Source organism: Shewanella sp. GutCb, assembly GCF_002836135.1.
Lineage (GTDB): Bacteria > Pseudomonadota > Gammaproteobacteria > Enterobacterales > Shewanellaceae > Shewanella.
Map to the genome: position 1 here is coordinate 1 of NZ_PJBL01000023.1, position 57,671 is coordinate 57,671.

A 57,671-nucleotide genomic window follows, 5' to 3' on the forward strand; every position below is an offset into this window, starting at 1 on the left:
AGGGTTAGATACCCTTGGCTACCCGATTAGTTGCAACACTGTTTAACCTAAGTGTAACAATAACTTAAACGCACCGTAATGAAAATACCAAACCGTGAACTTGAGCCATTGTACGTAATATTTAGAGCGAATAGTTACGCTAATACACGTTGCAGAAACACACAAAAAGTGAATAACTTATTCGTGGTAAAGCACAAAACAGTGAATTGGTGAAACTGAATTATTTAGCTCTTAGGGAATATTTTTTGATAGCCAACTAACATTTGTATATACGGCTGGCGCGTTTTGCCAAACCATTCTGGGAAAGCGTGCACTGAATGTAAGCTTGAAAACCCTTTTAAAGCAACCAATTACTAATAAAAGTGAAGAATTGTATCCAATACTCTTTCTGACAAAAGTTAGTTGCACACTTTGCTTTCCGGTTATCTCAACATTTCAAGAACGCACACTTTTATGTGACTGAATTTACACATCTTTATTGCAACCTGCAATAGTAAACCGTGAATTCGACCTTATGGGTTGTCTTGATTTTTTAGAAAAAGCAATAATACTGTATATAAGTACAGTGACCTTGTAAGGTATAACAATGCAGTCCTCAAGTCCTTTTTTGGAATCAATCAGACAAGATATACGCTTGCGAGGATATAGCTTACGGACCGAAAAAGCCTATCTTTACTGGATTAAACGTTACATACTTTTTCATCAAAAAGCTCACCCTACAACCCTCAACTCTGTCGATGTTAAAAACTTTTTAAGTTGGTTAGCAAATAGTCAGAATGTAGCGGTTAATACTCAGAAGGTTGCGCTAAATTCATTGGCCTTTCTATACCAAAAGTATCTTAAAGTTGAGCTAGGAGATTTAGGTTTTAGTTTGGCTACAAAGCAACGGACGCTCCCCATCGTGTTATCACCCAAAGAGGTTTCTCTGATATTGAAGAATATGGATGGAACTGCAAAATTGGTGGTAGAGATGCTCTACGGTAGTGGTATGCGTGTTAATGAATGTTTGAGGTTAAGACTACAAGATATCAATATAGATAATCTCTCTTTGACCATTCGAGACGGAAAAGGCAACAAGGACAGACAGACACTATTGAGTCAATCTTGCTGTAGCAAACTTACTAATCATATTGAACAATCCATTCAATTACAGAAACAGGATAACAAAAGTGGCTTCGGGCCATCACTACCTTATTCTTTAGGAAAAAAATACCCGAATGCATTTCGTCAATCAGCATGGATGTTTTTGTTTCCATCAACCCATATCTGCGAACATCCAGTGACGAGAATTCCTTGTAGGCATCACCGCCATGATAGCTCTATAAGAAAATCGCTTCAAAAATCGGTTAGAGTGAGTAATATCATGAAAAAAATAAATTGCCATACATTTAGGCACTCGTTCGCCACTCATTTACTTCAAACAGGCACAGATATACGTACAGTGCAGGAGTTACTAGGGCATAACGACCTCAATACGACTCAAATTTACACGCATGTTTTAGGGCTGCACTATGCAGGAACAATTAGCCCTATGGATAATCTCTAGTTAATTAAAGCGATTTACATCTGTAAAACAGAAAAAGCGCGCTACTCATAGGAATAGCGCGCTTTTTCATGACTGGCTCATCGCGGGCGTTTAACGCTTAAGCTAACCATTCATTTGCAACATTACCTAGCCGTGGCGGCTTTCATATTACGGGTAAACTCAGCCAATGCGTTGAGCAAGTTCGCTTCATTGTCTTTATTGGCGTCGATAATTTTTACCACGGCAGAGCCCGAAATGGCGCCTGCTGCACCAGCATCAATCGCCGCTTTAACTTGAGCGGGCTCAGCAATACCAAATCCAAGCAGTGGTGGTGCACCATTAAACTCTTTTAAACGGTTAAGAATATCGGTGATTGGCATCCCCGCTTTTGATTCAGTGCCTGTTACGCCTGAACGTGACAGCAAATAGGTGTAACCTTCGCCTTTATCGCTCACAAGTTGCAATGTTTCACTGTCGGCATTGGGTGGTGCAATAAAAATTGGCGCCACGCCATGAGCCTTAGCTGAAGCAATAAAAGGGTCAGCTTCCTCAACGGGCACATCAGCAATCAACACTGAGTCAACACCGGCGGCTTGGGCTTTAGCATAGAAAGCATCAATGCCATTAGCGAATACAAGGTTGGCGTAAAGTAGTAAGCCAATAGGCAAGTCTGGGTATTTAGCGCGAATAGCGCTAAGCATCTCGAAGCACTGTGTTGGCGTAGTGCCTGCGGCTAATGAACGTAGATTAGCCCCTTGGATCACTGGGCCATCTGCAAGTGGGTCTGAAAATGGGAACCCCAGTTCAAGTGCATCTGCGCCGTTTTCAACTAAGGTATCAATAATCTTCAGTGACAACTCAGGAGAGGGGTCGCCTAAGGTCACAAAGGGGACGAATGCGCCTTGATTCTTCTTATCTAGGGCCGCAAACGCTGCCTGATAACGATTACTCATTGCCACTCTCCTGTGCTGATTTTTCTTTTGCTTGGGTTTCTAATATGTCAGCCACGGTAAAGATATCTTTGTCGCCACGACCTGAAAGGTTCACCACTAGCAGGGTCTCTTTGGTCGCTTCTTTTGCAAGCTTGACGGCATAGGCTATCGCATGGGCTGATTCAAGTGCCGGAATAATACCTTCGCTACGGGCTAATAACTGGAACATTTCTAATGCTTCATCATCAGTCGCAGACTCGTATGTTGCACGGCCAATGGCAGCAAGATGTGCGTGCTGTGGGCCAACCGATGGGAAATCAAGCCCGGCTGATACCGAGTATGACTCTTCTATTTGACCTTCACTGTCTTGCATCAATGGGGCTTTCATACCGAAGAAAATGCCCGTTTTACCGTGCTTTAACGGTGCGCCATGCATGGGGGTATCAATCCCTTTTCCTGCAGGTTCAACACCGATAAGTGCGACTTCTTCATCATCGATAAAGTCGGCAAACATACCAATAGCATTGGAGCCTCCGCCGACACAGGCGATAACCGCATCGGGTAGGCGTCCCTCACGCTCAAGAATTTGCTTTTTAGTCTCAGCGCCTATCATGCGCTGAAATTCGCGCACTATGGTAGGGAAGGGATGTGGACCTGCCGCCGTACCTAATAAATAGTGCGCTTTTTCGTAACTACCAGACCAGTCGCGCATCGCTTCATTACAGGCATCTTTTAAGGTGCCAGAACCTGAAGTGACCGGAATAACTTCGGCGCCCATCAGTTTCATTCTAAAGACGTTTGGCGATTGACGTTCAATGTCTTTAGCACCCATGTAGACTTTGCATTTCAAATTAAGCAATGCACAGGCAAGCGCCGTTGCTACGCCGTGCTGACCCGCGCCCGTTTCTGCAATGATCTCTTTTTTACCCATGCGTTTTGCCAGCAGTGCTTGGCCTAATACTTGGTTAGTCTTGTGTGCGCCGCCGTGAAGTAAGTCTTCACGCTTTAGGTAAATTTTAACCAATGGGTTAGGGCTAAGATTTTTGGTTAGCGTTAGCGCTGTTGGGCGGCCAGCATAGTTCTTGAGCAGATCGGTAAATTCTTTTTGAAACGCTTCATCTTCTTGCGCTTCGATAAAGGCGGTTTCTAGCTGCTTGAGGGCAGGCATTAAAATTTGCGGGACGTACATTCCGCCATATTCCCCGAAATAGGGGTTTAATTTACTCATAATCTGTTCCTTTATCGTTCATTTCTGTCTGCAGGCCGACACGTGTTATGCCGGCATGCAGAGGGAGCTGTTGTAACGCACTATTCGCGCTTTATGTGTTCTTCATCTAGTACTGACGTAGATGGTTAAATGTTTGGGCTATCTTGTCATGATCTTTAACGCCAGGGCTTTGTTCTAGGCCACTGTTAAAATCGAGTCCATAAAAGCCTTGGTTAGCGGCAAGCTTGGCGTTATCACCCGTTAAGCCCCCTGCTAAAAGTGCCTCGCTGCGATTAGGGATAGCTTGTTGCCAATCAAATACTTGCCCAGTGCCGCCAAACTGACCGTCATTCTTACTGTCGAACAAAATACGATCGACATTGGTCGGAATATCTAATTCGGTATCGATACTGTCGTTTTTCACTGCGACCGCTTTCCAAATCTGACAATCAGCCTTTAGCGTGGCTAATGCGCTGCGAAGGTCGTCTATTTCAAGCGAGGTTTCTTGTCCATGCAATTGCACCGCATATAGCCCTAGTTGACTTGCAAGTGAGGCGATAACATTGCTGCTTTCGTTGACAAAAACACCCACAAGGTTAAGCCTGTGGCCCGATGCATCGAGCTGACGGACAAGTTCAATTGCTTGCGCTTTGGTCACGGCTCGGGGCGATTTTTCAGCAAAAATTAATCCGCCATAAACTGCGCCTTTTTTTGCCACCTCAAGCAGATCTTCAATACGGGTTAAGCCGCAGACTTTATTGTGGCCAAAGGTTAAGGTTCTGCAGGCTAAGTCTAAGTCATCAGCTGCCATTAATGAGCTGCCAACGAGAAAACCATCAACCAAGGGCGCTAAACGACGTACCTGTGCTTGATTGTAGATCCCTGACTCACTGATAACGACGCGATCAGCCGGAACATGTGGCGCTAACGCTTCGGTGGTGGCTAAATCCGTTGATAAGTCACGTAGATTGCGGTTATTAATCCCGATAATGGCGGAGTTAAGTGCAATGGCGCGGCTCAATTCTACTTCGTTGCTGACCTCGGTTAAAATGTCTAATTGATACTTTGCAGCTTCGCTAGCCAGTGCTTGATATCGCTCATCATTGAGCACCGAGAGCATTAACAATATGGCATCAGCACCTTGATGGGCGGCGAGTTTTATTTGGTATTCGTCAACGAAAAAGTCTTTACACAAAATAGGTTGGCGAACACGCGCACGGACTCTAGGGATGTAATCCATGTCGCCTTGGAAAAACTGTTCATCGGTTAGTACTGAGATCCCAGCAGCGTAGTGGTTGTAAACATCGGCTATAGCATCCACGTCAAATACGTCGCGAATAAGACCTTTCGACGGACTGGCTTTTTTACACTCTAAGATAAAGCCAGCATTAGGTGCTTTAAGTGCATCAAACAGACTGCGGTCTGACTGCTTAGGCATTAAGCTTGCCTCAGGGAAACGCAGTTTTAATGCGGCAATATGGGCAGGTTTAGTATCAACAATTTTGGTTAATACATTGCTTACTTTAGTTGTCGTATCATTGGCCATTGATGTTTCTCTTAAATCGCTATCGGTTTTTATATGAGTGCTGATATTAATTTTGTGGCTCACACTAAGCTCCTTTTCCCGCTTGGCTTGCATTGGCAAGCTCAGTGAGTAGTTCATACGCTTTGCCACTTTCAATGGTCGCTAACGCAAGCGCAGTACCGACTTTGACTGAATCCGCCACTCCAGCGACATATAAGGCGCAACCAGCGTTAACGGCTACCGCATTCATATGGGCTGTTTTGCCTTTACCTTGTAGGATAGCTCGGGTAAAAGCAGCATTTTCTTCCGGCGCACCGCCCTCAAGATCGGTCAATTGTGCGGTTTCTACGCCAAGTTCACTCGGGGTGAGGTAATACTCAGTAATGGTGCCTTCATTAAGTTCATGCACCAAGGTTTTACCATGTATTGCGACTTCATCAAGACCGCTACCGTGAACCACCATCGCCCGCTTAATCCCCAGGGCTTTGACCACTTGCGCGATTGGCGCGACAAGTTCTGCGCTATACACCCCAAGTAACATAAAGTCAGGGTGCGACGGGTTAATTAACGGCCCAAGGACATTAAACAGGGTACGGGTTTTAAGCGCTTGGCGAACAGGCACTGCATGAGCAACACCGCCGTGATAATGCGGCGCAAACAAAAAGCAGAGGCCTAGGTTATCTAAACAGTCTCGTGCGGTTTCAGGTGCCATGGTTAAATCAATGCCAAATTGGGCTAATAGATCCGATGAACCCGACTTACTGGAAACACTGCGGTTACCATGTTTGGCGACTTTTGCGCCTGCTGCCGCGGCCACAAAAGCGGCGGTAGTGGAGATGTTGATGGTGTTGTGGCCATCGCCGCCAGTGCCCACAATATCAACAATCCCTTGCGCTACCGTACGTTCATTTGGGGTTGGGAATCGTTTTGCGGCTGCTCTTAACGCATCAGCTGCGCCAGATATTTCATCAATTGTTTCGCCGCGCATTTTCATCGCGACCAGCATACCTGCCATGGTGACTTCATTCATTTCGCCTTGAATGATACTGCTAAACAACTTTTTAGCATCTTGACGATTGAGGCTTTCACCACGATAAAGAGATTCGAGCAGTGGGGCATTGTTGTTAGTTTGGCTCATTACTTTGTTATCCTTTATCGTCAAGTTTGGCATGGGTTAAGGTTAATGATTGTGCAAGGTAATCTAATGATTGCACTAACAACTGGCTGCCAAGCGTGGTGAGTATTGATTCGGGATGAAACTGAAAACCCACCGCGTTATCTTGTTGATGAATAATCGCCATTGGCATGTCTTCTGTGGTGGCAATAATCTCTAGGCAGTCGGGTACCTGAGTCGCCACAAGGCTGTGGTATCGGGCAACTGGCAGAGGCGAGGGCAGGTTGGCAAAGATGCCTTTACCATTATGCTCTGTTGGACTGGCTTTACCGTGTACAACTTGTTTTGCTCGCTCGACTTTGCCGCCATAATGTTCAATCAGCGCTTGGTGACCTAAGCAGATCCCAAGCATAGGCACTTTACCTGCAACATTGGCAATCAGTGCCATTAATGAACCCGCTTCATGGGGGGCGCCAGGACCTGGAGACAACACTAATGCCGCCGGTTGTGTTTCATTGAGTAACTTATCGGCGATAAAGTCAGCATCGACGTCATTTCGATAAATAATAACCTCATAGCCAAGGCTTCTAAATTGGTCCACTAGGTTATAAGTGAATGAGTCGAAGTTATCGAGTAGATAGATTTTCATCGTCCACCTCCCATCTTGATGGCTGAAATTACGGCTTGTGCTTTTTGTCTTGTTTCATCCGCTTCGGCTTGTGGATCTGAATCGTACACCACGCCAGCACCGGCTTGGATATATGCGGTTCCGTCTTTGACAAAGGCGGAGCGGATCACAATACAGGTATCCATATCGCCGAGTCCGTTTAGGTAGCCCACGGCGCCGCCGTAACTACCACGTCGTGTTTTTTCTGCGCCGCGAATAAGCTGCGCGGCACTGACTTTGGGCGCACCCGTTAAGGTGCCCATATTCATACACGCTTGATATGCATGTAAGGCGTCAAGGTCGGTTCTTAATTGCCCTGTGACTCGGCTAACGAGGTGCATGACATGCGAATAACGGTCAACTTTCAATAGCTCGGGGACTTTACGCGTGCCACTTTGACTTATTCGAGCCACATCGTTACGGGCTAAATCAACCAACATAATGTGTTCTGATAGCTCTTTTTTATCGAGACGCAGTTCTAGTTCATTACGGCTATCAAGATCAAAATCGATTTCACCATCGGCTGTCTTACCGCGCTTACGCGTACCTGCAATAGGATAGATCTCAACTTGATTGGTACTGGCTTCATATTTAAGCGCACTTTCAGGTGAGGCGCCAAAGAGTGTGAAGCCTTCGCCTCTAAAGTAAAACATGTAGGGACTTGGGTTAGTGAGTCTAAGGGCGCGATAGGCACCGAGCGTATTAGGGCAGGGTAAGCTAAAGCTACGAGATGGCACCACTTGGAAAATATCACCGGCGATAATGTGCTGCTTTAAGTCGTTGACCGTTTGTTTAAACTCGCTATCGGAGATATTGACCTGCGTCTCGGCATTGACCACATTTAACGCAGCAACCGGAGGGAGTGATTGACAGGTTTGTTGCAGTTCAGCCATGCGACTCGCTAATGTGGCTTGGATCTCTACATTGCGTGGCTCGGTGAACGTATCAAACTGATGGGTAATGATATCAGCGCTTTGCTGCTGATGATCGACCAGAATTAAGGTCTCTGCGAGATAGAATAGATAGTCTGGGCAGCTATTGTCGCCTTCTGGTACTTGAGGTAATGGTTCAACAGTATCAATCAAGTCGTAAGAGAGTACGCCGCCCAAAAAGAGGTCTTCAAAAGCAGGGGCTTCGTCGCAGCGAATATGCTTGACCAGCATTCTTAAGCCATCAAGCGGCGATGTTGACTTTAAGCGTGCATCTTCATCAAGCTGTTTGCTATTTTTTTGTAGTTTGACGGTTAACGTGCGGCTAGATGATTCGATAAACTCCGTTGCGGGAAAGTTTGCGGTGAAAAAGCACTTAATGGGGTCAAGTAACGTTTGACCATTTTCGGTCAATGCCTGAAACAATAGGGTGTAGCCATCACAACGGATCTTCATTGCCGCATGAGTCAATATAATACTTTTAAGGTGATCCTTACTCTCAATCTCTGCGGACTCAAGCAACATAGTATGCGGCGCATCGTTGGTCACATGCTGGTATAAGCGTAATGGGTCGTTATGATAAGCGAGTGCTTCCTTTTGAGTCACCACTTTGGCCATTGTGTTTTGTGCCATGCTTATGTTCCTGCCTTGGTGGATAATGCGTTGTTCATTGTAATATCTCTTTTAAGGTTATTTTTCATAATGAGAAATCAAGAGCCTGCCGCTTGGGGAACTGTATCTAATGGTATTGCTATCGTTTAGATACAAGAAAGCCCGCAATTGTGCGGGCTTTCTTGTTTAATTTTGTCTCAAACTGATTGAGCACAGAATTTCACACCACCCGCTAATTTGGGAAGTGCCACCACCAATTAATGTTTTGGAAAGTTGTAAACTGTGTCATTAAATATTCAATCTCGTTTGTTGTCGTGACTATATAAAAACATTTGCAGACAAAGGCTGTCAATTGAATATTTCTCTTTTTGAGAAAAGATAGTGAAAAGGTGGGGATAAAGCGCAGTTGAAGGCGAAACGGGTGTGGTTCTGCTGGCTTTGTAAAGAGATCCCCACCTATTTAATAAGCTGTGTACCAATGTTACAGCGAAGCGAAGGGCTAAAGCCCGTGCTAGCCACTGTCATTATAAGGCCGCGGCTAAAAGCATATCGTTATAAATAGGCTGTTTAGCAATATGCTGGGTAAATGCTTCAATATCATCATTGATGTTGCGGTTAGCCTTATGCTGGGATTAAGTGAGTAGTATTGAAAATCAATTAGTGTGGCTTAAGGTATGACTCCGTTAACTTCAATCCATTTATGAGCCGTATCTTTAGTACCACTCGATACACTCAATCGTTGAACCAATCAATGGCTATCGTCGTGATCCTAAAACCGTTGCATGGCTCAGTAAAACGCATAGCCATCACCATCGGGTATCAGTGTTATCTTGTGGTCGCTAATGTGGAGTACTTCACGAATACCTAACAAGCCAGAGTTGTGTTTCTAAACTAGCTGACTCGCTGGAATAACCAAATTGATTACATTTTAGTTATTTAAATCCCCTTTCATTTGTAAACTCAAGTATTATATGGGGATGAAAGATGAAAACATTAATGAAATAAAATTGGTTGATCTGCACAGTCATACGACGGCATCAGATGGTCAACTTACCCCTTCAGAATTAATAGAGCGTGCTATCAGTAAAGGCGTGCAAGTGTTTGCTATTACTGATCATGACACTACCGATGGCTTAAAAGAAGCACACCAATACAACAACAATCATGAAACGCCATTGGAGTTAATCAATGGTGTCGAGATTTCAACGTGTTGGAACAGCTTCGATATTCACATTGTTGCACTCAATATTGATATTGAGAATGCTGTCATGATTGAGTTTTTAGCACATCAACGTGAACTAAGAGCTGCTCGAGCATTTGAGATTGGAGACCGACTCACTAAAGCAGGCATAGAAGGTGCCTATGAAGGTGCTAAGTTCTATGCGGGTGACGCTGCGATTAGTCGCGGCCATTATGCTCGTTGGTTAGCTGAAAAAGGTTATGCCACGACGACTGCGAATGTATTTAAAAAGTACTTGGCTCGTGGCAAAACAGGTTACGCGCCTAATAATTGGGATGATATGGCCAGTGCGATTGCCATTATTCATCAGGCGGGCGGCGTTGCCGTTTTAGCCCATCCCAGTGGCTATAAATTATCAGCTAAATGGCTAAAGCGGTTAGTACGAGAATTTAAAGCCGCGAACGGCGACGCAATCGAAGTGGTATTGGGTCAACAGACAATCGATGATCGCAGTAACTTAATTGCATTAAGTGTACTCAATAACCTGATGTGTTCACTAGGCAGTGATTTTCATTTTCCAGGAAGTTGGATAGAACTTGGTAAAAATATGTTCCAACCCCAAGGCGTTAGTTGGGTTTGGCAGTCAGAAAAATGGAAGGATTCACCATGAGTCAGTTTTTTTATGTGCATGAGGAAAATCCTCAAGTACGCCTAATCAGCCAAGCCGTGAACGTGATTCAAAAGGGTGGCGTCATTGTCTATCCAACGGATTCCGGCTACGCGCTGGGCTGCTTATTAGGCGATAAAGATGCAATGAGCCGAATTGCACGCATTAGGCAGATCGATAACGACCATAATTTTTCATTGATGTGTCGAGATCAGTCTGAGCTTGCCACCTATGCTCGCGTTGATAACCAAGCTTATCGTGTGTTAAAACATAATACGCCTGGGCCGTATACATTTATCTTTAAAGCGTCAAAAGAAGTGCCTAAACGTCTTCAGAATCCAAAGAAGAAAACGATTGGTATTCGTGTGCCTGACAACGTCATTGCGTTGGCGTTGTTAGAAGCTCTCGATGCGCCTTTGATGTCTACAAGTTTGATATTACCGGGCGAAGAGTTTACCGAGTCAGACCCTGAGCATATTCGCGACATTCTTGAGCATCAGGTTGACTTGATTATTCATGGTGGATATTTAGGTGAAAAGCCAACGACGGTGATTGATATGTCAGAAGGTGAGATTGAAATTATACGTGAAGGCGCTGGAGATGTGACTCCATTCCTTTAAGTTGTATTCGGCGGTGATGTAAGGCGAGTATTGCTTTAAACTGTCGTGATTTACGGGTATAATCGCGCGTTTGCGAAAGAGTGGGTGTTACGGATGGAGGGAATTGTACAAAAATTGCCTTTAGCCAAGGTGCGAGGTAAGCCTTTTAAGGTGATGCCAAAGGACCTATTTATTCCACCTGAAGCCCTTGAAGTGTTTCTTGAATCCTTTGAAGGGCCGCTGGATCTCTTACTGTACCTTATTCGTAAGCAAAAGCTCGATGTGGTTGATTTACCCATATTTGCGGTAACGCAGCAATATTTAGAGTATGTGGATCTGCTACAAGGTGCCAAAGTCGAATTAGCGGCAGATTATTTGGTTATGGCGGCGACATTAGCCGAGATTAAATCTCGACTTTTACTGCCAAAGCCTGATGTTGAGTTTGAGGATGAAGAAGATCCTCGTGCCCAGCTAATACGCCAATTAAAAGCGTATGAAGTGATAAAAGACGCGCAAGAAAAGTTAGACGTTCTTCCGAGAATGGAGCGCGACGTATTTCAAGCGAAAGCGGTTCCAGCTGCCAATATAAAACCTGAGTTATTACCGCCTGAAGTGTCACTCACCGAAGTTGCACGTGCGTTTACATCAGTGCTCAAGCGTATTGAAGCGACTGAAAACCACCATGTTGTTCGAGAAGTGTTATCTACTCGAGAACGTATGACTCAAATTTTGGCAAAGTTAAACGCACAAACCTACCTGCCTTTCGAAGCTTTATTCGATTTTGAAGAAGGTCGGAGTGGGGTTGTTGTGAGCTTTTTGGCGTTAATGGAACTGGTGAAAGAGTTGTTGGTTGAACTGGTACAAGCTGAACCATTTTCGACTATACATGTTAGAGCGTACTAGGGTTTGTTGATCTTTCGAGCTTAGTTTTTGTTCGAATTCAATGTTTTTAGTACAAGGCTTGAGCGATGACACTTAGCTGGCTAAGTGAAAAGCGCATAACGCAGTAGTAAGAACATTGAAACGAACCCAAAGGGCTGTGCTTATTGAACATTTTTTCTGCGTTAAAGGCTATTTGTGGAGAATAATTACACGGCATAACCTTTGTCTTGTCAAAATGCTCAATAAGCTACAGCAAAAAAAACCATGAAAGATCAACAGACCCTAAGGATCTACTTCGTTGTCACAGATTAACCCAGAGCAGCTAAAACAGTTAATTGAGGCGAGTCTTTTCGTGTTGGCGAAGCCGATGACGATTAAAGCGCTTAAAGAAACCGTACTTTCTGAGTTCAGTGTTTCTAGAGCAAAGGTACAGGCTTCAATTGATGCACTGCAGCTTGATTACGAAGGACGAGGCGTGCAGTTAGTCAAAGTTGCAGGAGGGTATCGATTTCAAACTCTTGTAGAACTGAGTCCTTATTTGCAGCCTCTATGGCAAGAGAAAGCCCCTAAATATTCTCGGGCAACAATTGAAACCTTGGCCGTTATTGCATATCGACAACCTGTTACCCGTGGTGATATTGAGTTTGTTCGAGGCGTTGCGATTAGCAGCCATATAATTAAGAGTTTAAACGATAGAAATTGGATTAAAGTTGTGGGCCATAAAGAGGTGCCGGGTAGACCAGCGCTTTATGCTACAACAATAGAATTTCTATCATACTTCGGTTTGGACAGCATCACGGAACTTCCGTCGTTGTCAGATCCCGAATCATTGGACGCACTTTTCTCGACAGTGAAAAGTGTTGCCGAAAAAACAGAAGAGTCTACTAATGAGTGAAAAATTGCAGAAAGTCTTGGCCCGAGCAGGCCATGGCTCCCGTCGTGAGATGGAGGTATGGATTGCTGCAGGCCGAGTTAGTATTGACGGTGAAATAGCAACCCTAGGTGATCGCATTGAATCTGATGCTAAAGTGCGTATTGATGGCCGTGCCATTTCAATCAGATCTGAAGAAGATGTGATTTGCCGCGTGATTGCTTATCACAAACCCGAAGGTGAAATATGTAGCCGTAAAGACCCAGAAGGTCGCCCTACTGTTTTCGACCGCTTACCAAAAACTCGCGACTCACGCTGGGTTGCGGTTGGACGTTTGGATATTAACACCTCTGGTTTATTACTATTTACCTCTGACGGTGAATTAGCTAACCGCCTTATGCACCCATCAAATGAAGTTGAGCGTGAATACGCGGTGCGCACATTTGGTGAAGTTAACGATGCTTGTATCCAGCGTTTACGCATGGGTGTCACTTTGGAAGATGGTCCTGCGAGCTTTGACAAAGTCAAAGCCGCTGGCGGCGAAGGAATGAACAAGTGGTGGCATGTCAGTTTAGCTGAAGGCCGTAACCGCGAAGTGCGTCGCTTATGGGAATCTCAAGAGGTTCAGGTCAGCAGACTTATTCGAATTCGCTATGGCATGATTGAGTTACCTAAATCACTGCCGCGTGGCGGTTGGATTGAGTTAGCGATGGAAGACGTTAACTACTTGCGTAAAACTGCGGGTATGCAAGATGAAACTCGTAGCTTGCTCGGTACAGATAAACACAGTGTTGCGCGTGCTAAAGTACGTGGTGCTAAGATCCGTCGTGCAGTGCGAAAGCACAAAGTGACGGCTACACCGAATAAACCTACCCGCAGTCGTACTTAAATAATACCAGTTCCATTAAAGAGTTGCTCATTCAGCGGGAATTTAAATCACTTTAGACAAGCAAGTGGCTTGTCGCTTATAGTTATTCTATATCGAAAGCCACATGCGCTGTATTAAGTGATTTTAAACCCGCACAACGTGAGCGTCTCAGGACCTTCACTGCTACGTTGCATTGTCTCAAAAGGGGATAACCATTTCTTCGACAATGCGCCTAGAATTGAAAGCCCTGAGAAAGCTCTGAATTGAGTACATCTTTAGTGGAATTGGTATAAGACTGTGATTGGGATTAAAAAGGCCGCTATTTAGCGGCCTTTTTTGATCATTTTTTGATTTAGCGATTACTGTGCATTAAGTTGTTGACCGTTAATGTCGGCTGAGTCTTTACCCATCAAATACAGGTAAGTAGGCATTATCTCTTCTGGCTTCTTAAGTGATTGTGGGTTTTCAGCAGGGTAAGCATTTGCCCGCATACCGGTGCGAGTGGCACCTGGGTTAATACTGTTGCTACGAATGTTACTGCCTTCGTATTCATGAGCGATTGCTTGCATCATGCCCTCGGTTGCAAATTTCGACATAGCATACTCTCCCCAAAATGAGCGAGCTTGGCGACCAACACTGCTCGAGGTGAAGATAAGCGATGCGCTTGCTGATTTACGCATGACTGGCAGTAGGGCTTTTGTTAACATAATCTCAGCAATCACATTCACTTTGAACACTTCTTCCACTGAACTCATGGTGATGTGTTCAAACGGGCCTAGCACACCTAACATGCTGGCATTGTGTAATAACCCGTCTAAACAACCAAATTGCTCTTCGATAGTTTCAGCCATGTCGACATAGTTTTGCTCGGTGGCTCCCTTTAAATCGAGCGGAACAATGGCCGGTTTTGGATAGCCTGCTTGTTCAATTAGGTCATATACGGCTTCTAGTTTTTTTACCGTTTTACCCAATAGAATGACAGTGGCGCCGTGCTGCGCGTAAGTCAGTGCTGCTGTTTTTCCTATGCCGTCACCAGCACCTGTTACTAATATAACTTTACCATTGAGTAAATCTTTTGCAGCTTGATATTCCAACATGAGTTAATACTTCCTCTGAGCTCAAACGCCCGTCACTTCTAGAGTCGCTGATATGATAAACAGCCGTTTAAAACAAACGATTAATTTTTACTCTGCTATTCGCTAACCGTTTGTGACAAAAATGTAGCTAAGTCAATACTTTTGCGTTAACTTGAGTTGAGTTAAGGGCTAACAATAAGCCCTATTGGTCATACTTTGCTGGCTATTGTGACCAATTTCCAAGTGAAAACAAAATTATTACAACAAGATTTGGGGAAAAAAGATGAAAAAGCTCTTTTTGGGTGTCGCAATCGCATCTGCATTAGGTCTCACTGGCTGTAGTGAAGACAGTTACAACGAATTAGTAGATAAAACGGAACCACTGGTCCCTCAGTCTGTTCTCGTTTTCGATCCCGCGAATAAAGAGGTCCCTTTGCCTAACGACTTACTCTTTAGTGGCACGCTTGATGGCACTTTAGAGATCCCAGGTGAGGACAGTGGTGACTATACTGATCCACAAATAGCTCTTGGTGCACTTGATGGTTGGTCTACATCATCTCCAATTAGTATTAAGGTTGCACCATCTACAGATAGTGAGGGCAATGTCCTGACTATTGATGGCGCTTCGGTAGCACAACCAGGTGCGGTTAGGATGTTTGAAGCCACCGTTGGTGGTGCACTATCTTCAGATCCTGAGTGTAAAGCTGCAGTTTCAGTTTCAGCGTGTAAAGTAGGCGCTGAGCTGCAGTTCGGAGTCGACTTTGTCTCGACGGCTTCGGGCAACTCAATCGCAATCGTTCCACTTAAGCCTCTTAAACATGGTCAGTCTTATATTTATGCTACGACGACTTTGATTCAAGATTCTGCAGGGCGTGCAATAGCACCTTCTTCGACCTATGGACTGCTAAAGCTAGATATCGAAACCAAACCTTTAGAAACACCTGATCAGTTAATGCTGCAAACATTGGTCAATAGCTACGAGAAAGGCATGGCCGCTGCGGGTGGCCCAGATGCAGATACCGTGACTTACTCAGGTTTATTTACGACACAATCGATTAGCAATGTGTATGAAACCACCAAGTTGCTAATGATTGACCCAACGCCTGGTAATCCTTATGCGCCTGCGTTAACGGCTATGCCAGCCCCTGCGGGTTACACCGTGGCTATGGCTGCAGGCTTAACACCAGCAGATGGTCTTGCTTATGTAGTGTCAGATTTAGCGGATGTATTTAAAGCGGAATTAAAAGTACCAATCTACGGTGATTGTTCATCTGCTGGTTGCTTAGATGCAGACTTTAATCCGACCATTAACGGTAGCTGGAAAGCACTTGGCGACAGCCCCGTTTCTGTATTACTTGCGATGAGTAACGGTACATTGAGCCAGACGAATTATGGCATGCAAGCTGTTGCTTATGGTATTGATCCCGCTGCAGGCGTTGCAAATCCAGCATTGTTAGTGGGTAAAGCTTGGTTCTTGAATGATGGCGTTACGCCAACAGATAGCACTAAGCACCTCACGAAGTTTAACCCAATCCCTGCAATCAAAGGTTATGAGAACATTTCAGTTCAAATAACATTACCAAACGCTGCTAAATTAGCCGGTTTTTATCAGCAGCAAGGCTTACCATTTACCCCTCCAACCAATGGCTGGCCAACAACGATTGCTATGCATGGCTTAGGTGGTGGTAAAGAGATGGCGTTAGCTTATGCGGGCACTTATGCCGCATCGGGTATTGCGACTATTGCGATTGATATGCCTTTACATGGTGCACGTTCATTTGATGCAAATGGTGACGGAATTTATGAAATATCAGCAACTGACCCAAGTTTTGGTGATGTAGTTGGTACACCTGACGCGTTTAAAAATGGTAACCCATTAGTCTTCGTAAACATTGCCAGTACTTTGACTGTGCGTGATAACTTCCGTCAAGCGACAGTTGATCACCTAGCACTTCGTGCAGCACTTACGGGCTTGTATCTAGGGATTGCTCAACAAAATGGTCAGCAGATTTTCGATATCAGTAAGATTAGTGCACAAGGGTTAAGCCTTGGTGGCATTGTCGGCACAACATTTTCAAACTATGCATCTACAGGCTTAAGAGATCCTGCTAGTGGCACTGAACTGCCGAATGTATATGGTATTAACGCGAGCTCTTTAGTGGCTCCAGCTGGTGGATTAGCAGGGGCATTTGCAGGTTCACCGACATTTGGTCCAGTTCTATTCCAAACGGTAACGGCTAGCGATACTTTCCAAGCGTTGGTTGACGCTGCTAATACAGGTGGTTATGAGCCGGGAAGTGACGAGTACACGGCATTAGTACAGGAAGTTTATGCTGGGTTTATTCCAACATTCGCATTCGCAGTGCAAACAGCATTTGACAGTGCAGACCCAATTAACCATGCAGCATCATTAGCAGCAACCAAATTACCCGTTCATGTCATTGAAGTGGTAGGGGATGCGACTAACAAGCCTGATCAAGTGTTACCAAACGCTGTGGCCAACTTCCCTCTATCGGGTACCGAGCCACTAATCGCGAACCTTGGCTTGAAATGTGTTTCTAGTACAAATGCAGGTTCTGGTGCAGTTCGCTTTAGTAAAGGTCATCACAGTTCAATTGTGAGTCCAAATGAAATTGAAGGTGTTACGGACGGAAAAGCCGCAGCAGCAACAGTTGAAATGCAGCAGCAAGTTGCAGCATTTGCACTTACGGCAGGTAAAGGTACTGCTACTATCTTGGTACAGGATTCATCAGTGATTCAAACTTGTCCTGAATAAGATTGATTTTTAATCGAATAAAAGCCCAGCTGATGCTGGGTTTTTTTATGGGCATTTTTTATTATTAAATAGGCTGTTAGAATAGCGGTAATTAATGAAATTAAAAATCGATTGGGCTGGAGAATATTTTGGAATTTCTGTACGAGTATGGGTTGTTTTTTGCAAAAGCAGTAACGATTGTAGTATCGATTCTGGCCGTTGTGATCGTGGTATTGGCATCAACTATTAAGCACAAGACCGATAAAGGTGAGCTTAAAATCACTAACATCAGCGATGACTTAAAATCGTTGAAGCATGATCTTAAAGAAGAGTTGTTGTCTAAAAAGGCATTTAAGGCTTATGAGAAGCAGATAAAAGCTGACGACAAAGCCAAAGAAAAAGCGCAAAAAAATAATAAAGAGCCAGAGATAGATCCCAAGGTCTATGTTATCGATTTTAAAGGCAGTATCGATGCGAGTGAAGTGGCATCATTGCGTGAAGAAATTAGCGCGATTATAACCATCGCCGACAAAGGTGATGAGGTTATTGTTAATGTTGAAAGTGGCGGTGGTATGGTTCATGGTTATGGCCTTGCTTCAAGCCAGCTTGATCGTTTGAGACAAGCACAAATTCCATTGTCTATTTGTGTCGATAAAGTGGCTGCTAGTGGCGGCTATATGATGGCCTGTGTGGCTAATAAGGTATATGCAGCTCCTTTCGCTATCGTCGGATCTATTGGGGTCGTTGCTCAGGTGCCTAACTTTAATCGTCTGCTTAAAAAGCATGATATTGATTACGAACAGCATACTGCAGGAAACTTTAAACGCACGTTGACCATCTTTGGTGAGAATACCGATGAAGGTCGCGAGAAGTTTCAACAAGAGCTGGAAGAGACACATGTGCTGTTTAAAGAGTTTATCTCTAAGTACCGTCCTGACCTTGATATTGCCAAAGTGGCAACGGGTGAGCATTGGTATGGTCAGCAAGCCATTGAACTTGGCTTAATCGATGAAGTGGCTACCAGCGACGACGTGATTATGAAGCTTGCCAATGAGCGCACTGTGGTTAAAGTGACTTACCAGCTTAAGAAAAAGCTTTCAGATAAAATAGCGCATGGCGCTTCTCTATCATTTAACGCAATTTTTAATAGATTAGCAGAGAAGAATCAGCCGCTTAAGTAGTTTATGCTGATAGTAAGTTGATTAAAAACCTGCTGATGCAGGTTTTTTTTCGTTAATTTAATCTTAAAGCTATGAATTCGTATTTAGATCCGCTAACAATATGACTAACCAGTCATTATTTAGTCGAGTGAAATGCACCAAATCTGCAGTTATAAACCTCATCTTATGGTTGGCGATCAATCTTACCCAGCCTATGAATTAAGGAATTTACTCCATTACTTAAAAAAACACTTTGGCTCCTCAGCTGCAGCGCAATTGTGCAAGGATATTGGCGTAGGAGAAACAGAGTTAGCCCACAGTCAATTTGTCTATGTATGGCAAGTTGATTATGCAATGACATACTTGCGTAATGTGAGTAAGGATGCAGAAGTTGGAGTTAAGGCTGCTAGTGACTATAAACTCGCTGATTTGGGATTTTTACTCGGTTATTTAGCTAAATTTAATACCTTAGGTGAATGCCTCGCCTTTGTTATTGCCCATCCCGAATTGGTGGGTAGCTTTTCTGATATATTTCTTAGGAATGAAGAGGGTATTTTGAAAGTCAGATGGCTTAATACTAATAAGCTAGAGACAGATAAATACAGTTGTCAGTTTCTGCACAGTATTGGTTCACTGATGACTTTTGCAGAGGAGTTGACGGGTGAAACAGTTCAAGTCAAAGACATTATCTTAGCTGAACCCAAACGAAAAACGCCATTCTTAGCTGCTCGAACAGGGGCGGATATCCAATTTGATGGAGAGTTTTTTGAATGGTCGATAGATCATAAATATTTGAGCTTACCGATAACCTTTAAATTTACAGATATAGCATTAAGTCCAGTTATAGAAAGCGGACAGTCTTATATTACAGAGATTCTTGACCTGCTAAGAGATTGTGCTCCTGAATTACCGAGTATGGAGGCGATGGCGTTAACGCAAAAGATCAGTACTCGTACATTGAGGCGCCGACTCTCGGCTGCTGGTACTCACTACCAAAAGCTAATTGATCAAGTAAGGTGCCAAATGGCGATTAATCTAATTCTAAGCAGTGAGCATTCTATCGAAGCAATCTCAGACTTAATGGGCTTTGGTGATGTAAGCCATTTCAGGCAGAGTTTTAAGCATTGGATAGGGCATCCTCCAGGTCATTTCTTACGTTTACATAAAGGTTAAAACTGAGTTTTTGAACCTCATAAAACCTTTCAACTACTTCATACAGGCTTATTGATGGCAACTGCCTAGTTCTGGTGCCATAGCATCAATCCAGTCTTTAATTACCGTTACGGCTTCAGTGTGGGCAATGGATCTTCCAATCGGTGGCATTCTATCCTTGGGCTGATTGAGCTGTTGACGATATACCAAGATTGAGTGTTCACCATCGCTTGGAATGATGTCGTAAGATAATCCTTTTGCCCCGCCATCCCAGCCAGGGGGTTGTTTGCAGATACCATATTGATAACTGGTATGGTCGACATAAAAACCAAGACGCAGTCCTGAAATACTGGCAAAGCCGTCGGGATTATGACAATGAGCACAGTTGATATCCAAATATCCTTTCGCCCTCGTGGTCAGTGAAGCGCTTTGGTCAAGGATGTCAGCCGTTTTACCTATTTCACTAAGCTCGGGTACTCCAGTGAGTATATTGAGGCGCTGCCAAAGTAGTAGTTGATTGGTAGGTTGTCCTTGATGATTAACATTGCGATTGAGCAGATGCGCTTTAATGCCGATAGGGCGAATGCGAACTGTTTGATCGTCATTGGCAAACGTAGATTGATGACATATCTTACATTCTGCGCGACTGGGTACATGGTAATTGAAGACTTCTTGGTTGCCTTGATGGTTTAAACTGTGAGGAATATCCATGCCTGCTTGTTGTAGCCTGGCCTCATTATTCTGCCAAATATAGGGCAGAGTGGTCCAGCCTGCTTCTCTATGAATAAGTAACCGAGTTTCAATAAGGTCTTCATTACGCGCGCCGATAACTTGTGTATCGAAGGGTAACGAGAACGTTTTGACTAAAACAGTGCCTATTGGCATCTCAAAGGTATCGTTTGGGTGATAGGCTAATTTTTCCCCTTGAGGAACAAAAATGAAGCGGTGTTTACTGGCATAGTTAGAAAATAACTGGCTAGAAAGCTGATAGGCGATCCCCGGTGCTATAGGATCGGATGTCGGAATACTGGAGTCTATAAATAACCCATACTGCGACAATTGCTGACAATCTTCAGTCATTAAAGCATCCCAGTTCACTTCACTTGTTGTGGCGTCACAGGCTGACAGCGATGGGGCTGGATCTGTGTTGGGTTCTGTGGGGATGATTGGTGCGACTTCACTTGCGAGTGCTGTTGATTCACTTGCACCGCCACAGGCGCTAAGAAGTAAAATAAAACTGAGGATAACTAGATTATGCATAAGTCACCTACATAGTAATGGATTGTTGAGTGTTGAGTGTTGAGTGTTAAGTCTTGGTATTGGAGTGTTGTAGTTAGAAAAAGGCCGGGATATTCCCGGCCTTTTTATTCACTTAACTCATTTTGAGCAAGATGCACTCGGTAGGCGCTTAATCCATTCGTTGATTAAGGCAACACCTTCAGCGTGTGAGAGGCTGCGACCAATCTCTGGCATTCTGTCACCTGGGTTATTCGTGTCCATACGGAAGTGTAGAATAGATTCTTCTGGGCTTCCTGGAACAACGTCATAGCCAAGAGAGCCACCACCATAGGCAACTGGTGACTTACATGTACCATGTGAATAACCAGCATCTTCGGCATATTCTCTCCAATACTCGAGTTTTAGTCCTGTATTAGAGGCATTACCTTCAGGGCGATGACAATGAGCACAGTTGATGTCCAAATAACCTTTGGCTGTTTTCATCAGTGCGGCATCGCTAAGGCTACTCACGTTTGCTTCATCACCATCATTGTAGGCTGGCACAGTGTCAATCGTAGCGACCTCTGGAACACCTTGTAAAATGCCTGCTGCTTGCCACTTTAACAGCTGATTCATGCTGCCATCACTGTAGGCATAATCTTTGTTAAGTTGGCGTGCCTTTGGCCCGATAGGGACAAACTTTGCAGGGCTATCAGCGTCAGGCTTAAATTGGTGACACTGTTTACACTGATTCATGCTCGGCACGACATAATCAAAGTCCATCGTTTCGCCATTATGGATCACCTTTTTAGCTTGAATTGCGCCCGCTTTAGCGAGTACAGCATCAGCTTTTTCAGCGTTCCACACATAAGGCAGCGCAGTCCAGCCACTTTCACGATGGATTAATAATCGTGTTTCAACTAAATCTTCATTCGTTATGCCGCGCTTACTGGTATCTGCTGGGAGTGCAAATGTCTTCACTAAGACGGTTCCGACAGGAAAGTCCATTGATTCCATAGCTGAAAAATCGGCTTTTTGGCCCTCTGGTACAAATACGTAACGATATTTACTTGAGTAATCAGTAAATAACGGTGTATTTAAGTCATAAGGTAAGCCACCAGAATTGGGTGCGTTAGCCGGATTTTTTGCATCGGCAAACAAGTTGTAGTCAGAGAGGCTAGGGCAGTTGGCTTTTAGCAATGCATCCCAAGAAGCGTTAGTGCCTTCGGCTTTACACAGGCTTAGATCTCCATTACCAACTAGGCCGCCTTCACCTTCACCAATAGTACCGCCGCCACCAATAAGGTTACCACCATCACAGCCCTCGGTATCATCATCAACGCCACAACCGAAGATCTGATCACCAAAGGTCACGGTATGAACGGGTAAACTTACCTGAGCACAGTTCAATAACTGGTCTTGCGTTTTTTCATATAAGACATTCGCAATACTTGGGTCAGTATTATCGTTAGCATATAAGCGGCCAAACGAAACATCACCGTTGTCGCTGGCACAGATATTGTCACTGCCATCGGCAGCAAACGGCAATTCTTGTAAACCTAGGTAAGCGGCGGTGCCGTTACTCGATAGCATTTCACCTAAACCGTCATAGAGCACGCCAGGGAAGGCGCCATGGGTAAATAAGTACGCTTTAATTATGTCATCAATTAAGTAACCGTTAGGCTTTTGGCCATAACCGGTGATCACGTTGTCATGCAGGTAAATGTTGCGCGGAGTTGGGCGCCACCCATCTTCAATAGGTTGTCCTGCTTGACCATAGTTACCGACAAAGGCTGACATGTCAGGCTCAGCAATAAAGAAACTGGTGATTGCCACGCCCATGGTGTCGTGACCCGTGATCTCGTTGTTAAAAATCTCAACGTCATCAGTCGACAGAATAATCATACCTGTGCCGGGTGGCACAATGTGAACCCCTGCAGGGTTTGCTGAAGCGTTCGCAAAGTTTTTAGTATTGTTATCGTAGACTTTGTTATTGAAAACCCTGACGCTTGAGCCGTATCTATGGTTGTTGATCGGCAGGTCGAAAATGAGAATTCCACCGGTATTACCCATGGCTTCGTTGTCGTAAACATCAGCATATTTTGAGTTTTCTATCTCAATACCTGCCACGTTTTCTTTTGCAATGTTACGTCTAACTACGATGTATTGCGATTGACCGACATAAATACCCGCGTCAGCACTGCCGCGCACGTAGGTGTCTTCAATAAGAATGTTTTCACATTCCACCGGGTAGAGACCGTATGCGCCATTATCCTCATCAAGCTCGCCTTCCCAAACCGTTGCGAGGCGACGCAAGATAATACCGTTTGTATTTTTTAGTTTAATACCGTTATTTTTAGCTTCATTCACTGACAGATCTTGAATGATAATATTGACCGCATTCTGGACGAATATACCATCGCCAGAGTTCGCCTTTGAGAAATCAAGAATGGTTTCATCCTGACCGTAACCCATGATGGTTATATTTTTAGCATAGCTACCATCGCCGTCGACATCACCATCAAATAATAACGTTGATTCAATTTCAAATGTGCCTTTAGGCAGGACGATGACATCGTTACTTTGAGCATCAATCAATGCTTCTTGTATACGCAGAGTGAGGTTTTCACCGTCTTCAATCATTATCGCGCCTTCAGGGAACGTAGGCCCTTCTGGTTCAGGAGTGACAACGGGTGGCGTCTCTATTTTTGTTGTAGTGTCGTCATCGTCAGAAGAACAAGCCCCCAAGCTTATTGCAACTGCGGTAGCGATTAATGTTGGCATTAGCCAAGAAGGTTTCTTGTTGAGCATAGCGTCTCCAGATTTATTTTTATTATTCGCGCTCTAGATTGCACTGACGTACCAGATAAGCAATGTGAAATCAGGACAACAAGCTTGCAACATATTGTTATCAAATAAGCTGATGCAGACTGTTAAACACGATGGTTGTTGTTAGTTATTGAAAAGAATAGCGAAGAGGTTGGAATTCAAACGAGTGTATTATTTTAATTCAGTTTGATTTTTATTTGAAATACTTTACCGTGCAATATCTTGTTAAATTTCATATAAACAATACGTTAGCCAGTAATGTTGACAGGGTCGTATTATTGATCACAGCGCAATAAAGGTGAGGTTGCTGATCTTTTGAAAAGGAATTGAGTTAAACCTTTGCCGTGGATAACGATGTCGTTGGATATTTCTTGGTTTAGAGGGGCTCTCATCAAACCAAGAAATATCCACTCATTTGCACTCGTCATCTGGACTATTACCCTGTTAAGAGGGTAAAGCTGTTGCCCTACGTGATAAGTCTGCCCTATTAAGCTGTGATAATGATATTTTTAGATTAGATATCGATACCAAAACCAATAATAAACTGATAATCATTTGGTTCTGGTGTTAGCCCGTTTGAATCGGGTTGAGGGTTGTTGGTTCTGTCCCAAACGAATGACAGGTCAAGATCAAACATATCGGTTAGCTCAATCTCTAACGTCGCAATCGCATGGTGGGTATAACCACCAGAAGTTTCATTCCCGTACTGCAAGCGATATAGCGCGTTAAAATCTATGTCTCCTGTAATTTCAGTATCGTATAAGCTTTCAATAACCAATGCTGCGCTGCCATCACCTTTATTTTTATTCATTTCGACAGTATCAAATCGAGTATAGGTATAAGCGGGGCCACCACTGACACTCCACTCTGTTTTCGCATTATCAATGATGTTGTAACCAAGACCAGAACCCAGCGTCACTCGATAATCTATGTTCAAAAATGGGTCAATATAGATTTCACCGAATACCGGTCTAAGGTAAAATTGTTTGGAGATGAACCAGTCAAAGTTACTGTTAATTCGGTGGTTATTTATGCGGTTTTCACCATCTGTTTCTGAGTAGTTGCCGATGTAGTCGAGATTGAATCGTGATTCTGTCGTGCGTCGCTTCGTCTTGGCAAGTGCACTGTAGTCTATCTGGTCAGTGTTACCTTTTCGAAAGTTTGCCCCTAAGGTAATTTTACTCGACCAATAGTTAGCTTCGGTTTGCTCTCCCGCGATAATCGTCATTATTTGGTGACTATCAAACTCCTCACCATTGATATAGGACTTGCCATCTTTGACGAGTAGTCGACCCGTTTTAGTGCTGAGATCAGTAAAGCCGATACTCATAATATGACGACTTTGTAGCACTTTCACATCTTCCCAATCGATAAATACGCTGTCGAGCTCATCACTATCGAATTCGAGTTTGTCGTCGTAAAGGTTAACGATTTCGCCTTTGAGTAACTCCAATGAGGTGAGTTGTAGCCAATCATATTTACTGTCTTCAGGCGGAAATATTTGTTCAGGTGTGATTCGAGCCGGCGTTAAGTGAGTGACTGTCTCTGCGGCTAAAATCGAGGGACTAAAACAGCCGACAGTAACGCTGCCTGCAATTAATATGCAGTAGCTACATCTTGTTATCATTACCTTCTCCCTGAAGCTTACTTGTCCTGAAATTCAATCGATTACTAATTTTTGACCTAATAGCTTAATAATCTACAAAGTTGGCAAGCAAGCTTCAAGAACTATGTTTGTTTTTAGCACTTTTTTAAAGCGCTTGTTGGATCCAAGGCAGCATAAATTCAGCAATTTGTGGCTGTGCTTTTGCATTTGGATGGATCCCATCTCTTTGCATCAACGTACTGTCTATGACAATGGATTCCATAAAGAATGGCATCAGGGTGATTTCGTGCTCTGCTGCGAGTTCTTTATAGACATTGCTAATTTGTGATGCATAGCGGGGACCGTAGTTAGGCGGCACCATTATCTCGCTTAACAGCACTTTTATCTGTTTTGTCTTTGCAAGTTCTATGATTTTTGTAAGATTATCTTTCAATTGTTTAGGAGGAAAACCACGCAGTCCGTCATTGCCACCTAGCTCAATTAAAATAACGTCAGGGCTTGCAGATTCAAGCAGGGCGGGCAGTCTACGCAATCCGCCAGCTGAAGTTTCACCACTTACAGAGCCGTTAATGATGGTATGTTGAGGCATATTTGTTCGTAATAGATGCACCCATCCTTCATTTTCTGGCATACCATAGCTTGCACTTAGGCTGTCACCTAGGATTAATATAGGGGCAGCACTCAGTGGAAAACTGCTGAATATAAATAATATGACAAAACCACATAGTCGGTTTTTAAGGTTAAAGAAGGGTTTTATGTCTGAAAATAGCGCCATAACAGTAAGCCACCTAATTAAATCGGTTAATACTCAAGAGGGAGAGTTGACTATCCTCAACGGCATTAATATGGATGTCAAGCAGGGGGAGAGTGTTGCGATACTTGGGCCGTCGGGTTCCGGTAAGTCAACGTTGCTTGGATTACTTGCTGCGCTGGATTCTCCCAGCCAAGGATCCATTCTACTTGATGGCGTGGCGCTTGAAACGTTAAATGAAGAATCTAAAGCGGCACTTCGTAAGCAGAAAGTGAGCTTTATCTTCCAATCCTTTATGTTGGTCGATACCTTAAACGCGCTGGAAAACGTCATGTTACCTGCAGAGTTGGCCGGGATTGCTAATGCCAAAGAAAAGTCTCAGGCGATGCTAGAACGTGTTGGATTGAGCCACAGACTTAATCATTTCCCTAATCAGCTATCTGGCGGTGAGCAGCAGCGTGTGGCAATCGCCCGTGCATTTATCTGTGAGCCAAAAGTATTATTTGCAGATGAGCCAACGGGGAACTTGGATTCAGCCAACAGTGATAAAATCGCTGATATGTTGTTTGAACTCAACCGTGAGAGTGACACCACACTCGTGCTGGTGACTCACGATATGATTTTGGCAAGTCGATGTCAGCGACAGTTCATTATGGATTCAGGTAACTTAAGCGAAAAGATAAGTGAAAAACCAACGGATAAACGAGCAGAAGATACTGAACTAGAAACGGCAAAGAATGCTGTGAATGAAGAGGCAAGTTCATGGAGCTAAAACTGGCATGGAGGCTGTTTAAGCGAGAATTGTCTCAAGGACAACTGTTGCTGATCATTCTTGCTATCACCCTAGCGGTGCTATCGGTAACCGGATTAGCTTCTGTCAGTGAACGATTGCAGCTCGCGATTAATGGGCAAGCTTCAAAATTCATTGCTGCTGACAGGATTATTAACTCACCCAAAGAGATCGATCCCGCGGTTTTAGCTATCGCTGACAAGATAGGCCTTGCTCGTGTTACCAGCATGCAGTTTAACTCCATGGTATATGCTGGGGATGAATTCCAACTGGTGACGGTAAGAGCCGTTGAACAAGGCTATCCACTCAAAGGCAATATTGAGCTCAGCACTGGGATAGCTCAAGGGCTGCCGAGCGCAGACGATATTTGGTTTGAAACTCGATTAGGCGGTTTACTTGGGTACCCGCAACAGATTGAAATTGGTAATGCTAATTTTAACTTATCCAATGAGATTATCCGTCTACCCGATGCAGGATTTAACCCTTTTGCATCCTCTCCTGTGGTGTTGATGCGGATTGAAGATGTGGCTAAAACACAAGTTATCCAGCCGGGTAGTCGCGTGACATACCTTTACCAATTTGCAGGAGATGCTGCAAAGCTAGAAGCATTTGAGGTGCAAGCTAAACCGCTACTCAATACCAGTCAGCGCTGGGTTGATGTTCAGTCCGGTGACTCGCCAATTGCCAGTGCCGTTAAACGTGCTGAGCGCTTTTTATTACTCGCAAGCTTACTCGGTATCGCGCTTGCTTGTGCTGCCATTGGTATTGCGGCGCAACGATATTGTCAGCGCCACTATGACGTGGTGGCCATGTTGAAGACATTTGGCGCTTCAGCAAAGCAAATAAGAATTTTATTTGGCACCCATCTACTGCTAGTGACTGTTGTGGGTGTTGTTCTTGGCTTAATCGGTGGCGTTGGGCTTGATCGCACGATCACAGCATTTTTACCAGTAGAGATAGCCGCATACAATCCGCCGATGAGCAGACCATTACTGCTCGGGATCGGTACCGGTTTTATCAGTGCCTTTATGTTTTCGGCATATCCTCTAATGCGACTATTGTCTATTCCGCCATTGAGAGTGCTGCAGCGCCAACTTGAAGGTTTGCAATTAGGGATGTGGTTGCACCTCTTATTGAGCTTAAGTGCAATGGCGTTGCTCGGTTACTTGTACTCACAGAGTCTGCCATTAACGTTAACGGTAGTTGCCGCAGTATTATTGTTAGGAACTTTACTGAGTGTTTTAGGCTTCTTTATGATCCGCTTGGGTCATAGTGTCGGCATGAAAACCACTAACCCATTGCAGTTAGCATTAGCGGGGCTGCGCAGGCGTGCACGGCAAAATGCAGTGCAACTAGTGGGGTTCAGTAGCGCATTAGTTTTATTGTTAACCATTTTTGCATTGAGACAAGATCTACTAAACGAGTGGCAAAAACAGTTACCCGAAAATGCGCCCAATTACTTTTTGGTCAATATAGCGCCAGAAGAAACAGCCACTATTGCAGATTTCTTAAAACCACATGTAAAAGTCCCGCCGGTTATTTACCCGGTGATCAGAGGACGCTTAACCGCGATTAATGATGAGCTACTGATCTCTTCTGAGCAGAAGGAAGCGGGTGGTGAGGGAAGGGTTGGGATCTCGCGAGAGTTGAATCTCACCTTTCGCGACAGCATGCCAGACAATAATGAAATTCTTTCTGGTCGCTTTAATCAGGATATTTTTGATGTCTCTGTTGAATCCGGTGTTGCTGAACGTTTGGAATTAGCCTTAGGTGATAGTTTAACTTACACCATTGATAACCAATCTTTGACGGTGAAAGTGGCAAGTATTCGAGCTGTGCATTGGGAAACATTGCAGCCAAACTTCTTTATGATCTTCACAAAAGAAGCATTGGCGCCGTTTGCCTATACCTCCATGTCGAGCTTTCACTTAGAAGAGTCACAACGTGGCGTTATTTTATCTTTGATAAAGCAGTTTCCAACAGTGTCGATTATCGATGTTGGCGCAATGGTGAAGCAGTTACGCGAAATCATCGATCAAGTTTCTTTATCACTGACCTTAGTGCTGGTATTGGTGTTACTTGCAAGCGCACTGGTGATGATAGCCCAGACTGAAGCGGGAATGGCAACCCGACAACGTGAACTGGCGGTACTAAGGACATTTGGAGCATCTGGTTGGTTACTTAGAGCTGCCACAGGACTTGAATTTGCGCTACTAGGGACGATTGCGGGAGTGTTAGCGGTTATCGTTGCTGAGTTTACCTTGTACTTATTGAAAACTCAGGTGTTTGAACTCAATGTTTATATGCATTGGCCTTGGTGGGGGATAGCGCCATTGTGTGGTGGTTTGGTGGTTGCTTTACTCGGGCTTTGGAGCTGTCGACAGCTGTTAAACAAATCATGCAGTGAACTGCTTAAAGGGCATTAAAGCTCAGTGATTAATGGCGGGGAGATTGTTGATTATCTTCCCGCTTTTTCTGTTGAATTAAGCCAAAGCAAACTAAAAGTTATTTAAACAGTGCGTTTAATGCACTATCAATTGTAGGGTATTTAAATTCAAAGCCCGCTGCTAACGCCCGTTTAGGCACCACATATTGTCCTTCGATTAACAAGGTCGACATTTCACCTAGCGCCAGTTTCAGTCCAAATGCTGGCACTGGAATACAGGCAGGGCGGTTTAATGCGGCGCCTAATGCCTTGGTGAAATCTTTATTACTGACAGGCATGGGGGCGCAACCATTGAATACCCCACTGGTTTGTGGGTTGTTAAGTAAGAATTCAATTAAGCCAATTAAGTCATCTTGATGTATCCAACTCATCCCCTGTTTGCCATTGGCGATAGGCCCGCCTAGACCAAGTTTAAAAGCAGGTAACATTTTTGCTAACGCACCACCTTGGGAACCAAGTACTAAGCCAATGCGAACAATGCAAACTCGAGTGGCTTCAGTTGCCGCATTTTGCGCTTCTTGTTCCCACTTGTGACACACTTTATGAGTAAACTCTGCACGACTTTCTGAGCTCAGTTGCAGTGTTTCATCAATATGTCGTGAGCCCTGACTACCATAGTATCCAACGGCTGAAGCGGTAACGAATGTGCTTGGTGGGTTATTACTTGCGAGGATCAATTGGGCCAGCTTGGCTGTTATTGACCATCGGCTATGGCATATTGATTTTTTTTGCGTGTCAGACCACCTTTTTCCCGCGATGGGTTCGCCTGCGAGATTAATCAGCGCATCAAAACTGTCTAGGTTCGCTAATCCATCTAGAGAACTAAGGTAGTGATGATGCGTCCCTAGACGCTTAGCGGCCTGCTCAGGGTGCCTTGTCAGCAACGTCAGTTGATGATGACTTAACCGTTTTACAAGCTGAGTACCAACAAATCCACTGGCACCAGTAATCAATATATTCATAGGCTTTTGTTTTTTAAGGGCTCTTAATAGAGTTTACGTTAGTTAAGGCAAATAGGATCTATCGTTTTGTCTTCTTAGCCAAAAATAGTTCTATTGCTGCGTATTAATGCCGTTTGTTCAGGTAATGAATAACCATAACCTCTTAAACTCCAGTGCCTTAAACTAAAGCGGTGATTTTTATAAAAGCATGCGATAATTCAGAAAATAATTTATCTTGTTACTGTTGCTCGTATTATTAACTCGCCTAAAAGCGTTGAGTTGTTGGTGATACATGGCACATTTTTATAGTTACTGTTTAGTCGCGTTATGGTTTTTTACATTTGAAATACAAAAGCCGCGATATTATTAATCAACAAGGATTTTTTAATGACCCGATTTGAGAATCAAGGCGTTGCATTTAAAGGGTTTGCCATCTCTGCATTTATTGTGGTGATCCTCGCGGGGATCAAGACGGCAAGTCCGATTGTTGTTCCGTTTGTATTATCGGTATTTATTGCCGTGATCTGTAACCCGATGATTAGTTGGCTTACCCGTCATCGTGTCCCAAGAGGGGTCGCGGTATTAATGCTAATGGCATTTATTGTCCTGATGGGTTTGTGGTTGGCGTCTATAGTCGGGACCTCTATCAATGAGTTTTCCACACAATTACCTTTTTATCGTGATCAGTTAATTGAGCAATTTTCTTGGATTGTCGACAAATTGGCCACGCTCAATATTCAGATCTCTAAAGAACAAATACTGGCTTACTTTGATCCTGGTGTAGCATTGTCAATGACCACCAATATGCTGACTGGTGTTGGCAGCGTCATGGCTAATCTGTTCTTAATCATCTTAACCGTTGTGTTTATGTTGTTTGAATCTAATGGGTTTTCAAAAAAGATGCATTTTGCACTTGATGATCCCGATATGCGTTTACAGCAAGTTGATCGTTTTTTGAATTCAGTCAATCAATACATGGTGATTAAAACCTTGGTGAGTTTAGCAACTGGACTCATTGTTGGCGTGGGCTTATACATCATTGGTGTCGATTACGCATTGTTGTGGGGCGTGATTGCTTTTCTGTTCAACTATATTCCAAATATTGGTTCTATTATTGCCGCCATTCCTTCCGTATTGCTAGCCTTTATACAAATCGGCCCAGGTGCTGCAGGCGCCGTTGCTTTGCTGTATTTAGGGACTAACGCGGTTATGGGCAACTTAGTTGAACCCCGATACATGGGACGCGGTCTTGGCCTGTCGACTTTGGTCGTTTTTTTATCATTAATATTTTGGGGCTGGTTGTTAGGCTCTGCCGGCATGTTGTTATCCGTCCCGCTGACCATGATTGTAAAAATTGCCTTAGAGTCTAGTCAAGGCGGACGTTGGTTAGCAGTATTAATCGGTGATGATATTGCTGAAAATAACGATGATCCCGAAACCGATTTAAAGATTGAAACTAGTAAGAAGTGAGTTAGATGCAGTTATTTATTGAAGCAATAAAAGACGTTACCTTTGGTAATGATGTGAGCCGGTTATTTCATGGCCGTGGTGGGCGTTATCAAGGAGCTGAACACCTTTGCTTAGATTGGTATGCGCCAGTGGTACTGCTGACCAGTTTTAAGCCACTCAATGAGGATGAACTCTCAGTCCTCACAGAGGCTATTGAGCAACGTTGGTGTGAGCTAAAAAGTGTTGAACCAATAAATCTGGTTTTTCAGTACCGTAGTGGCGGTGAAACGCACACCGATATCCTTAAAGGTGAGGTGCCTGAAAAGCACATTGTTGTTGAAAATGGCGCTCAGTTTCAAGTCCATCTGCTACGTGGCCAAAATCATGGTTTATTTTTGGATATGTGCAATGGCCGCCAATGGGTTCGTGAACATAGCGCAGGCAAAAAAGTTCTGAATTTGTTTGCTTATACCTGTGGTTTTTCTATTGCGGCGCTGCAAGGCAAAGCAACGGAGGTGGTTAACATTGATATGAGCAAAGGCTCACTATCGATAGGTAAGCAAAATCACATGCTAAATAATTTTGGTGCTGGGGCGCGCTTTCTTGGACATGATATTTTTAAGTCCTGGGGAAAGTTAACCAAGCTTGGACCTTACGATATTATTATTGCGGATCCTCCCAGTAATCAAAAGGGCAGTTTTGTCGCGACAAAAGATTATGCACGCCTGTTAAAACGTTTGCCTGATCTGTTGGCACCTGATGGCGACATTCTATTATGTTTAAATGCGCCTGAGCTGAGTATTGATTTTTTGAAAGAACAAGTCGCTAGCTACAGCCCGAGTCTGCAGTTTTGTGAACAGATGGCTAACCCTGCTGTCTTTGAAGATATTAATCCTGATAAAGCACTAAAAGTATTGCGGTATAGACAACAAGAATAACCATTTATTTCTAGTTGTCAGGATAGAAGAAAATAAAGTAAACAGGCCAAACATGTGTTTGGCCTTTTTTATGGCTGAGCCTAATAATTGAGTCGATCACTCAGTGCTGATTGCCCATGAGACTCAATGATCTTGGCGATATTATGTCGTCCTCTATGCTTGAGTACCGATATCTCATTGATAAGCGTACCTTGTACATCTAAAGGGATGCTCATTTTTTCCATAAACATATACCCATCCTACCTGAAGATGCAGGATTCAGTGGGAGTTTAATGGGCTTTAATCAAGGCATTGATTACCACTAATGGTCGTTCCCTTAGTAAAATCAATAACACAGAGTAAAGCCCATTAAAACCCATCGTAGAAGGCGTTGTGCAAGCTCACTTCGTTGTTGCACTCACTTAAAAGGGAATAACCATTTCTATGTTAATGCGCCTAGAATTGAACTGGCACAATGCCTCTGAAACGAGCATCTTTAAGTGGGATGGGGATATATATCGACAAATCATCATCTTGATCAAATAACTCGACTAGCTTTCCTGCTTCATAGTCAATTAATGCATTCATTATAATCAACCTCTTGACTGGATAGCATCTGCGATGCCATGTACTAATTGATAGCAGTAGTTGTGAACTTTAAGTATATTTTTTATTCACGTTAAAAATGGTTTTTAGTGCTGTAAGGAATAAAAAAGTGAAAGACTTTCACCTTTAGTAACGGGAATTGGCGTATTTATGGCGACTTTAGGGCTAATTAAGTAGATCTTACCGCTCAAACTGAAAGTTTTCTGTAAGTGATGGTTGAATGCTGTTACAATCAGCATCAGAAACACGGCATAGTTGGCATGTTTTAAGAAAGGCAAAATGTCACACTATTGATGACATGCTTTTGTACCCTACACCTAAATCAAAGATCCGGAGTTGTTATGGAAGTTCAAGAATATGAAGGCGCATATTATCAACTACAAGACGAGATGTTAGAGTCTTTACCTGTTAAAATGGACGAAGAAGCATTTTTGGATTAGGAAAAATCACTGAATAAGCCTATCCGTTATAGGTTTTATCAAGATGAAATAGCAACCAGTGGGTTGCTATTTTTGTTTGCAGATCTTACACTTTTAGCACCTATTTGAAAGCTGAGAAGGCCCTAGGTACTAGGACGTTCGCTTGCTCACTGCTAGGACGGACTACGTCCTGCTAGGAAATCAACAGAAAACACCCTTTGGCTTTTGATGTTGATTTTATGCCGTCGCTTTGCTCTTTTCTAATTTTACCGTAAGCGAAGCGTTCCGTAGTGACGCAGTTACGTCCCGTATGGCCGTAGGCCGTTCTCTAAGATGCTAGCACCTAGCCGTTAACGTTTCTCTTTTCTGGCACCACTTCGGTAATAATCCATTTTCCTTTGCGCTTATTCAAACGTAAGGTTCTGTCATCAACCCAAAATTCCCCGCCACGCAGCCCTGTGATCTTGACGATGACAGTGACATCTTCAGTGGTTTTACGAAAGAAATCGATATCGACTTCATCGACTTCCATTCTGACGTCAGTCAATGATAGATTGAGTACATGCCGTTGCACTGAGGCGGCAATATAATAGTGGGTAAGGATCTCTTTCATTGGATCATCAACAAACAGTTTTGCTTTTTCGACGTCACGTTCGACGTAGATAGCATTTAAGAATCCAAGAGAAGACAGCTCAGGTGTGCGCATAGAGGGGACGGATGCATCGGCTAGGATAGAATCGCTATCCGTATAGTCACAAGCAGAAACAGCGAACAGCGCAATGATAACAAGAAAGTATTTCAACATAGATAGCTATTATTAGTATTTCTAGCAGTATCACGATTCTCCAGCCTTAACGCAAGATTTTAGTGCGATACTCCTTGCATTAAGGATGTGTTCATTCAGTGGCTATTCAAAGCTCTGGAGACCCGCTGGGAACTCAACGCTAATCGTTATCCTCGGCTCTGGCATTCAGGTAATAGCTTCATATGTTACTCGCGGTATTGTTATTCTAGCTTCGCTTATCTATGGCACCTCCGGTTTGAAAAATATTCAGTCATTCTTCCCTGTACATGCGACATCCTTTATCAGACCTCAATAGATATTGGATATGTTTATTTAGACCCCAGTCGTTGGCTATAAATGAACAAAATAGACTGTTCAATGCGATATCAAACATTCTCTGTGTGGCAAGTAATGGTTTGAACTTCAATTTAGGGACAGCGTTCGAGATCTCACTTCTGCTTTTGCATTGAAAGCTTGAGTATTTCTAAATAGACCACATTTCCATGTAATTGGTATTAGATCGCAGTCAAAGCTTGACCTAGATAAAGATCTCAGGCATATCTGTATAGATAACTTATAAAGGTTATCCACAGAATCTGTGGACAAGTGTGTTGAAGACTATTTTTTGTTTACTTAAGTCTTTAATATATCTATCAAAAACAGACTGGTCATTTTTTGACGCATTTCTGCTGTGTTCACAATTCAGTCTCCAAATTCTCGCTTTGCACTGCCAGACAACAGCTAATACGATCGCATCGATCCTAATTCGGTTGATTTCAAACCAAAAAAAAGCCTGCATCAGCAGGCTTTTTTAGTATTGTAGTATTAGCTTTCGTTTTGCGCAGCTTGAATTGCGGTTAAAGCAATAGTGTAAACAATATCATCGACGAGTGCGCCGCGTGATAGATCGTTTACTGGCTTTCGCATACCTTGCAGCATAGGACCAATTGATATCAGGTCTGCACTTCGTTGAACCGCTTTATACGTCGTATTACCTGTGTTGAGGTCTGGGAATACAAATACGGTTGCTTGACCTGCTACAGGGCTGTTTGGTGCTTTAGAACGAGCAACATTCGGCATCACTGCAGCGTCATACTGTAAAGGTCCATCAATCACTAAGTCTGGACGTTTTTCTTTGGCAATACGTGTTGCTTCACGTACCTTATCAACATCTGAACCGGTTCCTGAACTTCCCGTTGAGTAGCTGATCATCGCAACGCGAGGCTCAATACCGAATGCAATTGCTGATTCAGCAGACTGAATTGCAATATCAGCCAATTGCTCGGCACTAGGATCAGGATTGATCGCGCAGTCACCATAAACGAAGACTTGATCTGGCATCAACATAAAGAAGATAGAAGAGACTAAGTTTGAACCCGGTGCTGTTTTGATTAACTGTAGCGGCGGACGTATGGTATTAGCGGTAGTGTTCACGGCACCAGATACAATGCCATCAACTTCGCCTTGCGCCAACATCATAGTACCGAGCACCATGTTGTCTTCTAATTGCTCTTTAGCAACGACCTCAGTCAAACCTTTATTACGTCGAAGTTCAACCATAGGCTCGACATAGCGGCTACGTGCTGACTCAGGTTCAATGATCTCGACACCTTCACCTAAGGTTACGCCTTGCTGAGTGGCAATACGCTCAATCTCTTCGCGATTACCCAGTAGGACACAACGTGCAATACCACGTTCAGCACAAATGCTGGCAGCTTCAATTGTTCTAGGTTCATCACCTTCAGGTAAAACAACTGTTTTACCTGCAGCACGAGCAAGCTCTGTTAACTTGTAACGGAACGCAGGTGGCGATAAACGGTGCTCACGTGGTGAGTTCTTCGTTACGCTTTCTACCCAGCTTTGGTCTATATGCCCGGCAACAAACTCTTGAACCTGTTCAATACGGACGGCATCATCAACGGGCACTTCGTGATCGAAACGCTGTATGTTAAGCGATGTTTGCCAAGTATTGGTGTCAATCAGGAATACAGGTAAGCCTGTTTCGAACGCTTGCTCACAAAGCTCCATAATTTGCGGTTCTGGCTCATATCCGCCCGTTAGCAAGAGTGCGCCAACTTTGACACCGTTCATTGAAGCAAGACATGCTGAAACGATAACATCACTACGATCGCCTGAAGTGACGAGCAACGAATCGGTTTTAATATGGGTAACCATATTTGGAATACTGCGGGCACAAAAGGTCACTTTACGCATACGGCGGGTGTGCATTTCACCCGCATTGATGATTTTGGCGCTTAAGTGCTTTGCAAGATCTGATGCGCGAGGTGCGACGAGATCAAGGTTGTAAGGCACACTGCCTAAAATTCGAATTTTGCTCTTACCTGGAAGTTGAAACATGCTTGCTGCATCAGCGCGCTGAATATCATCGTTGGTAAAGACTTCAGATAAGTCTGGGCGAGCACGACCTTCGTCATCAACGGGGGCGCCAATTTTGTTGATAATGGCACCAATGAGACGTTTATTTTTATTCCCACCCCATGAATTATGTGAGATCTCTAGGCGGTTCATCAGCGCAGTCGCACTTTCATTACCAGGAGTGGCGACAAAAATCACATCAGCATCTAATGCTTTAGCAATCGCATGGTTCACGTCACTTGAGAAAGGGTGGTTACGAGTTTGCACTAAGCCTTCGACAATAATGGTCTCAGTATCGTCTGTGCATTCAGTTGCACGAGCGATAATCTGCTCCATTAATACGTCTATTTTATCAGCACGAATGAGGTTTTCAGCATGAGCCATATCGAATGGTTCGAGTGGATTAACCGTGGGTGACTTGCTTAAGATGGTGGTTGAACGTTCGGGCCCACGATCCATTGGACGTTGTTGGGCTATTGGCTTAAAAAAGCGAACCTTAACACCGTGACGCTCAAGCGCACGAACCATACCTAAACTAATAGATGTTAACCCTACACCAGTCCCTATAGGGATGAGCATAATGTTGCGAGACATAAATACCTCTTGAAACTCGAGAACGCCACAAAAGTATGGCATTAGAAATGTTGTTTTGAGCTGCGAAGCTATCTAGCTTGCAGCTCAAGATGAAAATAGATAGGTCGGTACTATTTAATTAGCGCAACAGAATCTTGTGCGATAACCCACTCTTCATTTGTTGGGATCACCATCGCGACAGGACCTTCATCTGTGGTTATTTTACCTTGCTTACCAAAACGGGCTGCGGTGTTACGCTCGTTGTCGACTTTAAAATTGAAAATAGCCAATAAGCTAAGCACTTTCTCACGAATGAGATCAGAGTTTTCACCAATGCCGCCAGTAAATACCAGTGCGTCAAGACGCCCTAAAGGCACGGTGTAAGAAGCGATATACTTAGCTAAGCGATAGCAGAAAATCTCAAGCGCAAGTGTGGCGCCTTTATGGCCTGACTCATATCCTTCTTCAATGCCGCGGCAATCGTTAGTCAGCTCAGATATACCCAAAAGGCCACTTTGCTTGTTCATCAAGTTGTTCACTTCGTCAGGCGTATAGCCCAATTTATTGATCAGATGATATACGATAGAAGGATCAATATCACCACAACGGGTGCCCATGACCAGACCTTCTAGAGGTGTTAGGCCCATAGAAGTATCTACACTCTTACCACCTTTAATCGCAGTAACAGATGCACCATTACCGAGGTGGGCACAGATAATATTAGTATCAGAGATCTCTTTGCCGAGTGCTTTAGCCGCTTCACGGCTGATGAATAAATGACTTGTGCCATGAGCGCCGTAGCGGCGTATACCGTGTTCACGATACAGTTTGTATGGCAGAGCATAAATGTAAGCATGTTCTGGCATCGTTTGATGAAAAGCCGTATCAAATACTGCCACCTGTGGAAGCTCAGGAAAAGAAGCCAGAGAGGCACGAATACCAATTAAGTGAGCAGGGTTATGAAGAGGTGCGAATACAGCACTTTCTTCGATACCTTTTATTACGGTTTCGTCAATGATCACCGATTGAGTGTATTTTTCACCCCCGTGAACGATACGGTGACCAATCACTTGGATTTTTTCGGCAATTTGTGGATATTCACCCAAAATGTTTTTGACAATATACTCGACAGCTTCTCTGTGTGCGGTAAATGCACCTAGGTTAGCTTCGTGTTTCTCACCGCTTACTTTCCATTTGATTCGAGAATCTTCTAGCCCAAAACACTCGGCCAGACCAGAAATTTGGTCATCACCAGTTAGCGCATCAATAACCGCAAACTTAAGAGATGAACTACCACAGTTAAGCACTAATACCAGTTTATTTGACATGTTTAAACCTTTCGCAATAAGTAATGAAATCGTTTGATTCACTGTTTAATAATAACTTCTATGGCAACTATAGGCCGAAGTCGTAAAATGTGCCCTGTAAAAAGAGCTAAAATCTGTTGCTTACCCGGCATAGAGCCTTGGGGCAAGCTGAGTGTTTGTGCTAGAGTTAGGCTTGTTATTGATTCTTATAGGAGCCATTTTTGAGCATTTATGTTCTCAAAACCCTAGGTGAAGGCCGTCGTTATATGAAGACTTGGCCTATGGTTAGACAACTGAGTTTTTACTTTCCTGAGTATCGCGTTATGCGCGCCACTCAAATTGCTTTGCCATTAATGCCGTTTTTGGCCATATTGGCGGGTGCAAGTCAGTTATACCTGCACGGTTGGGATTACCTACCTCAGGCAATCACCATTGCTTTGTTCTTTATTAGCTTACCTATTCAAGGTCTGCTTTGGTTAGGTTGGCGCTCTCGCCATCCCTTGCCGTTATCTTTATTTGACTGGGGTAATCAGTTATCAACAAAACTGCTGCAAATGGGGGTTAATTGTCGACCCTTAGGAGCTAAAGCTTGCTACTTCGATATGGCGCTTATTCTAAAAGCGGCATTCGAGTGTTTGGATGCAAGTTATTGGGAAGAGCTTTAGCTTTTGTTTGCTTTTATTGCTGAACGTAAGAACATTTAGTAAATGGCATTAATACCCATATCGATGAAGACTTGCTTTATCTGTTCCATTGTTTCAGAACTTGGAGGCGAGATCTGGCTGAGTTCATACTCTTCACCCATCGCTTCCCATTTATGTTTACCTAACTCGTGGTAGGGCAGTAATTCTACTTTCTCAACATTGCTCATTGGCTTAATAAACTCAGCCAGCGCTTGTGCAGATGGAATGTCGTCTGTAAATCCACCGACAACTACATATCGAATCCAGGTTTTTTTACCACGTTTGTGCAAATACTCGGCAAACTGCAACGTACGTTGATTACTCACTTTTGTGAGGTCGATGTGCTTTTTGTCGTTCATCTGTTTTATATCAAGTAACACCAGATCGGTATTATCGAGTAACTCATCAATGACTGGCGTATATTTACGCACGAATCCATTGGTGTCTAAGCAGGTATGAATACCTTCTTTTTTACAGGCTTGAAAAAGCTCAGCAACGAACTCAGCTTGTAATACAGCTTCACCGCCACTCGCCGTGACTCCACCACCACTGGCTTCAAGAAAAGGTCGATAGCTAATGATTTGGCTCATTAGCTCATCGACTTTAATTTCATTACCGCCGTGTAGATCCCAAGTATCGCGGTTATGACAGTATTGGCAACGCATTAAACAACCTTGCATAAAGGTGATAAATCTTATGCCGGGTCCGTCAACAGTACCAAAGGACTCTAGGGAATGAATTCGACCTATTACTGCCATTTCTGCTCCTTGTAAGGCTGGTGCAACATTGTGCTACGCCAGCCTAATCGACACTAAATCTGCTTACAGACCTTTAGTAAAGGTACGTGTGATAACGTCTTGCTGTTGCTCAGGGGTTAGCGAGTTAAAGCGCACTGCGTAACCAGAAACACGGATGGTTAGTTGAGGATACTTATCTGGATTAACCACGGCATCTTCAAGCATTTCACGGTTCATCACGTTAACGTTGAGGTGTTGACCACCTTCACGGCTATCGTTATGGGCAAAGTAACCATCCATTAGTGCAGCAAGGTTGGCTTTACGACCATCTTCATCTTTACCTAACGCATTAGGTACGATAGAGAAAGTGTAAGAGATCCCGTCTTGTGCATGAGCAAATGGTAGTTTAGCAACTGATGTTAAAGAAGCGATAGCGCCTTTTTCATCACGACCGTGCATTGGGTTTGCGCCTGGAGCAAAAGGTGCGCCTGCTGGACGTCCATCAGGTGTGTTACCTGTCTTCTTACCGTAAACCACGTTAGAGGTAATGGTTAAGATAGACTGAGTCGGGATCGCATTGCGGTACATCTTCATGCTACGGATCTTAGCCATAAAGCGTTCAACAAGGTCGGTTGCTAAATCATCAACGCGTGCATCGTTGTTACCAAATTTAGGATAGTCACCACTGATGTCAAAATCGACAGCAATGCCGTTTTCGTCACGAATTGGTTTAACAGTACCGAATTTAATGGCTGAAAGTGAATCAGCAGCAATTGATAGACCCGCAATACCACACGCCATAGTACGACGAACATCTCTGTCATGAAGGGCCATAAGTGCAGCTTCATAAGAGTACTTGTCGTGCATGAAGTGAATAGCGTTCAATGCAGATACATATTGCGTTGCAAGCCAGTCCATCATGGTGTCTAAACGACCCATAACATCATCAAAGTCTAAAACTTCATCAGTGATAGGCGCGTACTTAGGACCGATTTGAGTCTTAAGTTTTTCATCAACACCACCGTTGATTGCATAAAGCATTGTCTTAGCAAGGTTGGCACGAGCACCGAAGAACTGCATGTGCTTACCAACAACCATAGGGCTTACACAACATGCGATAGCATAATCGTCAGATGCAAAATCTGGACGCATTAGGTCATCGTTTTCATATTGGATAGCGCTAGTATCAATCGATACTTTAGCCGAGTACTTCTTGAAGTTAAGCGGTAACGCCTCTGACCATAGAACCGTAATGTTTGGCTCTGGGCTAGGGCCCATGTTGTACAATGTGTGTAAGAAACGGAAGCTAGAGCGAGTCACTAGTGTACGGCCGTCAAGACCCATACCCGCGATTGACTCTGTAGCCCAGATTGGGTCACCAGAGAATAGCTCGTCGTATTCTGGCGTACGTAGGAAACGTACCATACGTAGCTTCATCACGAAATGGTCAACCATTTCCTGTGCTGCTTGCTCTGTTAGTACACCCGCTTCGATATCACGTTCGATAAAGATATCGAGGAAGCTTGAAGTACGACCAAGTGACATTGCCGCGCCATTTTGGCTCTTAACAGCTGCAAGGTAACCAAAGTAAGTCCACTGAATAGCTTCTTTAGCATTAGTGGCTGGCAAAGAGATATCGAAGCCATAGCTTGCAGCCATCTTCTTCATCTGGCCAAGCGCTTTATGCTGCTCTGCAATCTCTTCACGAAGTTGCATAGTGTAAGACAAGTTCTCGCCAGTTTCGAAGTCAGCTTGAAGCGAACCGAATTGAGCAAACTTATCTTGCATTAAATAGTCGATACCATATAGCGCGATACGACGGTAGTCACCAATGATACGGCCACGACCGTAAGCATCAGGTAAACCAGTTAAAATCCCAGACTTACGACAGCCCATGATTTCAGGAGTATAAATGTCGAAAACACCTTGGTTGTGTGTTTTACGTAACTCTGAGTAAACATACTTGATGTTTGAGTCCAGCTCACGGCCATAAGCAGCACAAGAGCTTTCTACCATGCGGATACCACCGTTAGGCAACATTGCACGCTTAAGCGGTGCTTCTGTTTGTAAACCAACAATGGTTTCTAAATCTTTAGTGATGTAACCCGCTTCGTGAGAGGTAATTGTTGATACTTTATCGGTATCAAAATCAACAGGAGCGTGAGTGCTGTTTTCTTGCTTAACACCAACCATCACTTTATCCCAAAGTTCGGTCGTGGCTGCAGTCGCTTCTGCTAAGAAAGACTCATCGCCCTCGTAAGGAGTGTAGTTAGCTTGAATAAAATCACGCACATTGACTTCAGTTTTCCAATCGCCTGACGTGAAACCTTCCCACGCGTTTGCAAACTGTTCAGTTTTTTCGGTCATCGTACTGTTACCTTTTGTTTGGGATAAAGGGTATTGGGTATCGGCTTTGCCTTAATACACCAATAGCTATTTTAAAACGCCTCTTTAACTCTATCGCTAAGAAGCGCGCGGAAGTGAGCACACTCCTCTGAAATCTGTTTGGTTGTCTTCATCAGTAACATCGTAATGCTTTGGATGTTAACTTTATAAATTGGTAAGACCAATTAACCATTCGTATATTAGCATGGCAGTCAGTATGCTGCACCTTTATCAAAGTGGAAATCGTTCATAAATACTAAAAGTGTTAACAAGGCAGCATTTTCTGAACAATTTAATGTTTGCATCCTTTTACGATGTCAGGTATTCGAGAGTTGGTCCGATTTTCGCAAGTAGATTTGTATTATCAATATTTGCTTTGATACTACTGGTTGATAAAACTAATGATGAGTATCAAAGATGTTGATAAGGATTATAGATGAGAAAATGAGGAAGAGAGCGGAGGACTCTCTTCCTTATTATAATTTAAAGCAGTGCCGGTATACCTGTGATCATACCAACCGCTAGCATCGCAGCCAGACAGATAATAAACGCTAACCCTGGGATAACGATACGGTCAGTTACCGACAGTGATTTGGCGCGTTCTTTATCACCGATTAGACCATTGTTGTCTAAGAACATGGTCAATGCCCATGCTAATACTGGGTTTGCCACAAAGGCGGCAAAGATACATATACCCGCGGCTTGGCTGTTTTTGGTGTTTTTCACCATCTGCATACCCGCTTCAAGTAATGGTAAAAACACGCCAACTAAAAGTGCAATCGACATGACAGGACGCCAGACGGTGATATCCATCGGATAACCAATGACTGCGACAGCGATACACATAATGCCGAGCAAAATAGCACCCGCTGGAATAGGACGCTTAGCAATCGCAGCAGGGATCATGTAGGTCCCCCACGATGAGGTGATATTACCGCCACCGACTGCAGTTCCGACAATTTGACGTAGAGAACAGGTTGTCATTGTGTCATCAACATCCATCAATACTTTCTCAGAACCCTTTGGATAGTTGAGCTCTTGGAAAATTCGGTGTCCCAGAAAATCTGGTGACCACATCGCCACAGCGAGAATGGCAAACGGTAATGACGCGATGAAATGTTGGAGGTTAGGTAAGCCTAACTGCCAGCCATATTCAGTTGAGCCCCACCAATACATAGGGTTTAAATTTGGGATGCCTGGTTCAGTTACAAACTGAAGGTCTAGCCCAGCGCCAAGTGCAAAAGCCAGTATTATTGCGGCAATTGAACACAGTGGAATGGCTAGCCAGCGTTTACCTATTTTAGCGAGGTAGGAGTAGAGGATGACGTTGGCTAATAAAATAAAGAAAGCGACATAGCCTAGGCTGTAATCTAAAGCATGTTTAGCCTCAAGTCCGCCAGCCCAATCAAATAATGAGGTTATTTGACTTTTAGCACCCATAAAACCTAAGAAAACGAGCAAGCCACCTGCCACGCCACTGCTGGTCAAGTTAACTAACTTAGACCCGCCTTTAAAGTAACTAAGAATGAGGCCAAATACACCGAGCAAAATGGCTAATGCCAGTGGATGAGCTCCTGCTAACGCGATAGCACCAATCAAAGGGATCATTGGTCCATGATTACCGCCGAGATTGGCTCGGGGATTAATAAATCCTGAGCTAATAATACAAAAGAGTAGGGCCGGAATAAGCATTTCAACCCGCACGACTTGGATAGCAAATTCAGCTCCCAAGTTGACGTGTTCCCAACGAGCTGACAGACCTGAGGCCCATGCCGCCATAACCGCTGAGTACATTACAGTGATACCTATAGTACCTGCAATGGCAGGGACTAAGTCTTCCCATTCGAACCTAAAGTCTCTACCTGGGAGATTAAGCCCCCAACGCTTTGGCTTCATGATTTTTAGTTCATTATCCAAATACTCTTCGCGGGTATTGAACTCTGATGCTGGTCTGTGAAGTGCTTGGTAGCTCTGTTCAGAGCCATCTACTGCTTCATTCTTTACTGATTCAGGCATAATTTCTCATTCTCCGAGAAGAATTTAGGTGATTCATCGGGATTCGTAACTGCTTTTGGGTATTCCCTGTGAATTAACAACTTGTGTCGCAATAAGTGTAGTCGACTTCAAGCCTTTGTTAACGCTTCTGTAACGACCAAATATTAGGCATTGTTGCTGCTAAATGGGGGTTACAGTGATAATCCATTACACAATGTAAATTGGTCTGACCAATTTACCTCGCAAATATTAACATAGCCACCAAGGTACAACATCAAGTATCAAAGTTATTGAATGTGCTGTTTGGGTAATTTGAGAGCAACTTAACAACTTATAAAGTGATCACTAAACAATCGAATAATAGGCATGTAATTTGCCTTAGTGTCTAGATCAATAAACGCGACAAAAACGCTTAAATTATAACCGTCAGTAAAGTTATCTTGCTACGGAGCAATCATAGTCACAATAATTGGACGTTTGTCACACCAGATTTAAAGCTTAGCGTGATCTATGCCCGCTTTGGTGTTGATTGAGGAATTCTCGAGATCTATCGATAACCGTAAAATGGCTTATTCATGTGCTTGAAATTGACTCAAATCAACTGAATAGATAGCACTGTTTATACACGTCACTTATCACTCTTGTTAACCTTTAATCAGCGATTGATGATCCTTTCTTCTTTGTTGTTGTTTTTTATATCCTCCGAAATAATACAGAGCAATAAATAAATTATAATTACATACAATGACTTATGTTGGTTGTTGCTGTTTTTTACAATTTTAACAACTCTATTTTATTGACTTTCCATATCAATAATAATGATAGCGACCATCATTATTACCCAATTTTATTGGGCGTGTTATTAGGTTAATTTTGTTCTCAGACCGAGCGAAGCGATGGATTAACAGGAGAATTTAATGAATGTAGCGCATATTAAGTTTAGTGACGTAAAGGCGAGGGGGAAGCATGACTGCACATAGTCAACCAAACCTCATTCCTTTAACGCACCAAACGGAGACGACAACGAGCCCGGTGAATGCTGCAACGCCAAGTTTATACCAGCAAGCTGAAGGGTACGGTACAGATAAAGTGATTAAAGCCAAATGGGAATCCTTTGGTTTAGCAATATTTGCTGGTGCATTTATCGCATTGGCTTTTGTGTTCTATATTACGGTCACAACAGGCAGCAGCGGGCCCTGGGGGCTCATTCGACTAGCGGGAGGACTGGCTTTTAGTCTTGGCTTAATGTTGGTTGTGATCTGTGGTGGAGAGCTATTTACAAGCACTGTATTGAGCAGCGTGGCTTGGGCACAGAAAAAAGTATCAAGTACGGACTTGCTTAAATGTTGGGCACGAGTCTACGCAGGAAATTTTGTGGGTGCGATGCTGATGTTGTGCATGATCGTTATCGCAGGCATGCAAAATTTGAACGACGGACAATGGGGTCTCAACGCACTTAATATCGCGCAACACAAGCTACACCATGGTTGGTGGCAAGCATTTGTATTGGGTATGTTGTGTAACATGTTGGTGTGTCTAGGTGTGTGGATGACATTCGCCAGTAAAGATGCATTAACTAAAGCAATTCTTTTGATGCTACCTGTCGCCATGTTTGTGAGTAGTGGCTTTGAACACAGCATTGCAAATCTGTTTATGGTCCCTCTCGGTATCGTTATAGCCCAATTTTCTGATCCAAGTTGGTTCGAAGCACTCAATGTGACGCAAAGTCAATTTGCAGACCTTACTATAAATCATTTTATTATCAATAATTTAATACCAGTGACTTTGGGCAACATTGTCGGCGGTGGCCTATTTGTTGGTTTGGGATATTGGTTAATAGAAAAGGCCGATCCAATAGCAAATCAAAGAACTACGTCTTCAAATAAACAAGCCTGCTTAGCGGAAGTTATTGCGTTAGCGGCTTTTGATACTCAAATCGAAACCCCATTAGCAAAACAAGCAGAAGCAGAGTCTTCACTGATTGAGAGTAACAGCCATTCTCATCTATTCCCCGGAGTAAAAATAATGCCAAAAACAATTCAAAGACTAAATGTAAGCGATCTTATGAACCCTACGCCATTCACTCTCACCGCGGATCTTTCTGTGTATGAAGGGCTTAAACAACTATCAGACAGCGCTAGTCGTGGCGCTCCCGTAGTCAACGAAAAAAAGCAGCTACTTGGGTTTATCTCACAGCAGGATCTGTTACGTAGTTTATGGTCTGAAGAATTTGTCCGTGGTATTAGCTTTAAAGTCGGTGACTTGATGCAAACCCAAGTATTAACAGTCTCGCCTTTAGATGCTGTTGCTGACTTGATTGAGTTAATGGTGGTCGATAGAAGCAAGCTATTCCCAGTCAATGATAGTGCTATGTTGATAGGCAATACGTTTAAAAGCTATGAAGAGCGGCTACGCGGGGCGAATGCTAGCAAGCCAAGTGTCTTCCCTGTGGTCGATGAGGGCGTGTTATGTGGCGTTATCACCCGAGAAGATATCGCACAAAAAGTGTGTGATCTTTACAAGTTTTAAGTTTGTTTGATATATATACCCGTCCTACCTGAAGATGCAGGATTCAGAGGCGTTGTGCAAGCCCACTTCGTTGTTGCACTAACTTAAAAGGGAATAACCATTTCTATATTAATGCGTCTAGAATTGAACTCGCACACCGCCTCTGAAACGAGCATCTTCAAGTAGAATGGGTATAGAGGTGCGATGAACCATTGCACCTCTTTGTCTCTTTCGTCGTTAACGGGGGCTTTTTGATGACAGCTTGTGGCGGCTAAGACGCCTAGCTTCTGTGATCACGCAATCTCTTAGTGGGTTTTCACCTGAATCATTGCGCCAAACAAATGAAAGGTGACGCTGCATATTGAGTTGCGGTGTTAATAAAACAACTAACTCGCCACTCGCTATCTCTTTTTCTACATCTAAGTAGGGCAGGCTACTTAAATAAGGGCCATTTTTCACAAGCGCTTTGAGTACCGAGACATATTCATACTCCTTCCACACATGCAGCTTTTCAATGATCCCATGAATAGCACCCTCAAAAATACGCCGGGTTCCGGCACCTTGTTCGCGCAGTACCCATTTGGCTTGTTCTAGCTGCGCTAAGCTTGCTGATTTTGACTTGGCATAAGGGTGATGCGGTGATGAAACCACCACAAGGTGATCATCTAACCATTGCTCTTGGTGAAGACGACTGTCGTCGTTTCGTCCTTCGATTATGCCAAAGTCGTATTCATAATTAAGTAAGCCTTCGATCACGTTTTCGGTGTTCTCCACCATCAAGTCAATTCGTAGTTCTGGAAAATCGGTATCAATTTTACTTATAAGTTCAGGAAGCAGATGCTCTGCGGCGGTTTGACTTGAACAAATCCTAAATCTTCCACTTATAAGGTGTTGTTCGTGAAGGCCTAATTGAATCTGTTGCGCATCTTGTAGCAAGCGTCTGGCTTTTGGCCTAAGCCAGTTGCCCCAGTGGCTTAGGGTGAGTCTGTTCCCTTGGCGAATGAAGAGTGGTCGACCTAGCAAATTTTCTAACTGTCCTAGTGACATACTTACTGCTGACTGTGTCATAGACAATTTTCTTGCCGCCGCGCTGACGCTTTCTAAACTGGCAACAGCATCAAAAACCATGATTTGCTTAAGAGAGTACTTCATTATGTATATTGTTTTCCCTAACTGAAAATTTGCCAAATGGAAACTATCAATTTTATTGATGATCTATAAAGCCTGATTTTAGGGGGGGATCTTTAGGGACACAAGCTAAGTTGGGTAACGGTTTGAAAAACTTAGAGACGGCTCACTCTTCTAAATATAGTGTGCACCCAAATAGTACCATCTGATTAAATGTCTGTGTGTTGACTGCTTTTCAAGGTGAGCACTGAGATGGGGGAATAGCCAGTGCCTTGCTTGTTAGTATGAAAGCTTCATCAGTAAATCAGTAAGTTATCTTATGTCGCCAATAGTGGCGTTTTTTACAGCGTGTAAAGTAACGGTTTAAACATTTATCAAGATATGAGTTAAGTAACTGGTTACTCTGGCTGGTGCCGATTGTAAATATTGATTAGAATCGGCCATCGCACGACTTTAGTGTCGTCATCCCGCTTCTTATATTTAACTCAGGCTGTGTGCTTTCATGAGATCGTTATCAACCACTGCATTGTTATTAACCCTTGGTTATTTTGTTTTATGGTGCCTAGGGCCTTTGTTACTAACGGAGTATGGCTACTGGTACGGCTTACCTATTTGGTTCTGGTTTTCCTGCATTTTGGCGCCACTGATGCTAATCATTTTTTTGGTGAGAACACTAGGGAAAACCAATGACTAGTTTATTACCGGTTTTGCTTTACTTAGTCATGAGCCTGTTAGTGACACGCTTTTGGAGTGCTCGTCAGTCACGTAGAACTGATGAGGACAGTGGACTCTATACTGATAAGGCAAAGCGATTTTTTATCGGCGGCGCATTTCTCAGTGGACCATTACTCGCATTAACCTTAGTGGCCACTTATACCAGTGCGAGTTCATTTATCGGCGGTTCTGGTGCTGCTTATAAATATGGACTTGGATGGGTGTGGTTAGCCCTTATCCAAGTGCCTGTCGCACTATTAACCTTAGGCGTGCTGGGCAGTCGATTTTTGGCGATGAGGCGACATCAACATGTGACCCTCATTGAGTGGTTGGATGAACGTTTTCAAAACCCTTATTTAAGTACTTTTGCAATGGTCAGCTTAGTGGTTGGTTTTATTGCCATGATTTCGGTGCAGTTTATTGGTGGCGCTAGGTTACTCTCAGGCGTTACGGGAATAAGCTATGAGCTTGGCTTAGTTATTTTCGTTTGTACGGTATTAGCTTATACCTTAACAGGGGGCTTTAGGGCGGTGGTATTAACCGATGCCTTGCAAGGTATTGTCATGTTGTTAGGGCTGTTTATCCTGTTGCTGGTGATATTGTCGCAGCCGCAACTACCGGAAAAAATGCAGCTACTCACTCAGCAAACCCCAGCCTTGTTTAGTCCCCACAGTATCGATGACTTTTTATCTTGGCCAATGATGTTGTCGTTTTGGTTGTTGATCTGTTTTGGCACCATGGGCTTGCCACATACCGTTGTGCGTTTGTTGGCGGTAAAAGATAAAGCCTCATTAAAAACCGGGATCATTTGGGGCACCATCATTTGCTTCTTTATGACGTTAATTCCACATTTATGTGGCGTGCTTGGCCGGGCTTTATTTCCTGATTTGAGTGTGCCAGACAATATTATGCCGACACTCATGTCAGGTTTGTTACCGCCATTAATCGCGGGCACATTACTGGCAGCCCCTATTGCGGCAGTGATGTCGTCGGTTGACTCGATGTTACTGCAATCAGCGACCAGTATTGTTCGAGATGGAATGGTTAAAGTGATGCCAAACCTATCAGCGGCAAAGCAAGTCTGGTTGACTCGCTTTGTGATGCTGTTAATTACCCTCAGTGCTTGTTACTGGGCATTGAGCCCACCCGATATGATTGTTTGGATTAACTTGGCGGCCTTTGGCGCCTTGCAAGCGGTATTCTTATGGCCGATTGTGGCTGGGCTTTATTGGCCTTCTATTACTGGAAATAGTGCGCTGGCGGCAATGGTAAGTGGCATGTTGAGTTATCTGCTATTACAAAATCAAACGCCTTTGCCTTATCAGATCCACCCCATTGTGCCTGCGTTATTATGTTCACTGATTTTCATGTTAATGGTACAACAACTGACATGCTATTTTGCGCGAAAGCAATCGGTTGCATGATAATGCTACCAAATGCTGCTTACCGCGCGGATGATGCATAGATAAAGGCTCCACATTGGTTTATATTTGCAGCCAAATAACAATAATATGGCTGTAAAATGAATCAAGCTCCTTCCTCGAACGAACAGGCCCCCGCGCTCGCTAACAATAGTGTTGATGTGCAGAGCAATACTTGGCAGATGCCAGACACGCTAGTCATCATTTTCTTTGTCGCACTGGGCGCGGCATTAATGACCTATTTCATCCCCGTTGGTTCGTTTGAAACACAAGAGGTTAGTTACGTCATTGATGGCGTTGAGAAGAGTCGTAGTGTTATCGACCCCAGCTCATTTTCTTATGAAAAAGATGCCAATGGTGAGCCTATACTTAACCCTGTGAGTTTATTTGAAGGGGGAGGCGGCGCAGGTTTTTTTAATTTTGCATTTGAAGGTCTAGTCTCAGGTTCCAAGTGGGGTAGCGCGATTGGCGTCATCATGTTCATGTTAGTCATAGGCGGTGCTTTTGGCATTGTGATGGCAACGGGCACGATTGATAACGGCATACTAAAGTTGATCGACAAAACCCGCGGCAATGAAACCCTGTTCATTCCAGTAATATTCATCTTGTTTTCTTTAGGCGGCGCCGTTTTTGGAATGGGGGAGGAGGCGATAGCGTTCGCAATAATTATTTGCCCATTAATGATAAGGCTTGGCTATGACGGCATTACAACCGTGATGGTGACGTATGTGGCGACCCAAATAGGCTTTGCCAGTTCCTGGATGAACCCTTTTAGCGTTGCGATTGCACAAGGTATCGCGGACGTACCTGTGCTGTCGGGCTCAAGCATGCGAGTGGTGATGTGGCTCGGGTTCACATTAATGGGCTTGGTTTTCACTATGCGTTATGCCGCTAAAGTCAAAGCGAAACCGGCATTTTCTTACAGTTACAGCAGTGACCAATACTTTCGTGATAATGCGAGCGAGTCTAAGCTTGATAGCCGCTTTAACGTAGGCGATATATTGGTGCTATTCACAATTGTGGCGACGATTGCGTGGATAATCTGGGGCGTTATTGCCAATGCGTGGTTTATTCCTGAGATCGCCAGTCAGTTTTTTACGATGGGGATCATCGTAGGGATCATTGGCGTGGTGTTTAAACTCAACAACATGAGCGTTAATAAGGTTGCGGCTAGCTTTAAACAAGGCGCAGCGACAATGTTGGAACCCGCGGTGCTCGTTGGGTGCGCGTCAGGCATTTTACTGTTGTTAGGCGGCAGTAATGCAGCTAATCCAAGTGTCTTGAACACTATTTTGAGTGTGTCAGGTGAGTTTATCGGTCATTTGCCCAGTGTGATGTCGGCGTGGTTTATGTTGGTGTTTCAATCTGTGTTTAACTTTTTTGTGACTTCAGGTTCTGGCCAAGCTGCTCTGACGATGCCATTGATGGCACCTTTAGCTGATATTGTTGGAGTTACGCGGCAAGTGGCGGTGCTAGCATTTCAATTGGGGGATGGCTTTACCAATGTATTGGTGCCAACGTCAGCATCCTTGATGGCAACATTAGGGGTGTGCCGAGTTGATTGGGGACAGTGGCTTAAATTTATTTGGCGTTTCATGGTCGCACTGTTTTGTGTGTCTAGTGTGATTGTTATCGCAGCTCACTACTTAGGGTTTAGTTAAATCCAGATAAAGTGTCAGCGCAGGTAACGCAGAAATGTCCATAAATGCATTGAATGCAGTGTGTATGTTTAAACTGATATAAAAAATGGCATCCGAGGATGCCATTTTTATGTCTAAATAAGCGTTAAATCATAACGCTTAATTTCTACATTATTTAGAACGTGATTTCACCTTCAACAAACCATTCACGTCCACGCGCGTTGTAAACGCTACGTGGGTAATGTGGCCATGAAGTGTTTGTTGGGTCAAAGTTAGGACCAGCATCAAACATATTAACTAGACCGGTAGATACTTTAATGTTGTCAGTAAAGTTATAACCAGCAGTTAAGTTCCACTTAGTTAGAGAAGCAACTTCATAATCGCTCTCTTCTCCGTCACCTGATTCAGCAAAAGACTTATAAGCGGTACCATGCATACGTGCTGTGTGATAAGCGCCTAAAGTCGTTTCAAAGTCTTCTAGGAAGTAACCCAGTACTAGGTTCGCACGGTACTGAGGTAAACCACCATTGTAGATATCATCATCAATGTCAGCAGTCGGATCTAATTGCCCTTCTGAAACCAGAATATATGTACCATTGAAATTTAGCTTGAACTCACCAATCGCTTCAAGATCCCAGCCGTAACCTGCGGTAACATCAAGACCGCGTACTTTCTGGTATGCAAGATTTTGTGCAACTGAGTTGATGTGTGTGATAGTGCCATCCGCATCACGAGTGATCATATCTTCATATAAATCATACTCACGTGCAGCTTTTGAAGCACTGATGTCACTCACCATGTCATCAAGTTTCCACTCCCATAAGTCAACAGAAGCGTTTAGCGAATCGCCGCCCCATACTGCACCAATGTTAGCTGTGTAACCTGTTTCTGCTTCTAGGTCTTTGTTTGCACCAGTTGTACTATCGATATGCAGTTCATTACAAACCTCATTGATAGTAGGGTTCGAGCTTGTCTCACCAGGTGTTCCACCCATAGCAGCACACTGCTTGAAGTCGATAACTTGAGTGAAGCCTTGAGTTGGGTCACCGTATACACGATGCATATCAGGAGCTCGGAATACGCTGCTGATAGAACCACGAACAAGTAATTCATCAAGTGGACGATATTCAACAGTAACTTGTGGAGATAAGTTGCCGCCAACATCGCTGTAATCATCGTAACGTAGAGCAACGTCAATGGTTAGCTGCTCTAACACAGGAATGCTCATTTCTGCATAAGTAGCCCAGAAATTACGCTCACCTTTACCTGATGAACCACCCGTAGTTAAGATATTTCCTTTCTTAGATTCTGAATCAGAATCTGTTTGGTAATCTTGTTCTGTATATTCAGCACCAAATGCGAACATAACATCACCTGCAGGCAATTCAAACGCCAGCCCTGTAATGTTTGCTTGGATGTTCTTTTGTGTTGATTGAGCATTTTCAAATGGCGTATAAGAAGCTGCATCTACATCTGCATTAGACATGTTCTTTAGCAGTGAATTACCTTGTTCACCATTTTCACCGTCTTTTGTAATGTAATCGAACATGCCAGCAATGGTTGCATACCCACTGCGGAATACATCAACGTTTGTGCGGCCATAGTTCACTGAAGCATCCCAGCTATACTCGTCAGCAATTAGACCTTCAAGACCACCGCTAAAGAAATAGTTACGAGTATTCGTTTCGCCAGTACGGTTGCCAAACTCATGTAAACGACGAACGTAGTAGTAATCGCCATCGGTAGCATTAGCAAAATCACCTCCTAGAGCAGTTGATTTACCGTCTGTGAATGTTTTGCTTAACCCACCTGCACCAGAAACTGTTACATCATTACCTGCAACTTTAATGTCGTAGTCATTGATAGCCATTGGCTCAATGTTTGTGGATGATTTAGCTTGAGATACATCTAGACGACCTAAGAAAGTGATATCTTCGGCTAACTCATAGTTGAAGTTAGTTGTGCTGATGAATCGATAGCTTTCAGGCTCAAGATCACGTTGCTTTGAACGGTCATAGCCACAAATGCTACGCGCTGAATCCCAGAAGAAACCGCCAGCAGTACATTCTTCGGCTGATAGCTGACGCGCGCCTTCTGCACCTTTACTTGAACCTGCAATGCGTGCTCCATACGAGCTATATTGCGAGAATGCACTGTGAGGTACTTTATCGGTATTTAGACCAAAGTTTTCACGGTCAGTTGCTCTTAGTACTTCATTGTTGGTGTATTCAATAAAGGTTGACACATTTCCTTTATCTGAAGATGAACCGATAGAGAATGCGATTCTATCGTTCATTCCGCCACCATTAGTGGTATCACCATGGCGATACTTAAGCGCGGCACCGTCAAAATCTTTTTTCAGGATGATGTTGATTACACCACCAACAGCATCAGCACCATAAATGGCAGAACCACCAGATTGTAGTACTTCAATTCTTGCTACAGCTTCCATTGGAAGGTTCGCGGTATCAACGAAGTTATCCGTTCCGCCAGCAGGTTTTGGGTACTGGTTAAGGCGTTTGCCATCGATAAGCGTTAGTGTGCGGTTAGCACCAGCATTACGAAGACTGATAGAAGATGCTGCAGGAGTAAAACCGTGAACTGATTGGGTTGTCATTGCACCCGTTGTAGATGTCAGGCTTTGTAGTGCGTCTTGAATACTTGTAAAGCCTTGCTTTGCCATGTCATCAGCACTTAGCACTGTAACGGGTGTCGCAGTTTCCATATCAGTACGCTTGATACGAGAACCGGTAACTTGGATACGTTCAACATTTTCTGCACTTTCAGCTTCGGCCGCAAGAACAACTGGCGAGCTAAGCGCTGCTGCTGCACCACTTACTAACGCAAAGCGAACTGCTTTGGCCAATCTTGAATTAACTTGCATATCATTACTCCCTGGAAACTTATAATAATTATTTGTTTTATTTTAATTAGAAATATCTTTTTAAGGTGTTTCAAATGTAAATAAAAATATATTTCTCAGCGGAATAGAACCATAATTAATTAACCGTGGCAACAATCTAGTTACAGGTGTTTTTCTTTGTTATTAGCGTCTTTGATATTATCTTATTATCAACTCGGCATCATTTTATTTACATATGATAGCGTAAGGTAATAGTCGTCAAGTTGTTTGGCGGATTATCAATCGGCAAAGGGCTTTAATGTAGCCCGCTTGTTGTATTTATGTTGGCCTTTATACTGGTCGGAGGAGGTGGTAATTAACGATTGGGTAACATGAAAGGCTTGAAATATTTTTTTAATAATTAATAAATAACGAAAAGCGTGACTTGAGTCACGCTTGATTTGCAGTGTTAAAGCCTGCTTTGTTACGTTGCTGTGATGTTTATAGGGGATGTCTCGGCTTTATTTAAAAAACTATAGTCACATATTCGATGTGACTATAGCTTTTTCTTTTGCTGCACTAAGCTGCATTCCCCTTGAATATATTTGACTTGTAGTGACTTAAATACCTTATAGCTACGTAAGTCACAATGATGGTTGCCACTATTAATTCAAATTTAGCTGTTAATAATAAGTTAATAGAAATGCTATTTTCACCGTAAGTCGTAATTATCCATGTCACAGTTTTGAATAAAGCCGTTGCACCAATAACCAGAGGGAATGTGAATGCAGCGTAACCTGGGCTGAAAGGCAACTTTAATAGATTAAAGAAGGCAAGGTAAATAATACTGGTCATCAATAATGCTAGAGTCAGTAATACGCCAACGATAATGATTGATGGATGCTCTGATATAGTGAGGTAACCTGCTAAAGACAGACTTGCTGGTGCGGCCATAATGGCAATTGTTGGCTTTGCTGCGTCAGGTATAGGCTCACAGAAAATAAGTCTGTAAAGCATAATGGGCAACATGATGAGGTAACTTAGCATGCCAAAGTTAAGAATTGCGTTGGCAATCCAATGGTTTTGAACCTGGAGTAGTTCACCATGTGGAAAAGAGACTGCAGCGACAATGATTCCTACTGAGGGGACAAACCAACTTGGCACCATATGGCTAAGTTTAAAGTCGACCGCTCTATTATAGATAAACATAGAAAGGAAGATGAGATGAATCACTATCGCTGTAAACCATAATATTAAAGCAAAGCCATGGCTATACCGTCCGATAGCAGCAGAAACCACCATAAGTCCCATGGCAAAGGTTGGGACTACGCTACCAATGACAGGATGAGATAATTCTGCGATGAGTACTTTTGGGTGCAGGGTAAACTTGGCTACTAGCATCAGTAAAAGAACTGCAGCGATCGCTGACCCAATAAGCTGTGCAATACCATCAAGGCTAGGCAACATGCTTTCCCAAGCCCAACCGAGGCTCGCTATTGCTAATGCAAGCCCTGCCATTGGGCTCGGTAAGCGGGACACTCTGTGCCTTAGCTTGTTATTTGTTACCGTCATTATTCGTCTCCAAAATCCAATATCTTTGGACGTATTTTAGAATACCCCTCTAATAATTAATATTGAACTTAACTTAATGTCATAATCAATAAAATTGAACTAATCTTAAAAAGACAAACACTAAGGCTTTAGTTTACAACGCAGCAAAGTGTGTCCTAGGCCGATATTATCAATATCCTCATCGACAAAAAGTCCGGCCTGGCTGATGAGCTTTAGTAAGGTCTTACTGTGGTACATACGACTATTACCGTTAGCAATAGCAGTAAAATAGAGAGAGGTTGCATTAACACAAAATGCGCCAGCTTCGAAGGGTTGGCGATCCCAGAAAGTCTCTAAAATACACAGCTCACTGTCTCTATGCATAACAGATGCTGCCCGTTGCAAAATACTGAGAATTTCAGTTTCGGAAAAGCAATCTAAAAACTGGCTCATCCAATACAGGTCGCCATGTTCACAAAATGGCTTAGCTTCATCGAGCAGATCAGTTGCATAGCCTTTTACGCGCTCAGCAACACCAGCACGGTGAGCATTCTCCATTGCCACTTTTAGTTGGCCTGGCAGATCCATGATGGTGATTTTTACTTGGCTATTGAAACCTGTACACGCTAATGCCCATTTACCGGTGTTGCCACCGACATCGACGATATGCTTTGGTTCTGCTTTAAAAATCAGAGGTAATAGAGATTCAAATGCGTGATCTGAGTAGTAATGATCAAACTCAAACCAACTCTTTTTTATTTCGTCGGGCAACAGACTCAAACCGGGATAGATAGTTTGCCATTCGCCCAGCGAGGCTAACCCTTTAGGTTTACCCTCTAGAAGAGAAGCTTCCAACTCAAAAAGACCTTGATAGCACACATCATGGGTAAAGTTTAAGTTGGTTTTCGCCATATCGTCATGCAGTAGAAAGTGACCAATCTTATCGAGCACATATGCCTCATCGTTGAGGTATAACAGACCCATGCTTAGTCCCATATCAACTAACACACCAACGGCATACTCAGACAATTCGGACTGCCTTGCTAAAGCGTTTACGCTACAGCCTTTTACACCACAATCAGAAATAAGCTGTAATACGTTAAATTTTAGTAGGCATCGTGCCACCTGAAAGCTGATTGGAGCGAAAGCAATTTTTTGCGCTTCAAACTTGGCGTCAAAAGCACTGATTGAAAGAGGGGAACGATAAAAAGGCATAAGTTAAACCTGGCAAGGCTTCTACAGAATTAGTGGAGAGGTATCTTACATGTTACAGTCTGAACATTGTTTGAACTGGATCTTGCTTCAGGCTGTTTAGGGCTAGTTTAATAGGGCTA

41 protein-coding genes are annotated in these 57,671 nt (G+C 43.5%); 17 read left to right on the forward strand and 24 right to left on the reverse strand.

Going from position 1 to position 57,671, the window contains the following annotated elements:
• The first annotated feature begins 586 nt into the window (after window positions 1–586).
• On the forward strand, window positions 587–1,546 hold the full coding sequence (locus tag CXF86_RS13640; protein WP_102039228.1) for an integron integrase: 960 nt from the start codon (window positions 587–589) through the stop codon (window positions 1,544–1,546).
• A 122-nt stretch (window positions 1,547–1,668) separates the two neighbouring features.
• Here the strand turns inward: CXF86_RS13640 and trpA are convergent, their stop codons facing one another.
• The 6 genes from trpA to CXF86_RS13670 form a co-directional block, all read right to left on the reverse strand.
• The gene (gene trpA / locus CXF86_RS13645) at window positions 1,669–2,478 is read right to left on the reverse strand and encodes a tryptophan synthase subunit alpha (protein WP_102039229.1); all 810 of its coding nucleotides are present in this window, start codon (window positions 2,476–2,478) and stop codon (window positions 1,669–1,671) included.
• Window positions 2,471–3,685 (reverse strand): tryptophan synthase subunit beta, encoded by a 1,215-nt coding sequence (gene trpB / locus CXF86_RS13650; RefSeq protein ID WP_101092103.1) that lies wholly within the window; start codon window positions 3,683–3,685, stop codon window positions 2,471–2,473. The genes trpA and trpB overlap by 8 nt, the downstream gene beginning before the upstream one ends.
• A 106-nt stretch (window positions 3,686–3,791) precedes the next feature.
• Entirely contained in the window at window positions 3,792–5,210 is a 1,419-nt protein-coding gene (gene trpCF / locus CXF86_RS13655) for a bifunctional indole-3-glycerol-phosphate synthase TrpC/phosphoribosylanthranilate isomerase TrpF (RefSeq protein WP_102039280.1), read from the reverse strand.
• Window positions 5,211–5,274: 64 nt separating this feature from the next.
• Window positions 5,275–6,327 carry an anthranilate phosphoribosyltransferase gene (trpD, locus tag CXF86_RS13660; protein WP_101092104.1) on the reverse strand — a complete coding sequence of 351 codons (1,053 nt, stop codon included), beginning with the start codon at window positions 6,325–6,327 and terminating at the stop codon, window positions 5,275–5,277.
• A gap of 7 nt (window positions 6,328–6,334) precedes the next feature.
• Window positions 6,335–6,952, reverse strand: coding sequence for an aminodeoxychorismate/anthranilate synthase component II (locus CXF86_RS13665; RefSeq protein ID WP_101092105.1), 618 nt, complete (start codon window positions 6,950–6,952; stop codon window positions 6,335–6,337).
• Window positions 6,949–8,532: an anthranilate synthase component 1 gene (locus CXF86_RS13670; protein ID WP_102039230.1), complete on the reverse strand. Its 1,584-nt coding sequence runs from the start codon at window positions 8,530–8,532 to the stop codon at window positions 6,949–6,951. Before CXF86_RS13670 ends, CXF86_RS13665 begins: the two co-directional genes overlap by 4 nt.
• 950 nt (window positions 8,533–9,482) lie before the next feature.
• Here CXF86_RS13670 and CXF86_RS13675 point away from each other — a divergent pair.
• The 5 genes from CXF86_RS13675 (at window position 9,483) to rluB (ending at window position 13,599) form a co-directional block, all read left to right on the forward strand.
• Complete coding sequence (locus tag CXF86_RS13675; protein ID WP_374702341.1) at window positions 9,483–10,361, forward strand: RNase RNM; 879 nt, start codon at window positions 9,483–9,485, stop codon at window positions 10,359–10,361.
• Entirely contained in the window at window positions 10,358–10,978 is a 621-nt protein-coding gene (locus CXF86_RS13680; RefSeq protein WP_101092108.1) for an L-threonylcarbamoyladenylate synthase, read from the forward strand. The genes CXF86_RS13675 and CXF86_RS13680 overlap by 4 nt, the downstream gene beginning before the upstream one ends.
• Before the next feature lie 93 nt (window positions 10,979–11,071).
• A complete protein-coding gene (locus tag CXF86_RS13685) occupies window positions 11,072–11,860 on the forward strand; it encodes a segregation and condensation protein A (RefSeq protein WP_101092109.1) in 789 nt (262 codons plus the stop codon).
• Between the two features lie 277 nt (window positions 11,861–12,137).
• A complete protein-coding gene (gene scpB, locus CXF86_RS13690) occupies window positions 12,138–12,734 on the forward strand; it encodes an SMC-Scp complex subunit ScpB (RefSeq protein WP_101092110.1) in 597 nt (198 codons plus the stop codon).
• Window positions 12,727–13,599 carry a 23S rRNA pseudouridine(2605) synthase RluB gene (gene rluB, locus CXF86_RS13695; protein ID WP_101092111.1) on the forward strand — a complete coding sequence of 291 codons (873 nt, stop codon included), beginning with the start codon at window positions 12,727–12,729 and terminating at the stop codon, window positions 13,597–13,599. The genes scpB and rluB overlap by 8 nt, the downstream gene beginning before the upstream one ends.
• Before the next feature lie 338 nt (window positions 13,600–13,937).
• Here the strand turns inward: rluB and CXF86_RS13700 are convergent, their stop codons facing one another.
• Window positions 13,938–14,675, reverse strand: a complete 738-nt coding sequence (locus CXF86_RS13700) for a YciK family oxidoreductase (protein WP_102039231.1) — start codon at window positions 14,673–14,675, stop codon at window positions 13,938–13,940.
• A gap of 262 nt (window positions 14,676–14,937) precedes the next feature.
• Here CXF86_RS13700 and CXF86_RS13705 point away from each other — a divergent pair, with 262 nt between their 5' ends.
• From CXF86_RS13705 to CXF86_RS13715, 3 genes are all read left to right on the forward strand, one after another.
• Window positions 14,938–17,430, forward strand: coding sequence for a VolA/Pla-1 family phospholipase (locus tag CXF86_RS13705; protein ID WP_101092113.1), 2,493 nt, complete (start codon window positions 14,938–14,940; stop codon window positions 17,428–17,430).
• Between the two features lie 128 nt (window positions 17,431–17,558).
• Window positions 17,559–18,590 carry a protease SohB gene (gene sohB / locus CXF86_RS13710; RefSeq protein WP_180961068.1) on the forward strand — a complete coding sequence of 344 codons (1,032 nt, stop codon included), beginning with the start codon at window positions 17,559–17,561 and terminating at the stop codon, window positions 18,588–18,590.
• A gap of 132 nt (window positions 18,591–18,722) precedes the next feature.
• Window positions 18,723–19,742 carry a helix-turn-helix domain-containing protein gene (locus CXF86_RS13715; protein WP_102039232.1) on the forward strand — a complete coding sequence of 340 codons (1,020 nt, stop codon included), beginning with the start codon at window positions 18,723–18,725 and terminating at the stop codon, window positions 19,740–19,742.
• A 48-nt stretch (window positions 19,743–19,790) separates the two neighbouring features.
• Here the strand turns inward: CXF86_RS13715 and CXF86_RS13720 are convergent, their stop codons facing one another.
• From CXF86_RS13720 to CXF86_RS13735, 4 genes are all read right to left on the reverse strand, one after another.
• Entirely contained in the window at window positions 19,791–20,981 is a 1,191-nt protein-coding gene (locus CXF86_RS13720; protein WP_102039233.1) for an SO2930 family diheme c-type cytochrome, read from the reverse strand.
• Between the two features lie 117 nt (window positions 20,982–21,098).
• Window positions 21,099–23,750 (reverse strand): parallel beta-helix domain-containing protein, encoded by a 2,652-nt coding sequence (locus CXF86_RS13725; protein ID WP_102039234.1) that lies wholly within the window; start codon window positions 23,748–23,750, stop codon window positions 21,099–21,101.
• A 532-nt stretch (window positions 23,751–24,282) separates the two neighbouring features.
• Window positions 24,283–25,395, reverse strand: a complete 1,113-nt coding sequence (locus CXF86_RS13730) for a DUF481 domain-containing protein (protein WP_101092118.1) — start codon at window positions 25,393–25,395, stop codon at window positions 24,283–24,285.
• Window positions 25,396–25,519: 124 nt separating this feature from the next.
• Window positions 25,520–26,149, reverse strand: coding sequence for an arylesterase (locus CXF86_RS13735; protein ID WP_102039235.1), 630 nt, complete (start codon window positions 26,147–26,149; stop codon window positions 25,520–25,522).
• Here CXF86_RS13735 and CXF86_RS13740 point away from each other — a divergent pair.
• Together CXF86_RS13740 and CXF86_RS13745 are read left to right on the forward strand one after the other, a co-directional pair.
• Window positions 26,130–26,897 (forward strand): ABC transporter ATP-binding protein, encoded by a 768-nt coding sequence (locus CXF86_RS13740; protein ID WP_101092120.1) that lies wholly within the window; start codon window positions 26,130–26,132, stop codon window positions 26,895–26,897. The two genes, CXF86_RS13735 and CXF86_RS13740, sit on opposite strands and share 20 nt — an antisense overlap.
• On the forward strand, window positions 26,888–29,341 hold the full coding sequence (locus CXF86_RS13745) for an ABC transporter permease (protein WP_101092121.1): 2,454 nt from the start codon (window positions 26,888–26,890) through the stop codon (window positions 29,339–29,341). Before CXF86_RS13740 ends, CXF86_RS13745 begins: the two co-directional genes overlap by 10 nt.
• A gap of 79 nt (window positions 29,342–29,420) precedes the next feature.
• Here the strand turns inward: CXF86_RS13745 and CXF86_RS13750 are convergent, their stop codons facing one another.
• Window positions 29,421–30,323, reverse strand: coding sequence for a TIGR01777 family oxidoreductase (locus tag CXF86_RS13750; RefSeq protein WP_102039236.1), 903 nt, complete (start codon window positions 30,321–30,323; stop codon window positions 29,421–29,423).
• Window positions 30,324–30,689: 366 nt separating this feature from the next.
• On the opposite strand from CXF86_RS13750, the gene CXF86_RS13755 reads away from it, so the two are divergent.
• Both CXF86_RS13755 and CXF86_RS13760 read left to right on the forward strand, forming a co-directional pair.
• Window positions 30,690–31,772, forward strand: a complete 1,083-nt coding sequence (locus CXF86_RS13755; RefSeq protein ID WP_102039237.1) for an AI-2E family transporter — start codon at window positions 30,690–30,692, stop codon at window positions 31,770–31,772.
• A gap of 5 nt (window positions 31,773–31,777) precedes the next feature.
• The gene (locus CXF86_RS13760) at window positions 31,778–32,689 is read left to right on the forward strand and encodes a class I SAM-dependent methyltransferase (protein WP_101092124.1); all 912 of its coding nucleotides are present in this window, start codon (window positions 31,778–31,780) and stop codon (window positions 32,687–32,689) included.
• A gap of 80 nt (window positions 32,690–32,769) precedes the next feature.
• Here CXF86_RS13760 and CXF86_RS22765 read toward each other — a convergent pair whose 3' ends face one another.
• The 5 genes from CXF86_RS22765 to ackA form a co-directional block, all read right to left on the reverse strand.
• Window positions 32,770–32,919 (reverse strand): hypothetical protein, encoded by a 150-nt coding sequence (locus tag CXF86_RS22765; RefSeq protein ID WP_180961069.1) that lies wholly within the window; start codon window positions 32,917–32,919, stop codon window positions 32,770–32,772.
• 205 nt (window positions 32,920–33,124) lie between these two features.
• Window positions 33,125–33,256, reverse strand: coding sequence for a hypothetical protein (locus CXF86_RS23085; RefSeq protein ID WP_257985356.1), 132 nt, complete (start codon window positions 33,254–33,256; stop codon window positions 33,125–33,127).
• 780 nt (window positions 33,257–34,036) lie between these two features.
• Window positions 34,037–34,498 (reverse strand): hypothetical protein, encoded by a 462-nt coding sequence (locus tag CXF86_RS13765; RefSeq protein WP_180961070.1) that lies wholly within the window; start codon window positions 34,496–34,498, stop codon window positions 34,037–34,039.
• Window positions 34,499–35,302: 804 nt separating this feature from the next.
• Window positions 35,303–37,447: a phosphate acetyltransferase gene (pta, locus tag CXF86_RS13770; RefSeq protein ID WP_101092126.1), complete on the reverse strand. Its 2,145-nt coding sequence runs from the start codon at window positions 37,445–37,447 to the stop codon at window positions 35,303–35,305.
• A 110-nt stretch (window positions 37,448–37,557) separates the two neighbouring features.
• Window positions 37,558–38,754: an acetate kinase gene (gene ackA, locus CXF86_RS13775; protein ID WP_101092127.1), complete on the reverse strand. Its 1,197-nt coding sequence runs from the start codon at window positions 38,752–38,754 to the stop codon at window positions 37,558–37,560.
• A 200-nt stretch (window positions 38,755–38,954) separates the two neighbouring features.
• Between ackA and yfbV the strand changes: the two genes are divergently transcribed.
• Window positions 38,955–39,398 carry a terminus macrodomain insulation protein YfbV gene (gene yfbV / locus CXF86_RS13780; RefSeq protein ID WP_101092128.1) on the forward strand — a complete coding sequence of 148 codons (444 nt, stop codon included), beginning with the start codon at window positions 38,955–38,957 and terminating at the stop codon, window positions 39,396–39,398.
• A gap of 35 nt (window positions 39,399–39,433) precedes the next feature.
• On the opposite strand, the gene pflA is transcribed toward yfbV, so the two are convergent.
• From pflA to CXF86_RS13795, 3 genes are all read right to left on the reverse strand, one after another.
• Window positions 39,434–40,174, reverse strand: a complete 741-nt coding sequence (pflA, locus tag CXF86_RS13785) for a pyruvate formate lyase 1-activating protein (RefSeq protein ID WP_101092129.1) — start codon at window positions 40,172–40,174, stop codon at window positions 39,434–39,436.
• Window positions 40,175–40,237: 63 nt separating this feature from the next.
• Entirely contained in the window at window positions 40,238–42,520 is a 2,283-nt protein-coding gene (gene pflB / locus CXF86_RS13790) for a formate C-acetyltransferase (protein WP_101092130.1), read from the reverse strand.
• A gap of 501 nt (window positions 42,521–43,021) precedes the next feature.
• On the reverse strand, window positions 43,022–44,554 hold the full coding sequence (locus CXF86_RS13795; protein WP_101092131.1) for a DUF3360 family protein: 1,533 nt from the start codon (window positions 44,552–44,554) through the stop codon (window positions 43,022–43,024).
• 945 nt (window positions 44,555–45,499) lie between these two features.
• On the opposite strand from CXF86_RS13795, the gene focA reads away from it, so the two are divergent.
• A complete protein-coding gene (gene focA / locus CXF86_RS13800) occupies window positions 45,500–47,062 on the forward strand; it encodes a formate transporter FocA (RefSeq protein WP_102039238.1) in 1,563 nt (520 codons plus the stop codon).
• Window positions 47,063–47,278: 216 nt separating this feature from the next.
• Here focA and CXF86_RS13805 read toward each other — a convergent pair whose 3' ends face one another.
• The gene (locus tag CXF86_RS13805; RefSeq protein WP_101092134.1) at window positions 47,279–48,193 is read right to left on the reverse strand and encodes a LysR substrate-binding domain-containing protein; all 915 of its coding nucleotides are present in this window, start codon (window positions 48,191–48,193) and stop codon (window positions 47,279–47,281) included.
• A gap of 662 nt (window positions 48,194–48,855) precedes the next feature.
• Here CXF86_RS13805 and panF point away from each other — a divergent pair.
• Window positions 48,856–50,307, forward strand: coding sequence for a sodium/pantothenate symporter (panF, locus tag CXF86_RS13815; protein ID WP_102039239.1), 1,452 nt, complete (start codon window positions 48,856–48,858; stop codon window positions 50,305–50,307).
• A gap of 179 nt (window positions 50,308–50,486) precedes the next feature.
• Window positions 50,487–51,965 (forward strand): putative basic amino acid antiporter YfcC, encoded by a 1,479-nt coding sequence (gene yfcC / locus CXF86_RS13820; protein ID WP_257985364.1) that lies wholly within the window; start codon window positions 50,487–50,489, stop codon window positions 51,963–51,965.
• 154 nt (window positions 51,966–52,119) lie between these two features.
• Here yfcC and CXF86_RS13825 read toward each other — a convergent pair whose 3' ends face one another.
• The 3 genes from CXF86_RS13825 to CXF86_RS13835 form a co-directional block, all read right to left on the reverse strand.
• Window positions 52,120–54,828, reverse strand: coding sequence for a TonB-dependent receptor plug domain-containing protein (locus CXF86_RS13825; protein WP_102039241.1), 2,709 nt, complete (start codon window positions 54,826–54,828; stop codon window positions 52,120–52,122).
• Window positions 54,829–55,365: 537 nt separating this feature from the next.
• Window positions 55,366–56,358: a TDT family transporter gene (locus CXF86_RS13830; RefSeq protein WP_101092139.1), complete on the reverse strand. Its 993-nt coding sequence runs from the start codon at window positions 56,356–56,358 to the stop codon at window positions 55,366–55,368.
• Between the two features lie 120 nt (window positions 56,359–56,478).
• Window positions 56,479–57,552, reverse strand: a complete 1,074-nt coding sequence (locus CXF86_RS13835) for a methyltransferase (protein ID WP_101092140.1) — start codon at window positions 57,550–57,552, stop codon at window positions 56,479–56,481.
• Window positions 57,553–57,671: the final 119 nt, after the last annotated feature.

What these genes read in the sequence shown, in the direction of transcription:
- CXF86_RS13725 (WP_102039234.1), bottom strand. Translation starts at nt 23,750, where the DNA reads ATGCTCAACAAGAAACCTTCTTGGCTAATGCCAACATTAATCGCTACC.
- CXF86_RS13795 (WP_101092131.1), bottom strand. Translation starts at nt 44,554, where the DNA reads ATGCCTGAATCAGTAAAGAATGAAGCAGTAGATGGCTCTGAACAGAGC.
- trpCF (WP_102039280.1), bottom strand. Translation starts at nt 5,210, where the DNA reads ATGGCCAATGATACGACAACTAAAGTAAGCAATGTATTAACCAAAATT.
- CXF86_RS13805 (WP_101092134.1), bottom strand. Translation starts at nt 48,193, where the DNA reads ATGAAGTACTCTCTTAAGCAAATCATGGTTTTTGATGCTGTTGCCAGT.
- CXF86_RS13700 (WP_102039231.1), bottom strand. Translation starts at nt 14,675, where the DNA reads ATGTTGGAATATCAAGCTGCAAAAGATTTACTCAATGGTAAAGTTATA.
- CXF86_RS13720 (WP_102039233.1), bottom strand. Translation starts at nt 20,981, where the DNA reads ATGCATAATCTAGTTATCCTCAGTTTTATTTTACTTCTTAGCGCCTGT.
- trpA (WP_102039229.1), bottom strand. Translation starts at nt 2,478, where the DNA reads ATGAGTAATCGTTATCAGGCAGCGTTTGCGGCCCTAGATAAGAAGAAT.
- CXF86_RS13835 (WP_101092140.1), bottom strand. Translation starts at nt 57,552, where the DNA reads ATGCCTTTTTATCGTTCCCCTCTTTCAATCAGTGCTTTTGACGCCAAG.
- rluB (WP_101092111.1), top strand. Translation starts at nt 12,727, where the DNA reads ATGAGTGAAAAATTGCAGAAAGTCTTGGCCCGAGCAGGCCATGGCTCC.
- CXF86_RS13705 (WP_101092113.1), top strand. Translation starts at nt 14,938, where the DNA reads ATGAAAAAGCTCTTTTTGGGTGTCGCAATCGCATCTGCATTAGGTCTC.
- CXF86_RS13750 (WP_102039236.1), bottom strand. Translation starts at nt 30,323, where the DNA reads ATGAATATATTGATTACTGGTGCCAGTGGATTTGTTGGTACTCAGCTT.
- CXF86_RS13735 (WP_102039235.1), bottom strand. Translation starts at nt 26,149, where the DNA reads ATGGCGCTATTTTCAGACATAAAACCCTTCTTTAACCTTAAAAACCGA.
- yfcC (WP_257985364.1), top strand. Translation starts at nt 50,487, where the DNA reads ATGCCAGACACGCTAGTCATCATTTTCTTTGTCGCACTGGGCGCGGCA.
- ackA (WP_101092127.1), bottom strand. Translation starts at nt 38,754, where the DNA reads ATGTCAAATAAACTGGTATTAGTGCTTAACTGTGGTAGTTCATCTCTT.
- pflB (WP_101092130.1), bottom strand. Translation starts at nt 42,520, where the DNA reads ATGACCGAAAAAACTGAACAGTTTGCAAACGCGTGGGAAGGTTTCACG.
- CXF86_RS13765 (WP_180961070.1), bottom strand. Translation starts at nt 34,498, where the DNA reads ATGTTGAAATACTTTCTTGTTATCATTGCGCTGTTCGCTGTTTCTGCT.
- CXF86_RS13755 (WP_102039237.1), top strand. Translation starts at nt 30,690, where the DNA reads ATGACCCGATTTGAGAATCAAGGCGTTGCATTTAAAGGGTTTGCCATC.
- CXF86_RS13640 (WP_102039228.1), top strand. Translation starts at nt 587, where the DNA reads ATGCAGTCCTCAAGTCCTTTTTTGGAATCAATCAGACAAGATATACGC.
- pflA (WP_101092129.1), bottom strand. Translation starts at nt 40,174, where the DNA reads ATGGCAGTAATAGGTCGAATTCATTCCCTAGAGTCCTTTGGTACTGTT.
- CXF86_RS23085 (WP_257985356.1), bottom strand. Translation starts at nt 33,256, where the DNA reads ATGAATGCATTAATTGACTATGAAGCAGGAAAGCTAGTCGAGTTATTT.
- CXF86_RS13740 (WP_101092120.1), top strand. Translation starts at nt 26,130, where the DNA reads ATGTCTGAAAATAGCGCCATAACAGTAAGCCACCTAATTAAATCGGTT.
- CXF86_RS13680 (WP_101092108.1), top strand. Translation starts at nt 10,358, where the DNA reads ATGAGTCAGTTTTTTTATGTGCATGAGGAAAATCCTCAAGTACGCCTA.
- CXF86_RS13675 (WP_374702341.1), top strand. Translation starts at nt 9,483, where the DNA reads ATGGGGATGAAAGATGAAAACATTAATGAAATAAAATTGGTTGATCTG.
- CXF86_RS13830 (WP_101092139.1), bottom strand. Translation starts at nt 56,358, where the DNA reads ATGACGGTAACAAATAACAAGCTAAGGCACAGAGTGTCCCGCTTACCG.
- CXF86_RS13730 (WP_101092118.1), bottom strand. Translation starts at nt 25,395, where the DNA reads ATGATAACAAGATGTAGCTACTGCATATTAATTGCAGGCAGCGTTACT.
- trpB (WP_101092103.1), bottom strand. Translation starts at nt 3,685, where the DNA reads ATGAGTAAATTAAACCCCTATTTCGGGGAATATGGCGGAATGTACGTC.
- CXF86_RS13745 (WP_101092121.1), top strand. Translation starts at nt 26,888, where the DNA reads ATGGAGCTAAAACTGGCATGGAGGCTGTTTAAGCGAGAATTGTCTCAA.
- CXF86_RS22765 (WP_180961069.1), bottom strand. Translation starts at nt 32,919, where the DNA reads ATGTTTATGGAAAAAATGAGCATCCCTTTAGATGTACAAGGTACGCTT.
- CXF86_RS13760 (WP_101092124.1), top strand. Translation starts at nt 31,778, where the DNA reads ATGCAGTTATTTATTGAAGCAATAAAAGACGTTACCTTTGGTAATGAT.
- CXF86_RS13715 (WP_102039232.1), top strand. Translation starts at nt 18,723, where the DNA reads ATGCACCAAATCTGCAGTTATAAACCTCATCTTATGGTTGGCGATCAA.
- CXF86_RS13685 (WP_101092109.1), top strand. Translation starts at nt 11,072, where the DNA reads ATGGAGGGAATTGTACAAAAATTGCCTTTAGCCAAGGTGCGAGGTAAG.
- trpD (WP_101092104.1), bottom strand. Translation starts at nt 6,327, where the DNA reads ATGAGCCAAACTAACAACAATGCCCCACTGCTCGAATCTCTTTATCGT.
- CXF86_RS13670 (WP_102039230.1), bottom strand. Translation starts at nt 8,532, where the DNA reads ATGGCACAAAACACAATGGCCAAAGTGGTGACTCAAAAGGAAGCACTC.
- focA (WP_102039238.1), top strand. Translation starts at nt 45,500, where the DNA reads ATGACTGCACATAGTCAACCAAACCTCATTCCTTTAACGCACCAAACG.
- panF (WP_102039239.1), top strand. Translation starts at nt 48,856, where the DNA reads ATGACTAGTTTATTACCGGTTTTGCTTTACTTAGTCATGAGCCTGTTA.
- pta (WP_101092126.1), bottom strand. Translation starts at nt 37,447, where the DNA reads ATGTCTCGCAACATTATGCTCATCCCTATAGGGACTGGTGTAGGGTTA.
- CXF86_RS13665 (WP_101092105.1), bottom strand. Translation starts at nt 6,952, where the DNA reads ATGAAAATCTATCTACTCGATAACTTCGACTCATTCACTTATAACCTA.
- CXF86_RS13825 (WP_102039241.1), bottom strand. Translation starts at nt 54,828, where the DNA reads ATGCAAGTTAATTCAAGATTGGCCAAAGCAGTTCGCTTTGCGTTAGTA.